Raw genomic sequence first — 51,931 nt, forward strand, 5'->3', positions numbered from 1 at the left:
CACCAATCAAACGATTTGTGTTTTTTTAATATATACCTACATTATTATTACGTTCAATTTCTTTCATATTGCGTACAGGTTGTTGTTTATTGTGATCATACGGATTCATGAAATCGGGATAATCTGTAATAATCGCATCTACTCCTTGATGGATTAACGGCGCGACTAAAGCTTGATCCCTCACTGTATATGGCTTCACTTGAAAACCGTAACGATGTGCACGTTCAACTAAATCGTGAGAAACTATTTTAACAGAAGGATTATAAAAATCAGCAAAAGACTTGAACCATTGTAAATCACGATCTTGAACACGTGGATTATTCGGACTAATCAACACACCATGTTTCAGTTTCGGTAACAGTGATTTTGAAACTTTAACTGCATGATGGTTAAATGACTGAATGGCAATACGATCCGTTGCTTGATCCAACCCGTAATGCTTCAGCGATTGTTTAATCTTTTCCTCAATACCTGGATAATACTCCGGCGTTTTAATTTCAATTAATATCCCGATTGATTCATTTTTAAATCGCTTGAGTACTTCATCAAAAGTTGGTACGCGCTCACCTTGATACTTTTGATCAAACTTTATACCTGCGTCATACTGCTTAATCTCGGATAATGTTCTATCCCATATGTTTCCTGTGCCTGTCGTTGTCCTCTCTAAAGTATTATCATGAATCACAACGAGCTGTCCATCACGCGTAAGTTGCAAATCAAGCTCAATGCAATCAGCATGCATAGCAAGTGCAAGTTCAAATGCTGCCATTGTATTTTCAGGTGCATAACCACTCGCCCCACGATGTGCAACAGTTAAGACGTCTCGATTGATTTGTGTAACAGAATGAACCTCATGTGGTACTAATAGCATAAATAGTAATACTGTTAATACAAAACTTAAGGTCTTTTTCATTGTCACGCTCCTTTATTGGGATATATTTATCATATCAAGTCGTTATTAAATCACTTTTAATTTTCGTTTAGATTTCGTTAAAAATGTAAAATACTCTTTTAGAGTTTCAAATTTTATGCATCAATTATTAAGATAATCATTGATTGTGAAGATAAGTATATTCCACGCGTTTTTACTCACGTTTTGATAAGATGAATTTATATCATATTGCAAAGGAGTATACATATGGTCAACCACATATTTAAAAGTACAGCAAGATTTAAGGGCGGGTATAACGGCGAAGGAACGATTGAAAATAAACATTTAAAATACAAAATTTCGATTCCTGCAGAAATGAATGGTCCGGATATCGGTACGAATCCAGATGAAATGTTAATGTCTGCTGCTGTGACGTGTTTCACTATTACATTAAGTTCTTATTTTGAAAAAAATAATTTACCAGTAGAAGTAAATCATGTTGATGCAACAGCGACTATAAGCGTTAATAAAGGGATACAAATTTACGAAAGTATAACATATGTTGTTTATCTGGAAAGAACTGCTGATAACGAATCAATAGATATGAAAATATTAAAACGCATTATTGACAAAGCAGAAAACAATTGTATGATTACGAAAGCATTAAAAGGGAATGTTGAAGTGAGCATTGAAAGTATTTATTTAGATGAACAATACATTTTTCATGAGGATACAATTTAAATAAGTAGAAATAATTAATCACGAAACCCATCCTACACGCATTAAGAAGTTATTTTTTTACATCACAAATTATTTTTATATAATATTGTATCGTATGCATTTTCACTACATTTTGATTCAGTTTTTGTGGTGCATTTCTATATTTTTATATAACAAAACACTGAAAAATTGCCTATCAAAAACTTTGATAACGGTTACAAAAGCAATAATTATACAATGTGTAATACTATACTTCTATCTTTATTTTTCTACCTATCTACTTATATTGCAGATTAAAATATGATATTATTATAACATAATAACTACAGAATTTTCAGACTTCTAACGAAAATTCCATTGACATTCGTTTGTTTTAGCAATAAAATAATCAAGTACGGAAGAAAAGAGGGATGAATAAAATGAGTTCAGTTACAGAAATTAAAAAAACAAAAAAACCATTTATCAGCCTACCCATGCAAATCCTGCTCGCATTAGTGCTAGGGATTGTTGTAGGTGCATTATTAAATGGTAAAACAGAGTATGTTAATTACTTACAGCCACTTGGCGATATTTTTCTACATTTAATTAAAATGATCGTTGTACCAATTGTATTCTGTTCACTTGTTATTTCTATCGCCGGTACTGGTGATATGAAAACAGTTGGACGTTACGGATGGAAAACATTGCTTTACTTTGAAGTTATCACTACATTTGCAATTGGTTTAGGGATTATTTTCGCAAACATCTTTAAACCCGGTTCAGGTATCAATAAAGATTTACTTCCTAAAGGTGATGTTACGAAATATACGACAAATGCAGAGGCAGCTGCGCATTCAACATATGGGAATCATATGATTGATACAATCGTTAATATTATTCCAACAAACATTATCGATTCAATGGCTAAAGGTCAATTATTACCCGTCATCTTCTTTTCAGTCTTCTTCGGACTAGGGTTAGCAGCGATCGGTAAAAAAGGAGAACCTGTTAAAGCGTTCTTTGACGGATTTTTAGATGTTATCTTCTGGATGACAAATCAAATTATGAAATACGCGCCTATTGGTGTATTTGCATTTATGGCCGTTACGATTATTAACTTAGGTTTAGGTGCTTTAATTCCATTAGGTAAATTAGCATTAGTCGTTGCTGGATCTATGATTTTCTTTATTATCGTTGTACTCGGTGGCGTTGCAGCAATTTGTAAAATTAATATATTCCACTTACTTGTTATTTTAAAAGAAGAGTTAATCTTAGCCTTCTCTACTTCAAGTTCTGAAACAGTATTACCTAAAATCATGGAGAAGATGGAGAAATTCGGCGCACCGAAAGAAATCGTATCGTTTGTTGTACCAACAGGATATACATTTAACTTAGATGGATCTGCTTTATACCAATCGATTGCAGCATTAACAATTGCGCAAATGTATGGTGTTCACTTATCTGTAATGGAGCAATTAGTATTACTTGTAACGTTAATGTTAACGTCTAAAGGGATGGCAGCCGTACCAGGAACATCTATTGTTGTATTAATCACAACACTTACAGCAATGAATATCCACCCTGAAGGTTTAGCATTAATTATCGGTATTGACCGTATTTTAGATATGATGCGTACAGTCGTAAACGTTGTTGGTAACTCATTATCAACACTTGTCATTGCGAAATGGGAAGGGCGACTTGATTATGAAAAAGGCCGCAAGTACTACGAAACATACGCGAAGAAATAAAAAAATGATCCCCTACACTTCATTGTGAAGGGGATCATTTTTTTGTCTATTGATATTGTTTTTAATGATTGATTTATTATTATTTTAAATAACGATCAACGGCATCTGCTACTTGTTGCACATGTGTACCAATAATGACTTGTGCATTTTTACGGCCAACTTTCATTACACCGGCTGCACCCGCTTGCTTAATCTGTGCTTCATCTACACGTTGGTTATCTTTCAATTCAAATCGTAAACGCGTCGCACAATGCGTCACCGTTTCAATATTATCTTTACCACCTACGCCAGCAATAACAAGTTGCGCTAATTGATCATATTTACCTTCAGTTTCTGTCTGTTGTGTATTAACGTGTTGACTCACCTGCATCTTATCAATTTCTGCATCGGATTCTCGACCCGGTGTCTTGATGTCTAACCACTTGATGACAAATCTAAAAATAATATAATACAGAATGAAGTAAACAAGACCTAATACAAGTAACATATATGGTTGATTTGCATTTGGATTTCTAAATGATAGCACGAAGTCAATTAATCCTGCACTAAATCCAAACCCTGCTGTCCAGTGGAAATTTGCTGCAATAAACATTGATATACCTGTTAGAACGGCATGAACCAAATATAATAATGGTGCTGTAAACATAAATAGAAATTCAACTGGTTCTGTTACACCCGTTAAGATTGCAGTAAAAGCACCTGCTAAAAATATACCAGCCACTGCCTTCTTACGCTTCGTCTTTGCTGAATGATACATCGCAAGAGCAGCACCAGGAATCCCAAACATCATAACCGGGAAAAAACCTGCCTGATACATCCCAGTAACACCTTTAACAGCATCTTTCGTATTAAATTTCGGAATATCATTAATACCTGCAACATCAAACCAGAAAACAGTATTTAATGCATGGTGTAGACCAGTCGGTATTAATAAACGATTAAAAAATCCAAATAAACCTGCACCTACTGCACCTAAACCAATCATCCATTTACCGAAGGCAACTAATGCGCCATTCAATGTCGGCCAGATAAATAAGAAGATTAAGGCGATAAATAATGAAATACCTGATACGACAATCGGCACTAACCTTCTACCACTGAAAAATGATAATACAGCTGGTAATTCAGTTTGATGAAACTTATTAAATGCCCAGGCAGCAACTAAACCGATAATAATGCCAATCAGTACATTGTTCCCTAAAGTTTTAAATCCCGCATCCACTTTATCCAATTTAATATGCATTAAATTTGAAACACTTTCAGGCTTTAATAATGTTGTAACAACCATAAAGCCAACGACAGCGGCAAGTGCAACTGCCCCATCTCTAGATTTCGCCATTCCTAATGCAACACCAATGGCAAAGAGTAACGCAAGATTTCCAAAGATTGCATTACCTGATGCAATCAAAAATCCCGCAATCTGATTATTTACGCCCCATCCTGTCGGGTCAATGGCATACCCAATACCTAATAGTAATGCAGCTGCTGGTAATACGGCAACCGGCAGCATTAAACTGCGACCTAATCTTTGTAAAAATGAATACATCGATTGTCCTCCTCTGAAATAAAATTTCCCACTTATCTTATTTTATGCTTCTAACCATTAGAAAACAACATAAAGTTACATGTAAGTTGTATATAAATGATGTACATCTCCTGTTGAATATGTAATAATGATATGTAGTCTTCTAAAAAGGCTTTTATTTATATCGAGAATTGGATATAATTAAGCAATAAATAATATAAGGGTGATTGAATGAAGAGTCTTCCATTTCTATTTAAAGGTAGATTAACTGCTTATCAAATATCTACAGCAACAGATATTGATATTGAGATGATTGAATCACTATTTAACGATGAACAGCAAATCGAATCTTTAGATGAGGCAACGTATACAAAATTAAGTAAACTAGAGCAAAGTTTATTTCCAAATGAATTAAAAAATAATGAAACAAGTGCATAACTTGATTCATTATTTTTTTATGATTGTTGATATTTATGCTGCAAGAAGTGCATAGAATCAATAATTAATGCTTTGAGTACATGTATATTAAGTTCATCTATATCACATACATATATACTCGTTTTCCCTAACGTATGCTTTCCTAAATCTTTTAAATAGCGTTCTCGATTTTTATTTTCCGGCGCAAAGTATAAACTCATTTTCCCTTTTTTAACACCAAATGCTACTAGTGGTGCATCCCCTTCAATTTGATCATTGTAATGATAATGATAACTGCCAAATCCGATTATATTCGGTCCCCACATTTTCCCGACGTAACCTGTTGTGGCTTCGAATATTTCTAATAATTTCAGACAATCTTTTTTTCGCTTTTCATCTTCAATCGATGTTATAAATTGAATGACATTATCTTCTGTGTTAATCGGTTGTGTCTTCATGATAGCCCTCCAATAGTCACTTTTAAATAATTATACTATATATTCAGAATATTTAATATATTGATTCGGCTGTTTTCTTTCAAATCTTGCGTTTAATTCGACAAAATTCGGGAAAGAAAATAATAAGATAAATAATAATGCGGAAGTGGGTGCAGACTTATGAGTATCATCGTACTGAAAACGTCTTATCCTTACACACCAAATGAACAAACAGAATATAAATTAATTCAAAATGAAGTTGAGAAAACGACTTACATCAACCATATGAAAGAAAAAACTGCTGCAATTGCGAACGAAACTGATGAACCTCAAATCATTAAACTTGAATTTATTTATCCCGAGGATAAAGAAACGTACTTATACAAAACATTAAAAAACGAAGCGTAACTGTTGTTACACTTCGTTTTTTAATGTTTGTATTAATAAATTCGTTTTGCTTTCTAATGTGATTGTGATTTGGTCAATCGCATCATTTTTATTGTATTGTGCTGTATACAGTGTACTATCAATCGGTTCGCCAAATTGAATAAAACATTTATTCCTTTTAAACAATACATCGCGGAATCGAACGGGTCCATCGTATGCTGCAGGTACAATTTTCGATTTACTTATAACAGCAATCGTCGCTGCTCCTTTCTTCATCGGGGCATTATCTACACGACTGCCACTCGGGAAAATGCCTACAATATGTCCTTCCCGTATGAGTTTTATAGGTGTCTTAAGTGTTGATGGGCCTGGATTTTCACGATTTACAGGGAAAGCATTACATGATCTGAATAATCGATCTAATAGTTTCCCTTTAAATAATTCTTGTTTCGCCATGTAGTGAATTTCTCTTGGATATAACGCCATCGCTAATATTATAATTTCAACCATACTTCTATGATTACATGTCACAATAAAGGGTTCATTTTTAGGGACATTTTGCTTATCGAAAACTTTTACTTTTCTTAAACAAATATGGGTCACAAAGTATATCAATGTTGTTAAAAATTTATACATAGCTTAAACTCCTTGAAAAGATGACTTTGTTATATTTTATCATAAAGCGGTACGGACACAATAATTTTTCAACATTTGAATATTTCGTGAACACGAGGGATATTGTATGAATTTTTGTATCAATAATGGTATCTTATTTTATTATCTGAATATTTAATTGTATACGAATCGGATATTATCATTTTTATCGAATAGTGACGGAGGGATTTTTTTGGAGCATAATGAGCATATGAATCAAAATAACAATAATATGGATTTACCACATCAGGAAGTAGAAAGTGAACAAAGTTCGTCTCAATCAGCGAATATGCATACAACACCACCTCAATCAAATACATATAGTAACAATACGAAACAACATAAAAGTAGTGCAGGATTTGGTAAATTGTTACTCGCTGCCCTTCTCGGTTCAGGGTTGACTGTTGGTGCGATGCAATTGCCGAATTTAATCAATTCAAATCATCAATCCGAACTAGCAACACCTATCCAGGTCGATCAGAAGACGAGTGGCAATAACGTAAAGCTTGCGGATATGATTGAACAAGTCTCGCCTGCTGTTGTCGGTGTTATCAATATGCAACAAGCTAATAGCAATATCTTTGACATATTAAAAGGCCATAGTAGTTCTGAAGAAACACCTGCTGGTACAGGTTCAGGTGTCATCTATCAAGTGACAAATGACGAAGCATTTATCGTTACAAACAACCATGTTGTTGAAGGTGCGAAAGATTTAAAAGTGAGACTCTCTAACGGTAAGACGGTCGACGGACAATTAATTGGTAAAGATGCGTTAACTGACATCGCCGTCCTTAAAATTAAAGGACAATATAATATTAAACCTATCGCATTTGCAGATTCTTCAAAAATAAGAGTCGGAGATACCGTATATGCGATCGGTAATCCACTTGGCATCGAACTATCTGGCAGTGTGACAGAAGGGATTGTCAGTGCGAAAGAACGTACGATGAAAGTTGAAACATCAGCCGGTGAATCTTCAGTAAAAGCGATTCAAACAGATGCAGCGATTAACCCTGGTAACTCAGGTGGTGCTTTAATCAATAATCAAGGTCAATTAATCGGTATCAATACGTTAAAAATTGCATCTGATAAAGTGGAAGGTTTAGGCTTTGCTATCCCTTCAAATGATACGAAAGTATTAATTGAAAAGTTAGTGAAAGACGGAAAAGTCGTGCGACCATTTATGGGGCTTGCATTAGTGAGTGTGAATGCTGTACCGACACAATATTTAGAAGAAATGAAGATTCAAATAGATCACGGAGCCCTCGTAGCAAGTGCAGATAGTGTTGCTGGAAAAGTGTTTAAAGAAGGCGATGTTATTACGCGTGTCGACGGACAAGACGTTCAGTCTGATAGTGATATCAGAAACTATATTTATAAAAATAAAAACGCTGGTGACACCGTTCAATTTAAAATCATGCGTAACGGTAATGAAAAAGAAGTTTCACTCAAATTAAGAAGTACTGAAGATAAATAGGAAAAAAACCGAACATACATCTATGCACAAGAAAACTGTGATAGATTGTATTGTTCGGTTTTTTATTGGTTTCATATGATTATTGATTGAGAAAATACTTATTTAGTTCTGCATAGCATTATTTAGAAACTACGGTCAGCGCCACCGCCACCGAAATCTCCACCACCAAAACTGCCGCTATCAAAGCCTCCGGATGAGAACCCTCCGGATGAGAACCCTCCGCCAAAGCTGCCACCTGTCGGGAAGAAGACAACGGGTCCTGTTGAACGACGACGTCCACCACCGCCGCCACCTCGTCCTCCACCCATGAAGATAGAAATGACAAGGTATAATAAGAATAAACCAATTAATATTTCAAATACGCTAATTCCACCAGTACTTTCATCTGCCATTGGTGTATCACGTGTATATTTCTCACCATCATATCCATAACTTTTACTCACTTCATCGAAGATTGCATTATATAACTTACCTAATCCTTGTGCATACAACGCTTTACTTTCAGCGGACTGTGCTTTCGGGTCTAGTGCTAAAGCTTTCTTCACATCAGGCATCGCGTACTTATCAATTAATGCACCAATTTTTGCATCATTCAGCACACCTTCCAGGCCATAACCGACTTGAACATTGATGCCACGATTTCGATATTCATTACCATTATCTAAATTGAACAGGATCACAATCCCGTTGTTTTTCTCTTTATTGCCGACACCGTACTCACGTGCAGCACGGAGCGCATAATCTCCTTTTACTTCCTGCCCGATTGACGGCATCGTCATGATTAAGATTTCAGCAGTCGTCCCTTGTTGCAAAGACTTACCACGTTGATTGATGAAATCTTTTTCATTTTGCTTAAAGATGCCGACATGATCCTGAACAAATATAGGTTGCTCAAGTTTAGGCAGAGGTTCAGCTGCATTCACCGGTAAAGTATTAAAGAAGATTAAAAAGAGCGCGATAGCAATCGCGAACTTTTTGTTTAACATTATTTTGATTCCTTATCAGAATTAAAATCAATACTTGGTGCTTTATTCGCAGCTTCATCCGCTTTAAAGAATTCTTTCTTTTCAAATCCAAATAATCCTGCATATAAAGTCGCCGGGAAACTTCTTACCGCTTTATTGTAATCCGTCACAACATTATTATAATCATTACGAGCGACAGCGATACGATTTTCAGTACCCGCTAATTCATCACGTAATCCTGTAAACTGTGTATCTGCTTTTAACTGAGGATAATTCTCCTGAATTGCAATTAAACGACTTAACGCAGAATTTAACTCTGCATTGGCATTGGCTTTATCAGCCATTGAATCACCTTTTGCAGCACCTGCTAATTTCGCACGCGCATCAGAAACATCTTTAAATACTTTCTCTTCATGTTTCGCGTAACCTTTAACTGTTTCTACTAAGTTTGGAATTAAATCTAATCGACGTTGTAATTGTGTATCAATTTTCGCTTTTGCATTTTCAACATCAGAATCAAGACCCACTAATTTATTGTATGGTCCGATAAGCATACTACCAAGAAGCAACAATACGACAACGACTCCGATAATTGGTATTAATAATTTTTTCATGTCATTTCTCCTTTTATGTAATAATTATTTTTACCCTGATATTGCGAGAATAAACGCGTAATTACTGAAAATGAGGTGAAGTTTCATTCTCCTTCACCTCATTATAATATTACTTGTAATTTACCATAAAGTATTTTTTCTTACCACGACGAATGATTGTAAATTCATTATCAATCTTATCTTGTGACGTTATTTCATGATTCGTATCCGTTACTTTCTCACCGTTTAATGAAATAGCCCCGTTCGTCACATCTTCACGTGCCTGACGTTTACTTGGTGCAATGCCCGCTTCGATTAATACTTCTACGATATTCGTATTCGTTACTGTCTTTTGTGGTACATCTTTAAAGCTTGTACGTAACTGATCTGCTGTTAATGCTTTTAAGTCACCTTTGAATAATGCTTCAGTAATATTCTTCGCTTCTTCTAACGCAGCTTCATCGTGAACATATTTCGTTACTTCTTCAGCTAATTTCTTTTGTGCTAAACGTAAATGTGGTTCTGTTTCAACTGACTTTTCTAATGTATCAATTTCTTCTTTGCTTAAGAACGTAAAGTATTTTAAGAATTTAATAACATCACTGTCAGGTGTGTTAATCCAGAACTGGTAGAACTCGTAAGGGCTCGTCTTCGTGCGGTCTAACCATACTGCTCCACCTTCAGATTTACCGAACTTCTTACCATCTGACTTCACAACTAACGGTACGGTCATACCGTAAGCTTCAACTTCACCGTACATACGACGCATTAATTCTAAACCACTCGTAATGTTCCCCCATTGGTCACTACCACCAATTTGAAGTTTAACATTATGCTCACGATTCAAATGACCGAAGTCAATAGCCTGTAAAATCGTATACGTAAATTCTGTGAATGAAATCCCTGTCTCTAAACGTGTCGCAATACTATCTTTACTTAATAAGTAGTTCACACCAACGTGTTTACCGTAATCACGTAAGAACGTTAATAAATCGATCTGACCTAACCAGTCTTTATTATCGACACGCATCGCACCAGTGTCACCACCAAAATCAAATAACTGTTCCATCTGTGCACGAATACCATCGACATTATGCTGTACTTGTTCTAAAGTTTGTAACGTTCTTTCATCAGTACGACCTGAAGGATCGCCAATCATCCCTGTTGCGCCACCAATTAATACAACCGGACGGTGTCCATGCTGCTGGAATCGCTTTAATGTCATAAAAGGTAACAAGTGACCAATATGCAAGCTGTCTGCAGTCGGATCAGTTCCACAATATACACTGACACTTTCTTTGTTTAATAACGCTTCGATTTCTTCCGGGTGCGTCTCTTGATAAATTAAACCTCTCCACTTTAATTCTTCTAATAATGCATTTGCCATCTTTGTTCCTCCTCTATTCGTATGATTTATGATTTAAATAGAACTAGGCTTCAGGACAATCATCAGACCGATTCATTCGCCAGATAAAAAATAAATATGAACACAAATCATAAAAAAAGCACCCCTACAAAAAAAATGTAAGGGTGCTGTCGCACGGTACCACCATACTTATGATAAAATCATCACTTGATTAATGAAAAAGGTCATTATCCTTAAGGTCTTTTCGCTCAGGTGTATTCATATTTCCATTGCTTAGTTTGCACCAACCACTAAGTCTCTTCATTCAATGTGCCATATTACTTGTCCTGACAACCTCAATATTCAGTTCAATTTAAATTATGATACTAGTTTATACAATTCGTTCCATAACGTCAAGGTGATAAATATATGATATACTAAAAATTATTCAGGAGGAATTTTGTATGCCGAAAAACTTGCGCCAAATTTTCAAATCTATAACAATTAAAAAAGATCAAATCGCTGAACAATTTAAATCATATGACTATACACCATATGTCTGGTTTAACGGTATTTATGAAACGGTGTCACGCATCTTTATCTTTTTATTGCTCTCAAGTTTACTATTTGGAGCATTGTTACTAGGCATCGGTTCTGGTTATTTTTTAGCACTTGTAAAAGACGAGCCTGTTAAAAATAGCACAGCTTTAAAAAAATCACTTTATGAAATGAATGAAAGTACAACGGTATATTTCGGAACGGGTGAATCACTCGGAACATTAAATGCAGATGTCCAGCGTGAAGTTATTAAATATGATCAAATGAGTCCACACGTGATTGATGCGTTAATCGCGACTGAGGATGAGAACTTCTATAAACATAATGGTGTCGTACCGAAAGCATTTATTCGTGCAACTGCGCAAGAATTCTTAAACATGGGTGTAACGAGTGGTGGGAGTACATTAACGCAACAGCTCATTAAGAATCAGTTGTTAACAAATGAAACATCGTTTAAGCGTAAAGCGAAAGAAATTATGTTGTCGTTTAATGTAGAGAAAGCATTAACGAAACATGAAATCGTCGAAGCTTATTTAAATGTAGTCAGTTTCGGTCGAAATACGAATGGACAAAATATTGCCGGGGTACAAGCAGCAGCACAAGGTATATTTGGCGTAGATGCCGACAAATTAAATATTGCTCAGGCTGCTTACATTGCTGGATTACCTCAAAATCCTTATACGTATACCCCATTTCTTCAAACGGGTAAAGTTAAAAGCGATAAAGATTTACAACCAGGTTTACTACGACAACAATATGTATTAAACCGAATGTATCAGGAAAAGAAAATTAATAAAAAACAATATGATGAAGCGAAAAATTTTGATTTAAAAAAATCATTTACAACTGAATTTAAAGCGCCTCAGGAACAATACCCATTCTTAACACAAGAAGTGGAATCACGTGCGATTGATATATTAAAGTACATCTTTGCCGAAAAAGATAATATTTCACGACAAGAACTTGACGAGACGCCAGTCCTTGAGGAGAAATATATTGGTATTGCTAATCGTGCAATACGAAATAATGGATATATTATTGACACGACAATCCATAAAAATATATTCGACACGATGGATCGAATTAAAGACAATCCTAACTATTATTCATATGCACGTACCGCAAATGTTCAAGGCAAACAAAAGACGATGAACATGGAAGTCGGCGTATTATTAAAAGAAAATGAAACAGGCAAAATCCTATCGTTTATAGGTGGTAGAAATCATAAAGATTCACAAAATAATCACGCGACGAAAACGAAACGTTCCCCTGGTTCAACAATTAAACCGTTATTAACGTATGCGCCAGCGATTGAATATGGTATGACAACACCTGAAACAGCATTACTTGATAAACGTTTCGACTATAATGGTTATTCACCAGAAAACTATGCGCGTATAGAATATAATGTCGTGACCACACGTTACGCATTAGAAAACTCATTAAATTTAAGTACGCTACGTTTATATTCAAGTATTATGGATAAGGAACCTTGGAAACTATTGAATAAGATGCATTTTAATATTCCAAAGAATGAACAGGAAAACTTATCATTAGCGCTCGGTGCGACAGATATCACTTTAGAAAACAATGTCGATGGTTTCTCAACACTCGCGAACAAAGGAAACTATCAGGAAAGCTATATGATTGAGTCGATTAAGACACGCGATGGTAAAGTCATTTATCAGCATAAAGCAAGACCCGTGCGCATCTACAGTCCTGAAACAGCTTATATGACAACTGATATGTTACGTGGCGTATTAAATACAGGTAGTGCTTATCTATTGAAAGGTGCATTTGCATATCAGCAAGACTGGGCCGGCAAAACAGGAACAACACAAGATGCAAAAGATAGTTTATTTGTTGCATATAATCCAAACGTCACGATGGGAATCTGGATGGGCTATGATGTGCCGACATCGTTTGATGAAGAGAACCACTATCAACTGAAATTATGGCGTGATATTATTAATCAAATTACGGCACAAGATCAATTACAAATGGGTGTTGGTAAAGTATTCGAACAACCGACAACGGTAAGTAACATCCCACTCTGTCAATATACGATGTCTCAGCAAGGTGCTTGTGACGGAAACGAACAAGTTAAGCCAAGTTTAGTTTGGAAGAAAAGTGATATTACGCAGAAGAAAATAGACGATGTGAAAGTATTAGCACGATTAGGCATTAAACTCGATCCAAATACAAAAGGTAAAATTTCAACGAAGACAAACCCATCTGCCACACAAGAACAAGCGAAGCGCAATGCACAACAAACGGATAAAACTAAAACGAACAATTAAATTCATCAAAATAAACACCTTAAAAGTTGAATGATCAGATTCATCTTTTAAGGTGTTTTCAATTTAATGCAGTTTCATTAACGCTTTTATTAAATTAGAATAATCCTACAGCGTTTCCATCTGCATCTACATCCATTTTTAATGCTGCTGGTTCTTTCGGTAAACCAGGCATTGTCATAATGTCTCCTGTTAATGCAACGATAAATCCTGCACCTGTTTTAGGGATTAATTCACGAATTGTTACGTTAAATCCAGTTGGACGTCCTAATTTCGTTGGATCATCTGAGAATGAATATTGTGTTTTCGCCATACATACTGGATACTCGTTCCATCCATTATCAGCAATTGTTTTTAATTGTTTACGCGCTTTATCAGCGAAAATAACATCATCCGCACCATAGATTTTTTGTACAATTGTACGGATTTTTTCTTCTACAGGTAATGATAAATCGTATAATGGTTTGAAGTTTTGTGGTGTTTCTAGTACTTCAAGGACTAACTTCGCAAGCTCAACGCCGCCTTTTCCGCCATGTTCCCAAACTTCAGTTAAAGCTAATTTTACACCACGTTCTTTCGCCCAGTTTTGAACGAATTCACGTTCAGCATCTGTATCAGTCACGAAGTTGTTTAATGCGATGACTGGCTCAACTCCGAATAATTGTAAGTTTTCGATATGTTTTTCAAGGTTCGCAATACCTGATTTTAAAGCTTCAACGTTTTCAGTACCTAATTCCGTTTTCGCTACGCCACCATGCATTTTTAACGCACGGATTGTTGCTACAACGACGATTGCATCCGGTTGAATTTCAGCTTTGCGTGATTTAATATCCATGAATTTCTCAGCACCTAAGTCAGAACCGAATCCAGACTCAGTAACAACGATATCTGCTAATTTACGTGCAGTCTTCGTTGCGATGATTGAGTTACATCCATGTGCGATGTTCGCGAATGGGCCTCCATGAATTAACGCAGGAGTACCTTCAATTGTTTGTACTAAATTTGGCTTTAATGCATCTTTAAGGATTAACGTTAATGCACCTTCAACACCTAATTCTTTAACTGTAACTGGTTTACGGTCATACGTATAACCAATTGTCATCTTACCTAAGTTTTCTTTTAAGTCAGTAATGTTATTTGATAAACAGAATACAGCCATGATTTCAGAAGCAACTGTAATATCGAAACCATCTTCACGCGGTACACCTTTAAATGGGCCTCCAAGACCTACAACAACTTCACGTAATGTACGGTCATTCATATCGATAACACGTTTCCATTCAACACGACGTGGGTCGATGTTTAATTGGTTCCCTTGATAAATGTGGTTGTCAATGAATGCTGCTAATGCGTTGTTCGCAGTTGTGATTGCATGTAAGTCACCATTGAAATGTAAGTTGATCTCTTCCATTGGTAATACTTGCGCGCGACCACCACCAGTAGCTCCACCCTTCATACCAAATACAGGTCCTAAACTTGGCTCACGTAATGCAACCATTACACTTTTACCTAATTCTTTAAATGCATCAGAAATACCAACTGTTACCGTTGATTTACCTTCACCTGCTGGAGTTGGGCTCATTGCAGTAACAAGTACAACTTTACCTTCTTTATTTGTTGTCACTTTTGAAGTATCGATCTTTGCTTTAAAGTGGCCATAAGGCTCAACTGCATCTTCTGGAATTCCCGCTTCTTTAGCAATTTCCAAAATAGGTCGAACAGTCGCTTGGTTCGCGATTTCTAAATCTGATAAATATTTAGTCATTTGAACATTCTCCTAATCTTAAAAGTGTCTTTACTATTTAATAATAAGATAACGCTTTCAAGATGTCGAATATTTTATCTGTTTTTTTAGTAAATTTTATCTTTAGTCTTCCATTGTAGATAAATCACCTGTCGGAAGATCTAATTCCCACGCTTTCAATACTCGTCTCATTATTTTACCTGAGCGCGTCTTTGGCAATTTATCTTTAAACTCGATTTCTCGTGGCGCTGCATGCGCAGCTAATCCTTCTTTCACAAATAATCGAATCTCTTCTTTTAGTTCATCACTTTCTTTATAACCTTCACGTAAAGCGATAAATGCTTTGATGATTTCACCTCGAATTGGATCGGGTTTACCGATAACACCTGCTTCCTGTACAGCCGGATGTTCAACGAGTTTCGACTCAACTTCAAATGGTCCGACGCGTTCACCTGCAGTCATAATCACATCGTCAACACGTCCCTGGAACCAGAAGTAGCCATCTTCGTCCATATATGCACTGTCACCTGAAATGTACCAGTCACCTGGTAAGAAATACGATTGATATTTTGGTTCGTTATTCCAGATGGTCTTCATCATTGATGGCCATCCCGCTTTCATTGCAAGGTTACCCATTCGATTTGGTGGTAATTCATTGCCTAAATCATCGACAATTGCAGCTTGTACACCTGGTAATGGTTTCCCCATAGAACCTGATTTAATATCCATGTCAGGCACGTTTACAATCATATGAGCTCCTGTTTCAGTCATCCACCATGTATCGTGAATACGTAAATTAAACACTTTATCTCCCCACTTTATTACTTCTGGGTTTAATGGTTCACCCACAGATAAAATATGTCTTAAATGCGATAAATCATATTGTTCAACTAACGCATCTCCTGCCCCCATTAACATTCGGAATGCCGTCGGTGCTGAATACCAAACTGTAACTTTGAATGCTTCTAACGTTCGATACCAGCCTTCAGGTGAGAAACGACCGCCTACGATGACATTCGTCGCACGATTTAACCAAGGTGCAAATATCCCGTAACTCGTTCCAGTTACCCAACCCGGGTCAGCTGTACACCAATACACATCGTCTTCTTTTAAATCTAACACGTAATGACCAGATATATAGTGCTGAATCATTGCGTTTTGAACATGGAGTACCCCTTTTGGCTGACCAGTTGAACCTGAAGTATAATGTAGAATTAGACCGTCATCACGTGTTAACCATTCTGTATTAAATTCAGTAGATGCCGTTTCAAAATGGTGATTAAAATCAATAAACTGTGCATCAACCTGATCATCTATTACAACGATATGCTTTAAATATGGTAATTCATCTTGTGGAATACGGTTTAACAAACTATTTGTTGTAATAATCACACTTGCTTCACTATTTTCCAGACGGTCTTTCACCGCTTTTTCCATAAATGCCTCAAATAATGGGCCAACGATTGCACCAATTTTCAAAGTACCTATTAGTGCAAAATATAATTCCGGACTACGTGGCATAAAGATGAAGACGCGATCCCCTTTTTTCACGCCTGCCGCTTCAACGAGCACATTTGCCGCTTTATTGGATAAAGCCATCATCTCTTTAAACGTATAACTTTCATGACGCTGTGCATCTTTATATAATAAAGCGACCTTATCACCATAACCATCTTCAACATGTCGATCAATACACTCATGCGCCATATTGACTTTTCCTGTCTTTGACCATGTAAATTGCTTTTCAATATCTTTCCAGTTAAAGTCCTTGTATGTACGGTCATAGTCTTTTAAATTATGATTGCCAGCTTTGGCTTTAAAAATTTCAGTTTTCACTTAAAATCCCCCTTGTAAACGTTTTCAATATCACAATAATTATTATATAATATAATTAACTGATAATTCAAAAAATAAGATAATTATTTCATTCTAAATTAATATAAAACAAAACAATAAATATTTTCCTGACATTAATAGCAGTACGAGGAGGGTTTATGAAACATATTAAAACATATAACAAATCAACACTCCCTTACCACGGTCGCGAGTTAATCATCGAAGGACCGCTTGATGGGCACACGCTACAAAAATACACATTTGATCATGGTCTCGTTGCATTTCGTAGACCTGACGAACAGTTTGAAGCGATTATTGAAATTGCTGATTTAGAAGAAGGACGAATCATTATTTGTCGTGATGGTATCAACATCGTCGGTTATACGACGTATCTTTATCCAGACCCGATGGAGCGCTGGTCAGATGGTCGTTTACCTTATATTCTTGAACTGGGTGCCATTGAAATCAGTCAGCATTACCGTGCTTTAGGTATTGGGACTGAAATGCTGAAAGTTGCGATGATGGATGATGCGATGGAAGACTTTATCGTAATTACGACAGAATATTACTGGCATTGGGATTTGAAAAATAGCGGGCTTGATGTCTTTCAATATAAGGACATTATGCAAAAGATGATGGGCAGTTGCGGTATGCAAGTGTTCTCAACCAATGACCCTGAAATCACAAGTCATCCTGCTAATGCACTCATGGCGAGAATCGGCAAACGCATCAATAATGAACAAATACAAGCATTTGATAATTTAAGATTTCAAAATCGATTTTTCTTTTAGGAGGTATTTATGTTAGTCGAACGCATTATGACAAGTCCATGCATAACATTCAATGCGAAAGGTACGATTAAATCCGTCATTCAGTTAATGAACGAGCAAAATATTCATCACGTCCCTATCGTTGATGATGAAATGCAATTACTAGGCATTATTAGTGATCGGGATATAAAGCAGGCACTTCCCTCTAATTTAGATGACAGCACGTCTCTTGACTTAAACGTGTCCATTACTAAAATCATGCAGCACAACGTCATTACGTGTCACCCACTCGATTTCGTTGAAGAGATTGCATTAGATTTCTATAATGCATCGATTGGCAGTATTCCTGTAGTTAAACGTGGGAAAGTTGTTGGTATCGTGACTGCAAAAGACATGTTAAATACATTTATCGAATTAACAGGTGTTGTGACGCCTGGTACAACGATACAAATTCAAATTCCGGATATACCTGGCAATATGCACGAAGTAACGGAAGTATTTCATCGACATGCAATTGGGATAGAGAGCATACTCGTCTTTCGCGATAAAAATAATATCGGCAAAAAAATCGTCAGTGTACGAATGATGTCCATGCATCCGCAAGCTATTATTAAAGCGCTGGAAGCAAAAGGCTTCCAAGTTTATCATCCGATGGAAAACAGCCTATGACGTTATTTGTATATGACGATGCTTTGCTCAATTATCGCTTTCGTGATGATCATCCCTTTAATCAGATGCGCTTGTTATTAACAAAGTCATTGCTGGAAACGAACCAGCTATTAACGGACAATGATATTCTTCAACCGCGAATTGCAACGGATGAAGAACTACTTCTTGGCCATCAGGCAGAATATATTCAAGCGGTAAAGTACGCAGGAAGCAACAAATTAAGTGCACAAGATTGTGAAAAGTTCGGTCTGAATTCTAATGACACGCCTAATTTTGAAGCGATGCATCATAAATGCGCTTTACTTGTCGGCGCCACGCTTACCGCAGTGGATGCTGTATTACAGCATAAAACTGACACAGCATGTAATTTCGCGGGTGGATTACATCACGGTTTCCGTGGTCGTGCATCAGGATTCTGTATATATAATGATGCGACCGTTGCAATAGAATATATAAAGCAACATTACCAGAAGCGTGTATTATATATCGATACAGATGCGCATCATGGAGATGGTGTACAATTTGCATTCTATAATGATAAAGACGTATTTACGTATTCCATCCACGAAACTGGACGCTACTTATTTCCAGGCACAGGAAGTATTCATGAAAAAGGCGATGGTGATGGTTATTTATACAGCATGAATTTACCGGTAGATGCTTATACAGAAGATGATTCATTTCTTAGTACATTTGAAAAAAGCATTGTACGTGCATGTGAATTCTTTCAACCTGATATCATTTTGAGTCAAAATGGTGCTGATGCGCATTATTTAGATCCATTGACACATTTATCGGTCACACATCGTACCTTTCAGCAAATTCCGCATATCGTCAACCAATGTGCTAAATCATATACACAAGGCAAATGGATTGCACTTGGTGGTGGTGGATATAACATATTCCAGGTCGCACCACTAGCCTGGGCACAAGTTTATAATGCGATGAAAGGTAATCCACCGCTCACTGGTAGTATTCCTCAAGCATGGATAGATAAGTGGCAACCGAAAGCACAAATTAAGATTCCAGCGGAGTGGAATGAAGATTTAACTGGATACGAAGCGATACCGAGAAGACTTGATATTGAGGAAAAAAATGAACAAACATTGGAACGTGTAATAATGCATTATTGAAAAAAAGCGATTAAACATAATGCTTTGTTCTCTTACGATTAACAGCTTAAACGGCGGAACAGAAGTTGCCACTACGACAAAAACCGAACGAAAACGATAAATCAAAGCGCGATTTATGAGTTTTCGTTCGGTTTTTTTGCGCGCAGAACACTTCTGTCCGAGTCTCTTCATTATTTATTAATTATAAATATTTACTATTTCGTAGTCCCACGATAAACAATACTATAAGGTAATGTCACTTTAGATGCTTCAATAGGTTCATCATTCATGTATTTAGTTAGTAAACGCATTCCGACCGCACCAATATCATATAACGGTTGCATTACACTTGAAAGTTTTGGACGTACCATCTTTACAAGTCGCGTATTATTGAAACTAATAACTTGTAAGTCATTCGGCACATCTTTACCGTTATCCTGTGCGGCATGCACAATACCAATCGCTTGTTCATCACTAATACACATAATCACTTCCGGATTAACCGCTTTCACAGCTTCATATGCTTTCTCACCATCTAAATACTGTTCTTCTCCAATATAAATGGCTGCTTCATCAAGCGATAATTGATTTGCAGATAACACTTCTTTTAATCCTGCTAATATATCAATTTGTGCTTTTTCAGAATATCCTCCACCGACAAATGCGAATTGCTTCACACCGTCCTGAATGAATTTCTCAGCAATTTCTTTACTTGCATTAATATAGTCAATATTAACAGCTGGTAAACTCGCATCTAAATCATGCGTTCCTGATACAACAACTGGTACAGACGACGTCTTAATTAAGTTCGTTGTTTCTTTAGATAATGTGCCCCCTAAGAAAATTATACCGTCTACTTGTTTCGACAATAAATTATTGAATATTTCCTGTTCTTTTTGCGCATCATTATCTGAATTAGAAATAATCGTTTGATATTTATACATCGTCGCAATATCTTCTAATCCACGTGCTAATTCAGAATAATAAACATTTGAGATATCAGGGATGATTACACCAACTGTAGTCGTCTTCTTACTTGCTAAACCACGTGCAACCGCATTTGGTCGATAATTTAATTTTTTGATTACTTCATTCACTCTATCTCGCGTTGCAGGTTTGACATTAGGGTTGCCATTCACTACACGTGAGACAGTTGCCATTGATACTTTCGCTTCACGTGCAACATCATATATTGTAACTGTCATTATATCCTCCTGTAACCGTTTTATTTATTATAATAACACGTTTTCATATATTTTTCATTTATTGCGTTATAGTTTTCACAAATAATTAATATTTTATAATATAAAGCGCATTATTCATACATTCGTGCAGATTTTACAATCTCCTGATAGAACGTTTCAAATTCATTTAAGTCCATCTGTTGACCGGCATCGCTTAATGCAACTGCAGGATTTGGATGTACTTCAGCCATCACACCGTCCGCACCAACAGCAAGTGCTGCACGTGCCACAGGTAACATGATATCTTTACGTCCTGTTGAATGGGTTACATCCACCATGACAGGTAAATGGGTACCTTGCTTTAAGATCGGTACTGCAGAAATATCTAACGTATTACGCGTTGCTTTCTCATATGTTCTAATACCGCGTTCACATAGAATAATATTCGTATTACCATTAGCATGAATATATTCCGCTGCATAAATGAATTCTTCAATTGTTGCGCTTAAGCCACGTTTTAAAAGGACAGGTTTATTTGTCTTACCTGCTTCCTTTAACAATTCAAAGTTCTGCATATTACGTGCACCAATCTGGAAGACATCCACGTAGTCATTTGCTAATTCAAAATGTGCAGGATTAACAATTTCAGTCACTACGTTTAAGCCGTATTGCTGCTTCATTTGGGCTAATATTTTTAGTCCATCTACTCCTAACCCTTGGAAATCATAAGGAGAAGTTCTTGGTTTAAATGCACCACCACGAATAAACTGCTCACCTTTCGCATGTAAATTCTTCGCGACACTATCGACTTGTTCAAATGACTCTACAGAGCATGGGCCAAAGATAAATGATTTCTTACCGTCTCCAATGACTGCACCATTATCAAACGTCACAATTGTATCTTCAGGTTTTAATTTACGTGAAACAAGCAAGTGCTTTTCACTATTAGACTTCTGCAACTCTGTTGACGCCTTAAATATTTCTTTAAATAACTGTTTTATGACATTATCATCGAACGGACCGTTATTCATATCCTGTAATCGATTAATCATTTCTTTTTCACGTTCTGGATCATAAATCGCTGTGCCTTGTTTACGCTTTTCTTCTCCAATTAACTTCGCAATTTCACCACGTTCACTGAGTAACTTTAATATTTCAATATTTATCGCTTCTATTCTATCTCGTAAATGATTCAATTCATTCATCTTTTATACCCTCTTTATATTCAAATTAAAAAATAGTAGACTGTCAGCCTACTATTTTATCATACTCCTAAAGTAATTGTGTATTATTTGTTTTTAGCTTTCTTGTCCATTGCATTAGCGATATCTATCGTCGCTTTGCTTTCTTTCTCTGCTTCGTCTTTTATCGGTGTTGATAATTCTTTATCGACAACAGCAACAGGTTGTGTCAATGAATCATCATTCACTTCAGACTTAATAGCATCTTTTTGAAGTTGTAAATCACTAAATGTAACATGGTTATCTGTTTTATTTAGCTTTTGTTCTGCTTTCTCTTTAATAGCAGCAGTCTTCTCTGATAACGTTGCAGCAAACGCATTCGCTTTTTCTTTGAAAGTTTGTGCTTGTTCAAGTTGTTTGTTGTATTGATCAGCAGACTTTGCTTTCAACGTTTCAGACTTTTGGCTTAAATCTTGTTGTAATTCTTTACCTGCTTTCGGTGCAACAAGTAAACCGATAAAAGAACCGACAACTAATCCAGCCGTTAAACCGATTGAAAAATCGCGCGCCGTAGTATCTTTCTGAACTTTATATTCTTTCACAGTATGTGTGTGCATATCTCTATTATATGTGTTTGGCATTATCATTACCTCCGAGAATTGATTTAATTTTATTGTATTCAAAAAATTAAGGAATGTACATTAATGTACATTCCCTAATACGCATTATTTTAAACCAGCGTTAATTTTATCTTGATTTAAATGATCACCTTTTGTATGTGTTTCGTTAAAGTTGTTTTGGCTTGTGTGTGGTTCTGCAAAGTTCACTGCATTGCGACGTTGCTTTCTCATTTGCCATTTATCCGCAACTTCCATTGCTACGTTTGACCATTGAACAACTTGAGAAATTTTATCTTCGTTTTGTGAAATGTTGTGTGTAATCGAAGAAGTCACATTATCTACTGAGCTGTTTAAATTTTGAACTGTTGAACCGATACCACTTACTGCGTCAACTACAGTGTTTAACTTTAATACTTTACCTTGAACATCTTCAGCTAAACGGTTCGTTTTGTGAAGTAAATCTGTTGATTCACGTGTAATCCCTTGAATTTGTCCTTCAACACCGTCAAGTGTCTTAGCAACATGATCTAAGTTCTTCTTCACTGACATTAAAGTTAAACCAATGAAGATACATAGTACTAAAAATGCAATTGCAGCAATTAATCCTGCGATTGGTAAAATCCATTCCATAAAAACGCCTCCTAATATTTATAACTCTTGTTATAGTGTCAAATACCCTGCTTCTATTAGTTTAAACATACTTCTTACGAGTTATGCAAGATTTTCGTAAGCTTTTTGTACTTTTTGAATATCTCCGGCACCCATAAAGATAATGACACCATCTTCATGTACTTTTAATTGTGACACTGAATCCTCATTGATTAAAGCTGCATTTGGAATTAATACTTGTAAATCTTTAATCGTCAATTCTCCAGATGCCTCACGGGCTGAACCGAATATATCACATAAATAAACTTGATCCGCCACTTTCAAACTATCGGCAAAGTCTTGTAAGAATGCACTTGTTCTAGAGAAAGTGTGTGGCTGGAAGACAGCAATAATATCTTTATTAGGATATTTCTTTGATGCCGATTCTAACGTTGCTTTAATTTCCGTTGGATGGTGTGCATAATCATCAATCAGCATTTGTGAGCCGAATTTCTTCTCGCTGAAACGACGCTTTACACCACCAAATGTTGCTAATGCTTCTTTAATTGCGTTCATATCTAAATGTTCTAAATAACAAATCGTAATGACTGCTAATGCATTTAATACCTGGTGATTACCAAACATCGGCGTCTTAAAAGTATCTATATATGTGCCGTCGATATATACATCGAATTTCGTACCTGATTCGACTGTTTCTACATTTTTTGCAATCACTTTGTTATGGTCACCGAATCCATAATAATACATTGGAATTTCAGTTTTGATATCTTTTAAGTGCTCATCATCACCACAAGCTACGATTGCTTTCTTAACTTTCTTCGTCATCTCCTGGAATGCGTTAAACACATCGCTCATTGAAGCGAAGTAATCCGGATGATCAAAGTCAATGTTAGTAATAATGGCATAATCCGGTGAATAACTTAAGAAGTGACGACGGTATTCACAAGCTTCAAATGCGAAATATTCACTATTTGGCATACCCATACCTGTACCGTCACCAATTAAGAATGATGTCTTTTTATCACCATTCATCACATGTGATAATAAACCTGTCGTACTCGTCTTACCATGAGAACCTGTAACGGCTACAGAAGTATATTCGCCCATAAATTTACCTAAATAGTCATGATAACGCGTTACTTCTAAACCTAATTCACGTGCACGTACGATTTCCTCATGATCATCGCCGAATGCATTTCCGGCAATAATCGTCATGCCAGGTTGAATATTATCTGCGTTAAACGGTAATATTGTAATCCCTTTATCACGTAATGCGATTTCTGTAAAAAACTCTTTCTCGATATCTGAACCTTGGACTTGTTCTCCCATATCGAATAAAATGTGTGCTAACGCACTCATACCTGAACCTTTAATACCAACAAAATGATACAAAGTCATGTGCTCATCTCCTAATATTCTGCTTGTTTTTCAGTAATTAATACTGCTCTTGGTTTTGAACCATTTTGACCACTTACGTAGCCCATCTCTTCTAATTGATCTATAATACGTGCGGCACGATTATAACCAATCTGGAAGCGTCGTTGAATTTGAGACGTAGATATATGACCTTCATCAATCATAAAATCACAAATTTCATTAAATAATTCATCTTTCGGTGCTTCTGATACTTTCTTTAATAATTCCTGCTCCTGGAATAAATAGTTCGGTTCACCCTGTGTTTTCACATATTGAACGACTGCATCAATCTCTTCATCTGACACATAGTTACCTTGAATACGAATCGGTTTATTCATCCCATTACCAAGATACAACATATCGCCGTTTCCTAAAAGTTTTTCGGCTCCGCCACTATCAATTATCGTTCTTGAGTCGACAGCTGACGATACCATAAACGCGATACGTGTCGGTACATTCGCTTTAATAAGACCTGTAATGACATTGACCGATGGACGTTGCGTTGCAAGAATCATGTGTATTCCGGCAGCACGTGCTTTTTGTGCAATACGTGCAATGGCATGCTCAACATCTTGTGGTGACATCATCATTAAATCAGCTAGTTCATCGATGACGATGACAATCTTCGGTAAACGTTCTACGTAACTTACTTTCTGGTTATAAGCAGTAATATTACGAACATGAATATCAGCAAATATTTTATAACGTCGTTCCATTTCTTCTACGACCCACTTCAAGCTTTCAGTGGCCGCTTTAACATCCGTAATAACGGGTGCGATTAAATGCGGTAAGTCGTTATATGGTGCCAGTTCGACCATCTTCGGATCGATTAATAATAATTTCAGCTCATTTGGATTATTACGATATAATAGCGAAACTAATATAGAGTTGATGCAAACAGATTTACCTGAACCTGTTGCACCGGCAATTAAACCGTGTGGCATCTTCGCTAAGTCCATAATCATTGGTTCATTATTAATACGTGCACCGAGGGCAACCGTTAGCTTGCTCTCAGCAAATTTCATCTTCTTACTGAATAACACTTCACTTAAATTTACATTACGAGTTTCTACATTTGGTACTTCGACACCTACTAAAGACGTTCCTGGAATCGGTGCTTCAATACGGATATCTTTTGCTGCAAGCGCCATTTTTATATCATCTTGTAAGTTTGTAATGCGTGATACTTTCACACCCTTTTCAACAGATAATTCAAAACGTGTGACAGATGGACCTACGACAACATTCTCAACTTTCGCTGGTACATTGAAATGGTAAAAAGCATCATCTAGCTGTGCTTGATGTTCTGCAACCCAAGTTTCATCACGTTCCATTTTATCTTCAGGATGGAGAAGTGAAACAGGTGGTAATAAATATTTCGGACCGATGCGTTTCGCTGGCTCTTTTTTTACAGGATATCCATTATTGCTTACGATCGGGCGATTTTGTTGAGCTGGTTGTGATGATTTTTCATATATTACTTCTTGTGTCGGTTTTTGAGTTATTTCTGATACTGCTTCTGGCGCTTTATTAACTTCCTGGTTGATAACACCTTGTTCAAATGATTGTTGAATATCTTGAGCGATTGATTCATTTTTTTCTGTTGGTGCCTCAATATTTTGTTGCTTCTTTTTTTCGAGTAAGCGACGTTTATCACTCGGCGTCATTACAACATTAAATGGTGATACTTTCTTTTTCGGTAAATCATTATTTATTGTTAGATGTTCCGGCGTTTCAACTGGTGAGTCTTCTATTGAAGGTTCATTTGAAGGTTCATCTAAAGGTTCTTCAGTTGAATTGATTGCAAGTTCTGGTTCAAGTGATGGTTGCACTTTATTCGCATCTTCTTCAATTATTGACGGCGTTTGTACTGGTGTAGCCGGTTGAATGTCTGGCATTAACGTTGGCTCTAATGACTTTCCAGGCTGTACTTCAGTCGTTTGACTTTCAGTAAATGATTGAGAAGTGTCATCCACCTCAAGTGATTCATCATATGCTTCATCATACGATGCTTCAAATGTATCATCTACGACTTCCGTCTCAGATTCCTCTTCTATCGGTTCAAAAGTAACGTTCTCGTCAAGGAATGAACCTTCGTCGATAACTTCATCAACACTATTAACTTCATCAACATTAATAACTTCAATGTTTGATTGTTCAGATTTCAATGAATCCATTTCAGTTTCATCTTCAGTTATATTTACTGTTTCATCGTCAAGAACCTGTTCTGCATCTGATTCAATTTCCGCTTCAATTTCAATTATCTCAACATCTTCATCGGGTACAACTTCTTCAATTTCAACGTCTTGACTGTTTTGATTCAATGCATCATTATCGTTACCGTGTAACGGCGTCTTCGTTGAATATGTTACTGCATCACCATCATCAATTTGAATCGTTTCAACTCGTGCATCCGATTCTTGTAGTAATTGGTGCTCATTTGCCGTTACATATTCTGATTTACTTTCCGCTTCATGCATTACATCAACTTGCTTCAATTGAGGCGTATGGTCAGCTGTTGATGTGTCAATAATCGTCACACGATCTTCTAATATTTGTGGTTGATCCTCCACTTTTAAATATTCTACGTCATTTTTATCTTCGTGCATCATCGAAGATATGGCTTCTTGCTGTAATTTAATTTGCTCACGTTCTAATTCAAACTGCTTTTTACGTTGCAATTTCTTTTCACGTTCACGTCTAATTTCAGCAACTATTTGAGAGGCATATACATTCTCAATATTTACGGTATTATCTTCTTTACGATGCGGTGGTGTTGCAGGTCTTGTTTGTGTTACCTTTTTACCCTGAATTGGTTGAATGGGTTGTGTCGACTTTACTGGTTGTTTAAGTGTTGCTGGATCTTTACGTGGCTTCGTACCATAAATTGCAGATGGTACTTCAGATGCTTTAAATTTCGGTTGATGTACGTTAAATTGCTTTTCCGTAAATGATGCTTCTTTATATGACGCTTTCGGTTGATAGCGGCTATAATGTGGTGTGTCATTTAAACGTGTTTTTGGCTGATAGCGTTCAAAGTTCGGGCTCGCTTGATTATGTGACTGATACTTAGATTCTGATAATGCATTTGATTGTTTACCACGCCTTCTTTCACGGCGCGGTATGTAGTCATTGCCAAAAGATGTTCGAATCGTTTCAGTATTAACATTATCAGGTTGATACGTAACTGTTTCATGCGATGCTTTTGTATAAGACTGTTTTTGATACCTATCTGCATCAGTTTGGTCATGTTGTGAAATGTGGTGTTCAGCTGTTTTTATATTGTCGACGTTTAAAGGAAATCTAAACTTCCCTCTCGGTCTGCGATATACATCATCTTCATTCACTGATTCCTGTATGGGTTTTGTTTCTTTGTCTGATGATTCTCCAAATAATTTATCAAACCAACTCATATATGCACCCTATACTTCTTTGAAGAAGTCTTCGCCGATTTGTCGTGCGTCATCTAATACAAGAATCCCTTTTTTCTCTTCAGAATCAGTGAATCCTAATTCGCGTTCAGAACAAATCATACCTTTTGAAGGTACACCGCGAAGTTCTGCATCTTTAATTTGCATACCACTTGGCATAACAGCGCCCACTTTAGCAACAACGACTTTTTGGCCTTGCGCAATATTTTTAGCACCACATACAATCTGTAATTTTTCAGTACCAACATCAACAGTTGTTACATTTAATTTATCTGCATCTGGATGTTTTTCACATGTTTCAACATAACCAACGACAAATTTAGGAGATAAATCCACTTCTAAAGGGGATTCTAAACCTTTATAGATTAATAAGTCGTTAATTTGTGCCATTAACGGTTCTGTTAATTTTACTGGACCATTAGAAGTCAATCCTAATGAAGATACACCACTCACATTGTATCCGACTACTTTTCCGTCCTTCTTAATCGTAACGATATCACCATTCTTGCTATATTCAAACGGTCCATCTACAGGATCTAACGTGATAAATATATAATCTCCAACAATTGCGTTATAAAAAATATTCATAAGTAAACTCCTTGTGTTATAGTATTTTTCTTCTTTATCTATTATATGCTTTATTGACTTCTTTTTCTTAAAAAAACAGTTAAAAATATCAGAAATATTACACTATGATATTATTTATTCGGATGATCTTGCTCTGCTTTTTCGGCCATAAATTTTTGGCGATTACGTTCTATACGTTGAATGGCTTGTTGATCACGCTTTGCATTATTTTTCCCTAAAATAAACACTGGCGTTAATGTATCGTCTTTATACTGGAACGATAAAGATGTAATCGGCACTAATCCATTCGCAAAGAATGCCATTGTCATTTGTGCTAGTACGTCATATCCAGTTTCATTTTGAATATCAGCGATGATTAATACATCTGCATGGGGTGTTGCAACGAGCATTTCTCCCGTAATACGTGCTTCAAAATCTTTAAGCAATTGCTTGTTTAATATTCGACTCGCATCATATCCATCATTCGCATTAAAGAAGTAATAAGTGTTACCGGCAACAACATCTGTTTTGTATGTTGTTTTTAAACCGTTGACGTTGAATAAAGCTTGTTCTTTTATATGTGCTTCATCAATTCCTAATTCTGATTGGATTTGTGCATCAATTAAACGGTAAGTTTTTCCTAAATCAATGGCATAATAAATATTTGTTTCTGCTGTATGTTCTGATATTAAGAACGGGATGTCATTTTGTTCTTTCGGGAAACTCGTTGAACGAATGACAGGCATGATTTTTGCACCTTCAGGTAATGACGTATTCCCCATCGCATGAATTGTTTCATTAATGTAGTACAGTACTTCATCGATAATACTGTCTTTTTTCTCTTTATATTTTGCTGCTACAGGAGCAAGCTTAATAGTTAAACCTTTATTGTTGTCTAATCGTTCAACACGTAACGTCTCTTCTTTACGATCAAATTGTGTTGAAACAACTGATGTATCCAGCGCATCAATTAAACGATCTCTTATCTCAAATACATTCACAATCTCACTCCTCACATAACTTTCATTGTACAATAAAACCCCAGAGGCTGTCGAATGAGCAAGAGGCTGTTTTCAATGCGTCCAGGACCGAACAAACTGGAACTAATCCCAAGAAATCGCTCTTTGATTTCGATGGGATTGGTGAAGTTTGACGAGGTCCTGCATTGAAAACGCCGTTTAGACGCAAGCAAACTGGAAACAAAGCCGAAAAATATCCCTATAAAATCAATTTCAATTTTACAGGGATAATATAAATTATAATGATTGAATAAACTCATTCACTTGTTCTTTCGTTTTTCTATCTTTCGATACAAATCGTCCAATTACTTCAGCATCTTTAAACGCGATAAAGCTAGGAATACCCATCACTTCATATGCAACTGCTAAATCAATAAATTCATCTCTATCTACAGAAATAAACTGATAATTACTATTTTCCTGTTCTATTTCCGGCATTAATGAATCTATGAAATGACAATCTGGACACCATGTTGCAGTAAACATTGCAATCGTTGGTGATTGAATTGCTTCTTTAAACATTTCTACTGATTCTATTTTTTTCATCATGCTAACCTCCAGTTTTTATCGTTTGTTCACCCGGCTTAATAATATTTGCTCGGCTCATCACTATATATACAATATAACTGATTACACCTGGTAAAAGGAAATGAAACAAACCAATTTGAAGCCATGTAGTCATATTGCTTCCCATCGTCTTTATCGTCATAATTTGTCCAACAAATCCACTCGTCCCCATGCCTGCGCCAGCTGCTACATTTTTCATTGGCCAGAGCATTGTCATTATAGGTGCAACGATAATACTTGCAATTACAGGTGGAACTAATATAAACGGTCTTACCAAATAATTCGGGATTTGAATCTTACTTGTACCAATGCCGTGTGCAATTAAACCTTGTAAACCATTATCTTTATAACTTGTCACTGCAAATCCAATCATATGACAACAACATCCAATCGTCGCAGCAGCTGCAGCAGTACCATTAATACCAAGCATTAATGCAAGTGCAGCACTTGATATTGGACTTGATAACGTTAATCCGAAAATAAGTGATACGAGAATCCCCATTAATAACGGCTGTTGTTCAGTGGCAAATGTAATAAAGTCTCCGAGTGATAACATGAAAGATTGTATGAAAGGACCTACAAGTTTCGCTATCAAACCACCGATTATTAATGTTAATAATGGTGTTAATATAATATCAATTTTTGTTTTCGCACTATAAAACCTACCGAGTTCAGCAGTCGCTAAACTAACAACATATGTTCCGGCTGCACCGCCTAGTTCATAACCATACATACCTGTGACTGCACTTGAAAATATCACCATTGGTTTAGCACCAAGTCCAAACGCAACTGCTACCCCTACATCTGCACCTGTATATTGTTTCGCTAACTTACCTATTTCAATCAACATTGATGTATCAATAAATGGTTTAAGCTCTGTTCCTAACGTTTCTAATATAAGACCAATAATTAATGAACAAAATAAACCTAACGCCATATAGCTCATACCATCAACGAACCATCGTTTTAATAAGACTTTCAATATGTCATCCCCTTTTTTCTCATTTCCATCATAATAGCATATTCATATTTTTTTCTGAATACTTAATTTTTTAATAATCGGGATGAAATTAATAATGGATATTATTTAGTGATGTCAGTGAGCTGCAAACCATTCTTCCGGCTCACTCATGACTCAAATCAACCTCGAGTGAGCTGCAAACCATTCTTCCGGCTCACTCATGACTCAAATCAACCTCGAGTGAGCTGCAAACCATTCTTCCGGCTCACTCATGACTCAAATCAACCTCGAGTGAGCTGCAAACTATTCTTCCGGCTCACTCATGACTCAAATCAACCTCGAGTGAGCGATATTTAACATTATCGCTCACCCACCAATCAACATTAACACTAAAAAAATGCGCTCACTTGGCATCAATTAGCCAAGCAAGCGCAATATATTTATATTGATAAAATATTTAAAAATCTTCTTAAATGTTCAGATTTAGGATTCGTAAATATTTGTTCTGGATGATCGATTTCTTCTATACGTCCATCATGAATAAATGCAACTTTATCTGCTACACTTCTGGCAAATGCCATTTCATGTGTCACAATCACCATCGTCATACCTTCATCACGTAATCCTTTAATAACTTTCAATACTTCCTGAACTAATTCCGGATCAAGTGCAGAGGTCGGTTCATCAAATAACATGACTTTCGGATTCATCGCAAGTGCTCTTGCAATACCGACACGTTGTTGCTGACCTCCTGATAATGAAACTGGATATTGATCTTTTACATGAAGTAAATCAACTTTCTCAAGTAAATTTAATGCAACTTGTTCTGCTTCAGGCTTTTTCATCCCTTTCACTTGAACAAGACCTTCCATTACATTTTCAATTGCCGTCATATGCGGGAACAATTGAAAGTTTTGAAATACCATACCTGTCTTCTTACGTACATCAATTTGTGACTTCTTATCTTGAGCAGTATATGACACACCGTCAACTGTAACCGTTCCTGAAGTTGGTATTTCTAAGGCGTTCATCGTACGTAATAAAGTTGTCTTCCCAGAACCACTACGGCCAATTAGTACAACAACTTCCCCATTACTAACTTCTAAATCGATATCCTTTAATACTGTTTTGTCACCAAATTGTTTCACTAAATTTTGAATTGAAATCATCGTTGATACTTCCTTTCAACTCTTGATTCATAAATACCTTGAATTACAGATACGATAAAACATACGACCCAGTACATTATCGCAACCAGTGTATAAATTGATAAAAATTCATAAGTCGTAGAAGCTACTTGCTGGGCATTTCTAAACATTTCTGCAACTAAAATATATCCTAAAAGTGATGTATCTTTAATTAAGCTCAAGAAAGTATTGCCTAAAGCGGGTGTAGCCGTACGGATCGCTTGAGGTAAAATAATACGCTGCATCGTTTGTTTATGACTCATACCGATGGAATATGCAGCTTCTGTTTGCCCGTGTGGCACAGATAATATACCACCACGAATTATTTCAGAACCATATGCACCTACATTTAAGCTCAGTGATATAGTCGCTGCTGTAATAGATCCGAGTTTAAATGCCTGATCCGGATCTCCTGTAATCAGACGGCCGATTTCAGGAATACCGAAGAAGATGATAAACATCTGTACAAGCATTGGTGTTCCTCGGAAGATTGATACGTAAATACGTGCTGGAATACGCAATATCTTTTTGTTCGAAATTCGTGCTAACGCTGTAAAGATTGCAATAATAAATCCTAGTATAAACGTAACAATCGCAATTGGAATCGAATATTTGACTAAACCCCAAAGCATTGGCTCAAAAGCTTGAGCCGCCGCATTCAGGGCATGTGACATTTCTTCATTAAGGACGAGTGACATCTTCACCGAACCATTTTTCACTAATTTTTTTCATTGTACCGTCTTTTTGTAAAGCATCAATCGCTTTATCGAAATCTTTAATTACTTTTTCATCTGTTTTCTTTGTAAATACAAATCCTGATTGTGTTTTTTCTGCATTGCCTTCTACAATTTTGATATCAGCATTTTTCTTTTGTTTTAAATAATCTAATACAGAAATTTTATCGTTAAATGTACCTTCAACACGGTTTGATAATACCATTTCCATCGCTTGGTTAAATCCTTCTACTGCAGTAACTTTAGCACCTTTTTCTTTCGCTAACTTACCATAGTTTGAAGTTAATGTTTGCGCTAAATCTTTACCTTTAACATCATCAAACGATTTAATATCTGAGTTTTTACGTGTTACTAATACACCTTTTGTGTATGTATATGGTTTTGAGAAGTTATATTTTTTCTTACGATCTGCATCCATACCGACTTGGTTGGCAATTGTATCAAAACGACCTGAATTTAAACCAGAGAACATTGAATCCCATTGTGTTTCAACAAATTTCACTTTGTATCCAGCTTTTTTTGCAACTGCTTCTGCAATTTCAATATCAAACCCTGTCAATTTGTTGTCTTTGTCATGGAACGTAAATGGTGCGTATGTTCCTTCTGTACCAATCGTAATTTCTTTTGCGTTATCTTTTTTATCTGTGCTATTGTTACCACATGCTGTAAGGACAAACAATGCTGCAAAAATAATTGCTAATATTTTTTTCATTTTCCATTCTCCTATTCTTATCAATTTACTCGGAATAGGTTTTATTTTAAAGCATTTTTATTTTAAGTCAACAAAAACATGCCGTTATTACAAAAAAGATGAGACATATTCATTTATATGCCTCATCTTCCAATTTAATTCAACTTTAAATATTCAATGCGTTCGTCATTCGTTGCTTGTAGTAACGCCATTAATCCGTCACGTGCTGCATAATAATCTCGAATATCAAATATCGTATGATTAGAATGAATGTAGCGTGCTGGTACGCCAATCACTGCAGTTGGAATGCCTTGTAAAGCCGTATGAATCACACCGCCATCCGTACCTCCTGGTGACGTATAATACTGGTGTTGAATATTATTAGCCTCATACGTCTCAAGGAGCCATTGTTTAAATGATGGCTTCAAAATCATCGTACGGTCAATAATACGCACTAATGTCCCTTCTCCAAGTTTACCATTGGCATTACTTCCTGCTGTGTCATTTGCTGGTGAACAGTCCACAACAAATGCTAAGTCTGGTTGAATCATATTAGCAGATGGTCCAGCACCACGTAATCCCACTTCTTCCTGGACATTTGCACCGACATATAAGTCGAAAGGTAATGCTTTATCTTTTAATTGTTCAAATAAATCAATAATAATCGTACAACCGTAGCGATTATCCCACGCTTTGCATAAAAATCTATTCGCGGTTAACTGCTCAAAGTCAACTGCCGGTACGATTGAGTCACCTACATGAATACCCATTTCAAGCACTTCTTCTTTTGTTTCAGCACCGACATCTAATAACATATCTTTTATTTGAGGTGTTGCTTCTTTACCCGTTCTAAAATGTGCCGGCACACTGCCGATAACACCACTATATTGTTTATTATCACGCGTTAATACTTTCATTTTTTGTGCTTGTAATACATCGGCTGGCCAGCCTCCGATTTCAGTAAATTTGAGCAATCCTTTATCCGTAATATCCGTTACCATAAATCCAACTTCATCCATATGAGCTGCAATCATAACACGCTTTGCATTAGCTTGTTTAGATTTTTTTAAGAAGAATACGCCACCTAAACCGTCCTGTAATACTTCATCAGCAAGTGGAGATAATCTTTCAATTAAATAGTCACGCACTAAACGCTCATGACCTGGTGCCCCGTGTAATTCTGTTAAAGTTTTTATTGTATTGAATAGTTGTTCTGTCATGTTATTTACTCCTTATGGTAGAATATAATCAATATAAATGAAACGCATGCATACTACATCACACATTTCAATGAGAGGAATCATTATATGAAAAAATATCAAATCATTATTCCGATTGCTGTTATTACAGGTATAACGTTATACCAATTAAGATCTCATATCGCGATGAAAAATCCAGAATATTTATTAAAAACAATTGTTAGTCAATATGAAAATGTTACGGGTTCAGTGATTATTTATGAACCTGAAAAACAAGAAAAATTTGGTCAAATCACACACATTTACCGCGGTATTATCAATACAACTGATAAAGACTTTGAATTTACAGTTGATGCCTATACGGGCGATTTGATTGATACGAAAGAAATATAGAGGCTGTCGAACGGGCGATAAGACGCAAGTAAACTGGAGACAAAGCTGAAAAATCGCTTTTTGATTTTGATAGATTTGTCGAAGTTTATCATGCGTCTGCCCGTGAGACGCCGTTTAATCCGAGAGGCTGTCGACAAAGCGATTAGGCACGAGCAAACTGGAAGCAATCATAATAAATCGTACTTTGATTTCGTAATGATTGCTGAAGTTTGTCAAGTGACTGCTTTGGAAACGCCGTTTAATCCGAGAGGCTGTCGAACGGGTGATAATACCCGTTTATATTTCAGCCCTCTCTTCCTGTTGTGCTTTTAAATAATCAAATGAACGTTGAATACGTTCTAATCCTTCTAATAATTTTTCTTCACTACATGCCACATTAAACCTAAAATGCGTACTTGCTGAAAGTTCAAATGTATTCCCAATTCCTGTTGCAATCTTCCCGACATTTTGTAATGCATCCTGCACTTCAATTTCATTAAATCCACTTTTCGCAAAGTCTATCCATGCTAAAAATGTAGCATCAGGCTTCTGGAAGAATAAACAATCCGATAAATGATCTGCAATGTAATCTTCCACTATGGTCATATTATTATCGATATGCGCATTTAATTCATCCAGCCAGTCTGCACATTCTAAATAAGCGGTCTTAATCACCGTCAATGCAACAAGGTTCACTGCTGCAAGTCCGTACACTGACATCACTTTCGTATTGATTGTTTCACTCATAAATTTATCTTTCGTAATAAAATACGCATGCGGTATCCCAGAAATATTAAAGCTTTTCCCTAAACACGTTGTCACAAGCATATGGTCGTACTCGTGCATAAATTGCGCAAGTGTCACGTGCTGCCCGCGTCGCACAAAATCCATATGAATTTCATCTGAAATAATATACACGTCGTATTTTTTACAAATTTCAATAATCTTTAATATCTCCTGCTCAGAAAAAACTTTTCCAGTCGGATTATGTGGATTACATAATAAAAATACTTTATTTTGCGGCATTTGACATAAATACTCAAACTGAACAAAATCCATCGTATATTCATAACCATCATAAAAAAGTTCATTCTCAACAATCATACGATGATTCCCTTGAATGAGCTGAATAAAGTTATGATACGCCGGTGTGTTCAAAATCACACCATCACCTTCGTTTGTTAACAGTCTTATCGCTTCTGTAATCGTAAATAACACTGATGGTGCATAACTTAAATCTTGCTTTAATACGTTTGTATTAAAGCGCGTCTTAAACCAATGTCTAATCGGCGTATAAAAATTATCGTTTTTCCAGTTGGTATATCCAAACACGCCGTGCGTCAAACGATCAGCAATCGCCTGCGTAACTTTCTCTGGTGTCTTAATGTCCATATCTGCAATCCAGAATGGCATTAAATCACGACGACCATAAATTAAAGGCAACATTTCAGTTTGTACAGCATTTGTATTCAAACGGTTAATCGTCTCATTAAATTGATACATAGCATCCTCCGCGTTCAGTAAATTTTCCCATTACTTTCAGTCTACACTAAACACACGATAAAAAAAAGATGAGACCCGTTGTCTCATCTTTTAAAAGTACGCAATTATTTAAATGTTGCTTCTAAACGATTAATTCTAAATCCTTTAGCCGAAAATTTCTGTTCATATTCGGTCTTAATATTATCAGCAGGTTCATTTTCATGTAAATTTAAATTAATGTTTTTAAGCTTCATACCAAACTGACTCATACTTTCAATTGAATATTCAAATAAACCTTGATTATCCGTCTTAAAATGAATTTCGCCGTCTTCTTTCAATATCGTTTGATATACTTTTAAGAAGTTCTCATGTGTTAAGCGGCGCTTTGCATGACGCGTCTTTGGCCATGGATCAGAGAAGTTTAAATAGACACGATCAATTTCACCCGGATTAAAAATTTCAGTCAATTTCTCTGCATCAACGGTTAACAGACGTAAATTTTTTATATTCTGTTCAATCGCTTTCTCAACGATACGAATCATGACATTCTTATCACGTTCGATACCGATGTAATTAATATCAGGATTAGCCTTTGCCATCTCAGTAATAAAACGTCCCATACCACTACCAACTTCAATATGAATCGGTTGCTCCGTTTCAAACCATGATGTGATATTGTCTTTTTGAGATAAGTCGATACTGACAATATCTTTATGCGCGAGCAAATAGTCTTCTGCCCACGGCTTATTTCGCATTCTCATTTATGTTACTCCTTTAAATAAATCTATTCTGTGTTAATACTTCATCTAAAAACTTTAACCATTCATTCATATCGTGGTATCTGCTTTTCTCTTCATACCATTCAATCATCGCAATAGCCTGGATAATCGTATACCATTTCATACGTTTCTCTAAATCGATTGTATATTCAATACCGTATGTAGATAGCCACTGTTCCCAGTCCACTTCATCACTATACGTATAAAGAATCATCCCTAAATCAATTGCCGGGTCTGCAATCATTGCACCTTCCCAGTCAACAAGAAACAGTTCATCCTGATCAGACAATAACCAGTTATTGTGGTTAACGTCACCATGACATACCGTATAGAATTGACCATCTAAATTCGGCATATGCTCTTCAAGATAAATTAAAGCTTTTCTAATCGTATGATGTGTTAATACGTTACGCGATAAAGAGCTATTAATTTTCTTAAGGAGTATATGAGGATACATCGGCTTCATTTCTAAACGCTTTAACATATTAAGTAAAGGTTTAGAGCGATGGATTTTTTTCAGGAGTTTCGCAACACGTTGGGAACCCATTTCTTCATGTGTTAATGATCGTCCATTCTTCCAATGCTGAGCAGTTACGACTTCGCCCGTTTCAATACGTTTCGTCCAAACGAGCTTCGGCACGATCCCCTCAGCTGACAATGCAGCTAAGAACGGCGAAGAATTACGTTTAAGAAATAGCTTACGACCATCCTGTTCTGCCATATATGCTTCACCTGAAGCACCTCCAGCAGAATCTAATGTCCAGCCAAGCTGATAGAAATGTTCCAACATGTTCACCTCCCACAGTAGAAAAAAGAAAAGGCAATGAGAAATAATCTCTTGCCTTATTTTTAGTTCGAACGTTTTAACGACTTATTTAAATTTTATATCCTTTTATAAAAATATTCAAGTCTAACTTTCTATCGGACCGTGAATATATGTTCATTTGTTACACACAGTGTAATTCAACAACTTTTAACCGTGCAGTTGATGAATGGTTGCTTCAAACTGACTTTGAAGTTGCTTCACGACGGGCCCGACATTTCCTTGATTGATCAGAGTACCATCAATTGACACGACCGGCATAACTTCTTGCGTAGTGCTTGAAATAAAGACTTCATCCGCTGCTTTTAACGTTGATGCATCAAATGTCACTTCTTCGAATGGAATATTTTCATGTGCCGCAATTTGTTGAATGACACGGCGCGTAATACCATTCAAGATGAAATTATTTGCAGGGTGCGTCATAATCTTACCGTCTTTCACGATATAAACATTGCTTGATGCGCCTTCAGTCACGATGCCATTTCGAATTTGAATACATTCTTTCGCACCTTGTTCAACAGCTTTCTGCTTATTCATAATATTACCTAATAAATTTAAACTTTTAATATCACAACGCAACCATCTGAAGTCTTCTGCAGTAATCACTGGAATACCGCTTTGAATTTCGTTTACTGGGCGCTCAACACTATTCGTATATAAAAGTACGTTCGGTTTCACGTCTTTTGGATATGCATGGTTTCTTATCGCATCTCCACGCGTCACCTGTACGTAAATCGTACCATTATGAATATCATTTCTTTCAATTAACGTATTACAAATCTCAATATATTCAGATGATGAATATGGACTCTCAATTGCAATCTCTTGTGTACTGCGAACGAGTCGTTCGAAATGTTCTTCAGCGGTAAAGAGTTTCCCTTCATACACTCGCACAACTTCATAAACACCGTCTCCAAACTGAATACCGCGATCGTTATAACTAATCTGTGTATCTTCAGCGACGTAATTTCCGTTTAAAAATATCACCATATTACTCACCTTCTACACATACGGCATGAATCGCTTCTAAGTAAATTGCAGTCGCATCAAATAATTGTTTCTTACTAATATATTCATTCTTCTGATGCATTAAGTCTTCTGAGTCTTTAAACATTGCACCGAATGCAACACCTTTTTCTAAATTACGTGCATATGTTCCTCCACCAATAGTATATGGTTCAGTCATATCACCTGTTTGATTACGGTAAGCTGTTAATAACTTTTGAACGAACGGATCATTCTTATCAACATAATGTGGTACTTGGTGCGTGCTGACTTCAATTTCAAATCCAGCTTGTGCAATTTGTGTTTCGAAACGGTTTATTTCAGCTTCGAAATCAAAGCCGTTTGGATAACGTAAGTTTACACCATAATGACCGCCATCAACATCTGTATAACTCATCACACCATAGTTTGTAGTTAATTGACCCATCTCTTTAGATTCAAAAGCCATACCTAACTTTTCACCATAATGTGAATCGAATAAATACGTATCACCAAAGTTCACAAATGATTTCGCTTTCTTATCTAAATCTAAAGTATTTAAGAAGTGAATTAAATATAATCCAGCATTCACACCTTTAAATGGTTCCATGCCGTGTACAGATTTACCTTCAATTTGAAGTGATAACTGACCATTCTCAACAAATTGTTTACCTGCTAATTTATGTTCTATTAAGAAGCCTTCAAATGATTGAATCACTGCGTCCATTTTTTCTTTAACTTCAACTTTCGCTTCAGCAAAGTCAGGTACCATGTTGTAACGTTCGCCTGCTTTAAATGCTTTTAACTCAACTTCAGGCGCTGTTTCGCTTTCTTCGTTACTATTTTGAATAATATCAAATGTAGTAATCCCTTTTTCACCGTGTATTAACGGGAAGTCTGCATCCGGGGCAATCCCTAAATCCGGCATCGGTTCAGTTTCGAAGTAACGGTTCGTACATTTCCAACCTGATTCTTCATCTGTTCCGATAATGATATGAATTTTTTTCTTCCAATCTACTTTCATATCATCTAAAATTTTAATAGCATAATATGCTGCAATCGTTGGCCCTTTGTCATCTAACGTCCCACGTGCAATAACTTTATCTTCCGTAACTACCGCATCAAACGGGTTTGTATCCCATCCACTACCTGCAGGTACGACGTCAACGTGACATAACACACCAAAGATTTCTTCACCTTTCCCCGCTTCAATACGCCCAGCAATATGATCGATATCAACTGTTTGATAGCCATCACGCTGTGCAATTTCATACATGTATTCAAGTGCTTGACGTGGACCTGGACCTACTGGATTTTCTGCATCCGCTAAACTGTCATCACGTACACTTTCAATATTTAATAAACCTGTTAAGTCTGCAATAATTTTATCTTCGTATTGCGCTACTTTCTCTCTCCACATAACGATTCCTCCTCAAGCGATATAACCTTATATTACATGATACAACAGAGAAATGAAAACAATTATAGAAAATTTAAATAAATAAAAAAAGCCAGCCAAATTGGCTGACTTATCTATACATCTTATTATTTTAATTCGTCTTTAGAAACCGCATTCGGATTATTGTTCGCTACATCTTTATCTGTTACGATATGAATGTTGTTCGCGCCACCTTCATCGTCGAAGTTTTGTTTTTCTTCTTCAATTGAACCATCTTTTTTCACGAATTTTTCAGCGTAAGGCGCTGCTTTTTCTTTTAATGGTGCAACTTTTTCTTCAACTTTAGAAGATAAGTTCGCTTTATAAGCATTTGGATCTTCTTTCACTTTGTTGATTTCTTCTTTAGCAACTTGTTGTAAGTTTACTGCTTTTTCTTTAGCAGAATCTGCATATGCTTTCGGGTCTTGCTTCGCTTTATTGTATTCGTTTAATACTTTATCTCTGTTTTCTTTTTTTGAAAGGAATGCTGCAACTGCAGTTCCTCCAATTACTAATGCTGCTTTTAATAAACTTGTTTGATTGTTATTCGCCATTTTAAAACACCTCTTCTTTTGATTTGTACTGTAACTATACCCACCGTTAATATGTGTAAACATTTAAATTTTAATTTCTAACACATTTTATTTCTTCGGGTGATAATTTCTTATAGTCTCCCGTGCTTAAAGTGGCATCTAACGCAAGATTCCCCATCTTAATACGCTTTAAGTACGTCACTTTCATACCGACTGCTTCAAACATGCGTTTCACTTGATGGAATTTTCCTTCCTGAATAATTAATTCGACCTCACTCGTTTGTTCTGCACTGTTCACATTCATAATGGTTAACAAGCCTGGCATTGTATGATACCCATCATCCAGCGTTACACCGTGCTGAAATTGTTTCACCGTTTCATCAGATACGATACCGTCAATTTTAGCGAAATACGTCTTGTTGACATGTTTCTTCGGACTGAGTACGTCATGTGTGAACTGACCATCATTCGTCAATATAAGTAAACCTTCCGTATCTTTATCTAAGCGTCCGACAGGATGTAAATCATAGTGCTCGAATCCACTCACAATATCGATGACCGTTCTATCTTTATCCTGTGTACTTGATACAACACCCGCTGGTTTATTTAACATGATATAAACATATGGTTCAAAATGAATCACTTCATCTTGAACCATTACAGTATCTGTTTCCGGATTTAATTTCATGTCTGCTTTAGTTACAGTATTACCGTTTACCGTAATCACTTTTTTCTTAACTAACGCTTTAACGTCTTTTCTTGAACCAACGCCATGATGACTTAAAAACTTATCGAGTCTCATCGTGTCAACCTATTTCGAATCGACTGAACGCGTGCACCGAAAAATTGATCGGCTAATCGGGATTTCATTGATAAAGCCGCATAGACAAATGCACCGACGAACGCACCGACACATAGAATAATTAATGCATCCATTTTGCTTGAAATTGATAAAAATTGAATCATCACTAGATATACGATTTGTACGACAACGACCATGATTAAGCCGTATAACGTTATCATTAACATCTGTCCGGCTGTCGAACGGTATTTAAAGCCGGCATATTTTTTGATGACATATAAATTACAAGTTATATTGAATGTCATCGCAATTGCAGTTGCGATAATCGCACCTACCGTATGGAACGCCATAATTAACGGAATATTAATGACTAATTTAACTAAGAGTGCTGCAATAACGATAAACACTGTTAAGTTCTGTTTATCAATTCCTTGCATCATTGCAGCAGTCACTGATACTAAAGCAAGTAATATACTGACAGGTGCATAATAGAAAAGAATATTGTTCGCTACAGGATTATAACTATAAAATACTGTGTATAGTGGGCCTGCAAGCACCATGATGCCGAGCGCTGCTGGTACTGTTAAGAACATTAATAAACCGAATGTCGTTTTGATTTGCTGATGCATTTCGTTAATCTTACCTGAAGCATGCGTACGTGTAATTGATGGTACTAAACTAATCGCAAATCCACCTGCTAAAGATGTCGGAATCATCACTAATTTATTCGTTGTTGTATTTAATATTGTCAGTAACATATCATTCATCTTACCAGGTACACCGGCTAAACCAAGTGCAAAGTTATGCGTGAACTGATCGATTGTTGTATAAAGTGGTACACATAAACTTACGATAACAAATGGAATACTATACTTTAATATTTCTTTATACATACTGCCATAACTAACATCCGTATTAGAATCATCTGATGCAACCATTTCATCGATATACGGTTTACGCTTTCTCCAGTAATACCAAAGTGTAAGAATTGCACCGATTGCACCTATCGCAGCAGCAAAGACTGCAATTTCATTGGCGAGTAATACAGATTTGTGCATCACGTTTAATACGATAAATGTCCCGCCTAGTAAGAATAATATACGGGCAATTTGTTCGATTACTTGCGATACAGCAGTTGGTCCCATTGAATCATAACCTTGGAATATACCACGCCAAGTAGCAAGAAACGGAATAAATAATACCGCAAAAGAAATAATACGAATGATTTCAGTAATATCTTCTACTTTCCAGATTCCTTCTGAACCTGCAAGCGAAGCTTCTGCTATCATTGGACTTAAGAAATAAAGGACAACAAATCCTAAAAAGCCGGTTAATCCCATAACAAGTAATGAGGATTTATAAAGCTTATAACTCACTTTATAAGCTCCGATTGCATTATACTTAGATACATATTTGGCTACCGCCAGCGGAATACCCCCCGCTGCGATCGTTAACATCACGACATATGGCGGATATGCCATGTTGTACGGTGATAAATTTTCCTCTCCACCGATAATTGCATAGAAAGGAATAATGTAAAGAATCCCTAAAATCTTCGTAATAAAAATACTCGCTGTCAGTAAGAATGTACTTCTGACGAGTGAATCTTTCTGTGACATAACTTCATCCCTATCTTCATAAATTTTAGAGTTTGTACAAATGTACATTCTACTCATTTTCAATGTAGATTATCATACCACCATTATAAAAATTTAACTACTGAATTCATATATTTTACACTAAATAATATGTATAATGATTGCGAATGGAGGTTATACAATGTATGAAACGATAGTAATTGGCGGTGGTCCGAGTGGCTTAATGGCTGCGATTAGCGCCAGCGAACATCAAAAAAAAGTATTGCTGATTGATAAAAAAGATAAATTAGGACGTAAATTGCAAATATCGGGTGGCGGTAGATGTAATGTTACGAACAATGTTACGCATGAAGAACTGATTAAACATTTACCGGGTAACGGCAAGTTTTTATATAGTGCGTTTAATACGTTTGATAATTATGCGATTATTGAATATTTTGAGCGACTTGGTGTTGCTTTAAAAGAAGAAGATCACGGTCGAATGTTTCCGGTCTCTGATAACGCAAAAGATGTCGTAAATGCGTTAAAACAGCAACTTGTGAACAACAACGTTGAAGTAAGAACAACGACGAAAGTTGAATCGCTACTCATTGAAAACAACAAAATCATTGGTGTAATGTTATCCGATAATATTCCGGTTTATGCAAATAACATTATTATCGCGACTGGTGGTAAATCTGTTCCACATACAGGTTCTACTGGAGATGGCTATGTGTTTGCTGAACAAGCAGGTCATTCGATTACAGAGCTCTTCCCGACTGAAGTACCGATTACATCGAGTGAACCATTTATTAAGTCAAAAGTTTTACAAGGGTTAAGTTTACAAAATGTTGGACTAAGCGTATTACGTAAAAATGGTAAACCACGTATTACCCATCAGATGGATATGCTATTTACACACTTTGGCATATCTGGCCCTGCCGCACTACGCTGTTCACAGTTTATTTATCATGAGCAGAAGAGCCAGAAGAAACAGGATATTGTCATGATGATTGATGCGTTTCCTGAGATGACGATCGGTGCATTAACGCGTGATATCGAAAAAATGATTAACGATAATAAAGATAAAACGATTAAGAATAGCTTGAAAGGCCTGGTGCAGGAACGTTATCTGCACTTATTATTAGAGCGTGCTGAATTGAATATGGAAGACAACGGTCATCACCTCAAGAAAGAAAACTTGAAAACGTTTGTCGAATTGTTAAAGGGATTTAAGTTTGTGGTGAACGGTACACTATCTATCGACAAAGCATTCGTTACAGGAGGCGGCGTATCAGTTAAAGAAATCGTTCCAGCAACGATGCAGTCGAAATTACATGATAACTTATATTTCTGTGGTGAAGTGTTAGATATTCATGGATATACAGGTGGGTACAATATAACGAGTGCATTGGTGACAGGATATGTGGCTGGGATGAGTTGTAGGTAGAAAATTAATTATTTTAAGAACAGACTGGTTATTTGAATAGGCGGCTGTATTTTTGTTTTACAGCCGTTTACGCCTTTATTTTTTCAATCTTACATGAGTAAGCGGTTGTATTTTTGTTTTACAGCCGTTTATGCCTTTATTTTTTCAATCTTACATGAGTAAGCGGTTGTATTTTTGTTTTACAGCCGTTTACGCCTTTATTTTTTCAATCTTACATGAGTAAGCGGTTGTATTTTTGTTTTACAGCCGTTTACGCCTTTATTTTTTCAATCTTACATGAGTAAGCGGTTGTATTTTTGTTTTACAGCCGCTTACGTCTTTATTTGTTCCAACTTACGACCTCTGCCATTACAAAAAAATACCGGACACTCACAGAGTATCCGGTATTATCCTATTTCCTATTCACTTAACATCGGCGCAATAACTGCCATACCACCCTCAACATTCATCGCTTTATAGCCGTTTCCTAACAAATATTGTGTAACGTTAGCGCTGCGCACTGCATGTGCACATACGATATAATATGCCTGTTCCTTATCGAGTTCATCCATACGCTCAGGTATATCATTCATTGGTATATGTAAAGCACCTTTAAGCATCCCTTGTTCCACTTCAAATGGTTCACGAACATCGATGATATTAAGCGCTTCACCACATTTTACTTTCTCTACAAATTCCTCTGTACTAATATTTTTCATATACTCTCCTAGTTCGCTACGATATTCACTAATTTATTCGGAACCGCAATCACTTTACGGATAGTCTTACCTTCAATTTGTGTTTTAATCGCATCTTGTGCTAACGCAAATGCTTCTAATGCTTCTTTATCTGTATCTTTCGCAACTTTTGCTTTTAATTTCACTTTACCGTTCACTTGTATAACGATTTCAACTTCATTATCAACAAGTTTACTTTCATCAAATGTCGGCCAAGCTTCATACGTAATTGTATCTGAATGACCTAAGATCGCCCAGATCTCTTCAGTAATATGCGGTGCAATTGGTGATAATAATTTCACAAATCCTTCAACATATTCACGGCTTACAGCATCTTGTTTATACACTTCGTTAATGAATACCATCATTTGTGAAATTGCCGTGTTAAAGCCTAACGTATTGTAGTCTTCTGTCACTTTCTTCACTGTCTGGTGATATACTTTTTCTAAGTCTGGTGTTGCACTTTCTACAACTTTCGCATTTAATGTCCCTTCTTCAGTAACGAACGCACGGTATACTCGGTCTAAGAAGCGACGCGCACCGTCTAAACCGTTTGTACTCCATGCAATAGATGCATCTAATGGTCCCATAAACATTTCGTATAAACGTAATGTGTCTGCTCCGTGGCTTTCAACAACGTCATCTGGATTAACGACGTTACCTTTTGATTTACTCATTTTTTCGTTACCTTCACCGAGAATCATACCTTGATTGAATAATTTCTGGAATGGTTCTTTCGTTGGTACTACGCCTAAATCGTAAAGGACTTTATGCCAGAAACGAGCATATAATAAGTGCAATACAGCATGCTCTGCCCCACCGATATATAAATCAACCGGTAACCAATATTTTAATTTCTCTGGATCCGCTATAGCTTCACTGTTATGTGGATCGATATAACGTAAGTAATACCAGCAAGATCCTGCCCATTGAGGCATCGTATTCGTTTCACGACGTCCTTTCATACCTGTTACAGGATCTACTACATTAATAAATTCATCAATGTTTGCAAGCGGTGATTCACCTGTACCTGATGGCATAATCTTATCTGTCTTCGGTAACATTAACGGTAATTCTTCTTCAGGTACCGTTGTCATTGAACCATCTTCCCAGATAATTACTGGAATTGGTTCACCCCAATAACGTTGACGTGAGAATAACCAGTCACGTAATTTGTATGAGATTTTTTTCTCACCAATGCCTTTTGCTTCAAGCATTTCAATGGCACGCTGAATACCTTCTTCTTTATTTAAGCCATCTATTTCACCAGAGTTAATATGTAAACCGTCACCAGTGAACGCTTCTTTGTCGATGTCTCCACCTTCAAGCACTGCTTTAATTTCTAAACCGAATTGTTTCGCGAATTCATAGTCACGCTCATCATGTGCAGGCACCGCCATAATCGCACCTGTACCATATGATGCTAATACGTAATCTGAAATCCAGATTGGCATTAATTCATCAGTAAACGGGTTAACTGCATAACTTCCAGTGAACACACCTGTTTTATCTTTCGCTAAATCTGTACGTTCTAAATCAGATTTACGGCTCGCTTGTTCCTGGTATGCGGTAATCGCTTCACGTTGCGCGTCTGTCGTAATTTGTTCAACTAATGCATGCTCTGGTGAAAGGACTGCATACGTTGCACCGAAAATCGTATCCGGACGTGTTGTAAATACTTTAAATGATGCATCTTTACCATCAACTTTAAACTCAACTTCTGCACCTTCTGATTTACCAATCCAGTTTCGTTGCATATCTTTAAGTGATTCAGGCCAATCTAAGTCATCTAAATCTTCTAATAAACGATCTGCATATTCAGTAATTTTTAATACCCATTGACGCATCGGTTTACGAATGACTGGGTGTCCGCCACGTTCTGAAACGCCATCAACGACCTCTTCGTTTGAAAGTACTGTACCAAGTGCCGGACACCAGTTCACTGCCACTTCATCTACATACGCTAAACCTTTTTTGTACAATTGGATAAAGATCCATTGTGTCCATTTATAATATTCTGGATCTGTCGTATTTACTTCACGATCCCAGTCATAACTAAAGCCAAGTTCCTGAATTTGTCGCTTAAATGTTGCAATATTTTTCTTAGTGAATTCAGCAGGGTCATTACCTGTATCGATCGCATACTGCTCAGCTGGTAAACCGAACGCATCCCAACCCATTGGATGTAATACGTTATAGCCTTGCATACGCTTGAAACGAGACACGATATCTGTTGCAGTATATCCTTCTGGATGCCCAACGTGAAGTCCAGCACCTGATGGATAAGGGAACATATCGAGTGCGAAGAATTTCGGTTTATCCGTATCGTCCGTTGTTTTAAATGTCTTATTGTCTAGCCAGTATTTCTGCCATTTCTTTTCAATTGATTGATGATTAAAGCTCATGTTCATTTCCTCCTTTTTAATAAAAAAAGACAGCCATCCCTAATAATTAGGGACGACTGTCATCTATGACAACCGCGGTACCACCCGCAATTCACTTTAAAAGTGCAGCTTTAAATATACTATTTAACACTAGCAAGTTCATAAGTTACAATTACCAGTTCACAGCAACCACTGGCTTTCTTGAAATTGTTTGCTTACTACTACTCTAGATATATTTACTATATAGGAGCGTTGATGCTTTTTCAAGTTTTTTATTAAATTATTAAAAACATCTTAAACAATTAATTCGAATTATGCAAATATTTTAAATTTTTAGTGTAATAATAAACGCTTCTAAACTGAAGGTGTCTTAATACGTTTATCATAAATTGAAAGGAATATAAAGCCGATACAGACAAAACCAATCATCGTATAGAACATGAAATGCATATTATACATATCGACAATCATTCCACCAAGCACCGGCCCAATCGCACGGCCTAACGTTGCAGTAGAATTAACAATCCCCTGATACACGCCTGTACGACCTTCTGGTGCTAATTCATTCGCTATCGTCGGGACAGCTGGCCAGACAAACATTTCACCAATTGTTAATATGACCATACCGACAACAAACATCGTAAAGTCCTGCGCAAAACTTGTCACAACGTATGAAATAATAAAGATGATTAACCCTGTCGCAATTTGCAATTTAATCTTCTCACTCATAAGATGAATAACCGGTCGTATTAACGGTTGTCCGACAATAATAAGAACACCGTTAACCGCCCATAATAAACTGTATTGCTTTAGCGATATCCCTAAATCCTGCGTATAACTTGAAATCGTTGATTGCCATTGAACATAACCAACCCAGCAAACACAATACGTAATACAAATGAGTATTAATGCTGTAAATCGATGTTTATCTTTAATATTACCCACATCTTTCATTACGTTGCCGCCTGTTTGTACAACTTTAGATGAACGGTATCCAAACACCGCAATACAGAAAAATACGACATATAACATTAAATTCAACATAAAAATATAATCAAAACTTAATTCTGCTATAAATCCGCCTAATGCTGCGCCGAGTGCTACACCAATATTTTGAGATAAATAAATCGCGTTGAACGTCTTACGCCCTCCTTGTGGCCATGCAGTACCTGCCATCGCATATATAGATGGAAAGACAATCCCTGAACCAAAACCTAATATGACTAACCAAATGGCGTACCAAGGCCAGCCATGTAAGAAAATAATACCGACTAAACTTAACATTGAAATGATGATCCCGATTAATATCGAACGATACCCACCATATTTATCAAACATTGTTCCACCTAATAAATTGCCTAGAACTGAAGCGAAAGAGTTTAACATTAAGACAAAGCCTGCGAGACTTAAACTCTTTCCGAGTTCATTATGTAAATATATAGTGTTAAGTGGCCAGACTAAACTCGCCCCCGTCACATTAACCGCCATTCCGATAACTAATAGCCAAACAAGTTTTGGCATTTTCATGAATATAACTGCCTCCTCTAAGCATTATTTTTCCCCGAATACCTCTATTATATGTTAAAATCCTAATGTTAAGAAAGAGGGAGAAAAAATGACACAATTTAAATATGCATTGGATTCAAAACTTTATCATACATGGAATTATCATTTAAGACAAAAGTTTGGCACAAAAATCTTTAAAGTGGCTTTAGAAGGTGGATTCGATTGCCCGAATAGGGATGGTACTGTCGCTTTTGGTGGTTGTACATTCTGTTCTGCTGCTGGAAGTGGTGATTTCGCTGGTGACCGCGTTGATCCGATTCCAGTTCAATTCGAAAAAATTAAAAATAAAATGCATGAAAAATGGCATGACGGACAGTATATCGCTTATTTTCAAGCGTATACAAATACGCACGCACCTTTAGACGTATTAAAAGAAAAATATGAAGCAGCGCTTGCACAACCTGGCGTTGTTGGATTATCGATTGCTACGCGACCTGACTGTCTGCCTGATGACGTTGTTGAATACTTAGCCGAACTAAATGAAAGAACATATCTATGGGTTGAACTTGGACTGCAAACCGTTCATGAGAAAACGTCCAACATCATTAACCGTGCACACGATATGCAGTGTTACTACGAAGGTGTCGCGAAATTACGTAAACACAACATCAATATTTGTACGCATATTATTAACGGCCTGCCATTAGAAGACTACGACATGATGATGGAAACTGCACGTACCGTTGCGCAAATGGATGTGCAGGGTATTAAGATCCATTTACTTCACTTACTAAAAGGCACGCCGATGGTGAAACAATACGAAAAAGGTATGGTTGAATTTATGAGCAAGGAAGACTATGTGAAACTTGTCGCTGACCAGTTAGAAGTGTTACCGGAAGAAATGATTATCCATCGTATTACCGGTGACGGACCGATTGATTTAATGATCGGACCGATGTGGAGCGTAAATAAATGGGAAGTATTGAACGGGATTGATGCCGAACTTAAAAACCGTAACAGTTATCAAGGTAAATACTATAATAAGGAAGTTCAATAAATGAAAGCGTTAGGTGTATTACCATTTGCCAGAGATTTGATTACGAAATATATCGACCAGGATGTTACAGTAATTGATGCGACATGTGGTAACGGCAATGATACTTTATATTTAGCTCAAACGTTAAATCATACAGGACATATTCACGCCTTCGATATACAGCCACAAGCGATTAATAACACAAAAGAAAAAACGAAAGACTATCATAATATAAGTTATCATCAACTTGGACATGAACACGTATTACAAGTTGTAACGTCACCCGTTCGACTTGCGATATTTAATCTTGGCTATTTACCGAAAGGCGATAAATCGATTGTGACATTACCAGAAACCACGATACAAGCGATTGAACATATTTTCTCAATATTAGAACCACACGGGATTATTATACTCGTTATTTACCCGGGACATGCTGAAGGACAAATTGAGAAAGATGCCGTGCTCAATTATTTAGCTCAAATTGATCAGCAAACCGCACATATTTTTAAATACGAATTTATTAACCAAAAAAATAACCCACCATTTGTGGTCGGTATTGAAAAAAGATAAAATAAT

The 51,931-nt window shown here is 36.5% G+C and carries 47 protein-coding genes; 13 read left to right on the plus strand and 34 right to left on the minus strand.

The genetic code is table 11. From position 1 onward, the window contains the following. Window positions 1–25: 25 nt before the first annotated feature. On the minus strand, window positions 26–913 hold the full coding sequence (locus OCL94_RS11085; RefSeq protein ID WP_262996990.1) for a glycerophosphodiester phosphodiesterase: 888 nt from the start codon (window positions 911–913) through the stop codon (window positions 26–28). A gap of 225 nt (window positions 914–1,138) precedes the next feature. Here OCL94_RS11085 and OCL94_RS11090 point away from each other — a divergent pair, with 225 nt between their 5' ends. Beyond that, window positions 1,139–1,612, plus strand: coding sequence for an OsmC family protein (locus OCL94_RS11090; RefSeq protein WP_262996991.1), 474 nt, complete (start codon window positions 1,139–1,141; stop codon window positions 1,610–1,612). 398 nt (window positions 1,613–2,010) lie between these two features. After that, window positions 2,011–3,318, plus strand: a complete 1,308-nt coding sequence (locus OCL94_RS11095) for a cation:dicarboxylate symporter family transporter (protein ID WP_262996992.1) — start codon at window positions 2,011–2,013, stop codon at window positions 3,316–3,318. 79 nt (window positions 3,319–3,397) lie between these two features. On the opposite strand, the gene nagE is transcribed toward OCL94_RS11095, so the two are convergent. Continuing rightward, window positions 3,398–4,864, minus strand: coding sequence for an N-acetylglucosamine-specific PTS transporter subunit IIBC (gene nagE / locus OCL94_RS11100; protein ID WP_262996993.1), 1,467 nt, complete (start codon window positions 4,862–4,864; stop codon window positions 3,398–3,400). 210 nt (window positions 4,865–5,074) lie between these two features. Between nagE and OCL94_RS11105 the strand changes: the two genes are divergently transcribed. Further along, window positions 5,075–5,281 carry a hypothetical protein gene (locus OCL94_RS11105; RefSeq protein WP_262996994.1) on the plus strand — a complete coding sequence of 69 codons (207 nt, stop codon included), beginning with the start codon at window positions 5,075–5,077 and terminating at the stop codon, window positions 5,279–5,281. 17 nt (window positions 5,282–5,298) lie between these two features. On the opposite strand, the gene OCL94_RS11110 is transcribed toward OCL94_RS11105, so the two are convergent. After that, on the minus strand, window positions 5,299–5,718 hold the full coding sequence (locus OCL94_RS11110) for a DUF1801 domain-containing protein (RefSeq protein WP_262996995.1): 420 nt from the start codon (window positions 5,716–5,718) through the stop codon (window positions 5,299–5,301). A gap of 159 nt (window positions 5,719–5,877) precedes the next feature. Here OCL94_RS11110 and OCL94_RS11115 point away from each other — a divergent pair, with 159 nt between their 5' ends. After that, on the plus strand, window positions 5,878–6,105 hold the full coding sequence (locus OCL94_RS11115; protein WP_262996996.1) for a hypothetical protein: 228 nt from the start codon (window positions 5,878–5,880) through the stop codon (window positions 6,103–6,105). Between the two features lie 6 nt (window positions 6,106–6,111). Here OCL94_RS11115 and OCL94_RS11120 read toward each other — a convergent pair whose 3' ends face one another. Continuing rightward, the gene (locus tag OCL94_RS11120; protein ID WP_262996997.1) at window positions 6,112–6,720 is read right to left on the minus strand and encodes a lysophospholipid acyltransferase family protein; all 609 of its coding nucleotides are present in this window, start codon (window positions 6,718–6,720) and stop codon (window positions 6,112–6,114) included. A gap of 211 nt (window positions 6,721–6,931) precedes the next feature. On the opposite strand from OCL94_RS11120, the gene OCL94_RS11125 reads away from it, so the two are divergent. Further along, window positions 6,932–8,215, plus strand: coding sequence for a S1C family serine protease (locus OCL94_RS11125; protein ID WP_262996998.1), 1,284 nt, complete (start codon window positions 6,932–6,934; stop codon window positions 8,213–8,215). 122 nt (window positions 8,216–8,337) lie between these two features. On the opposite strand, the gene OCL94_RS11130 is transcribed toward OCL94_RS11125, so the two are convergent. The 3 genes from OCL94_RS11130 to tyrS all read right to left on the minus strand — a co-directional run bounded on the left by OCL94_RS11130 (window position 8,338) and on the right by tyrS (window position 11,160). After that, window positions 8,338–9,201, minus strand: coding sequence for a TPM domain-containing protein (locus OCL94_RS11130; protein WP_262996999.1), 864 nt, complete (start codon window positions 9,199–9,201; stop codon window positions 8,338–8,340). Next, window positions 9,201–9,794, minus strand: coding sequence for a LemA family protein (locus tag OCL94_RS11135; protein ID WP_262997000.1), 594 nt, complete (start codon window positions 9,792–9,794; stop codon window positions 9,201–9,203). The genes OCL94_RS11130 and OCL94_RS11135 overlap by 1 nt, the downstream gene beginning before the upstream one ends. A 109-nt stretch (window positions 9,795–9,903) precedes the next feature. Further along, entirely contained in the window at window positions 9,904–11,160 is a 1,257-nt protein-coding gene (gene tyrS, locus OCL94_RS11140; RefSeq protein ID WP_262997001.1) for a tyrosine--tRNA ligase, read from the minus strand. 422 nt (window positions 11,161–11,582) lie between these two features. Here tyrS and OCL94_RS11145 point away from each other — a divergent pair, with 422 nt between their 5' ends. Further along, entirely contained in the window at window positions 11,583–13,976 is a 2,394-nt protein-coding gene (locus OCL94_RS11145; protein ID WP_262997002.1) for a transglycosylase domain-containing protein, read from the plus strand. A 94-nt stretch (window positions 13,977–14,070) separates the two neighbouring features. Here the strand turns inward: OCL94_RS11145 and OCL94_RS11150 are convergent, their stop codons facing one another. Together OCL94_RS11150 and acsA are read right to left on the minus strand one after the other, a co-directional pair. Further along, window positions 14,071–15,738 carry a formate--tetrahydrofolate ligase gene (locus tag OCL94_RS11150; protein WP_262997003.1) on the minus strand — a complete coding sequence of 556 codons (1,668 nt, stop codon included), beginning with the start codon at window positions 15,736–15,738 and terminating at the stop codon, window positions 14,071–14,073. A 102-nt stretch (window positions 15,739–15,840) separates the two neighbouring features. Continuing rightward, window positions 15,841–17,553, minus strand: a complete 1,713-nt coding sequence (gene acsA / locus OCL94_RS11155; protein ID WP_262997004.1) for an acetate--CoA ligase — start codon at window positions 17,551–17,553, stop codon at window positions 15,841–15,843. A gap of 158 nt (window positions 17,554–17,711) precedes the next feature. Between acsA and OCL94_RS11160 the strand changes: the two genes are divergently transcribed. The 3 genes from OCL94_RS11160 to OCL94_RS11170 are packed head-to-tail and all read left to right on the plus strand — an operon-like array spanning window position 17,712 to window position 20,125. After that, window positions 17,712–18,344, plus strand: a complete 633-nt coding sequence (locus OCL94_RS11160; RefSeq protein ID WP_262997005.1) for a GNAT family N-acetyltransferase — start codon at window positions 17,712–17,714, stop codon at window positions 18,342–18,344. 9 nt (window positions 18,345–18,353) lie between these two features. Beyond that, window positions 18,354–18,992 (plus strand): CBS and ACT domain-containing protein, encoded by a 639-nt coding sequence (locus OCL94_RS11165; RefSeq protein WP_262997006.1) that lies wholly within the window; start codon window positions 18,354–18,356, stop codon window positions 18,990–18,992. Continuing rightward, complete coding sequence (locus OCL94_RS11170; protein WP_262997007.1) at window positions 18,989–20,125, plus strand: acetoin utilization protein AcuC; 1,137 nt, start codon at window positions 18,989–18,991, stop codon at window positions 20,123–20,125. Before OCL94_RS11165 ends, OCL94_RS11170 begins: the two co-directional genes overlap by 4 nt. Before the next feature lie 194 nt (window positions 20,126–20,319). On the opposite strand, the gene ccpA is transcribed toward OCL94_RS11170, so the two are convergent. From ccpA to OCL94_RS11240, 14 genes are all read right to left on the minus strand, one after another. Beyond that, on the minus strand, window positions 20,320–21,309 hold the full coding sequence (gene ccpA / locus OCL94_RS11175) for a catabolite control protein A (RefSeq protein ID WP_262997008.1): 990 nt from the start codon (window positions 21,307–21,309) through the stop codon (window positions 20,320–20,322). Window positions 21,310–21,419: 110 nt separating this feature from the next. After that, a complete protein-coding gene (locus tag OCL94_RS11180) occupies window positions 21,420–22,493 on the minus strand; it encodes a bifunctional 3-deoxy-7-phosphoheptulonate synthase/chorismate mutase (protein ID WP_262997009.1) in 1,074 nt (357 codons plus the stop codon). A gap of 83 nt (window positions 22,494–22,576) precedes the next feature. Beyond that, window positions 22,577–23,110: a YtxH domain-containing protein gene (locus OCL94_RS11185; protein WP_262997010.1), complete on the minus strand. Its 534-nt coding sequence runs from the start codon at window positions 23,108–23,110 to the stop codon at window positions 22,577–22,579. Between the two features lie 84 nt (window positions 23,111–23,194). Next, window positions 23,195–23,719, minus strand: a complete 525-nt coding sequence (locus tag OCL94_RS11190) for a DUF948 domain-containing protein (RefSeq protein WP_262997011.1) — start codon at window positions 23,717–23,719, stop codon at window positions 23,195–23,197. 81 nt (window positions 23,720–23,800) lie between these two features. Beyond that, a complete protein-coding gene (murC, locus tag OCL94_RS11195) occupies window positions 23,801–25,096 on the minus strand; it encodes a UDP-N-acetylmuramate--L-alanine ligase (protein ID WP_262997012.1) in 1,296 nt (431 codons plus the stop codon). A gap of 11 nt (window positions 25,097–25,107) precedes the next feature. After that, on the minus strand, window positions 25,108–28,527 hold the full coding sequence (locus tag OCL94_RS11200; RefSeq protein WP_262997013.1) for a DNA translocase FtsK: 3,420 nt from the start codon (window positions 28,525–28,527) through the stop codon (window positions 25,108–25,110). Between the two features lie 9 nt (window positions 28,528–28,536). Then, a complete protein-coding gene (gene ytpR / locus OCL94_RS11205; protein WP_262997014.1) occupies window positions 28,537–29,133 on the minus strand; it encodes a YtpR family tRNA-binding protein in 597 nt (198 codons plus the stop codon). A 110-nt stretch (window positions 29,134–29,243) separates the two neighbouring features. Next, on the minus strand, window positions 29,244–30,113 hold the full coding sequence (locus OCL94_RS11210; protein WP_262997015.1) for a DUF1444 domain-containing protein: 870 nt from the start codon (window positions 30,111–30,113) through the stop codon (window positions 29,244–29,246). A 255-nt stretch (window positions 30,114–30,368) separates the two neighbouring features. Beyond that, complete coding sequence (locus OCL94_RS11215) at window positions 30,369–30,677, minus strand: thioredoxin family protein (protein ID WP_262997034.1); 309 nt, start codon at window positions 30,675–30,677, stop codon at window positions 30,369–30,371. A gap of 4 nt (window positions 30,678–30,681) precedes the next feature. After that, window positions 30,682–31,680, minus strand: coding sequence for a PTS transporter subunit IIC (locus OCL94_RS11220; protein WP_262997016.1), 999 nt, complete (start codon window positions 31,678–31,680; stop codon window positions 30,682–30,684). A gap of 419 nt (window positions 31,681–32,099) precedes the next feature. After that, window positions 32,100–32,828: an amino acid ABC transporter ATP-binding protein gene (locus OCL94_RS11225; RefSeq protein WP_262997017.1), complete on the minus strand. Its 729-nt coding sequence runs from the start codon at window positions 32,826–32,828 to the stop codon at window positions 32,100–32,102. Then, window positions 32,825–33,544: an amino acid ABC transporter permease gene (locus tag OCL94_RS11230; protein ID WP_262997035.1), complete on the minus strand. Its 720-nt coding sequence runs from the start codon at window positions 33,542–33,544 to the stop codon at window positions 32,825–32,827. Before OCL94_RS11230 ends, OCL94_RS11225 begins: the two co-directional genes overlap by 4 nt. Beyond that, window positions 33,528–34,292 (minus strand): amino acid ABC transporter substrate-binding protein, encoded by a 765-nt coding sequence (locus tag OCL94_RS11235; RefSeq protein ID WP_262997018.1) that lies wholly within the window; start codon window positions 34,290–34,292, stop codon window positions 33,528–33,530. The genes OCL94_RS11230 and OCL94_RS11235 overlap by 17 nt, the downstream gene beginning before the upstream one ends. A gap of 134 nt (window positions 34,293–34,426) precedes the next feature. After that, window positions 34,427–35,491, minus strand: coding sequence for a M42 family metallopeptidase (locus OCL94_RS11240; RefSeq protein WP_262997019.1), 1,065 nt, complete (start codon window positions 35,489–35,491; stop codon window positions 34,427–34,429). A gap of 87 nt (window positions 35,492–35,578) precedes the next feature. On the opposite strand from OCL94_RS11240, the gene OCL94_RS11245 reads away from it, so the two are divergent. Next, window positions 35,579–35,863: a hypothetical protein gene (locus OCL94_RS11245; RefSeq protein WP_262997020.1), complete on the plus strand. Its 285-nt coding sequence runs from the start codon at window positions 35,579–35,581 to the stop codon at window positions 35,861–35,863. Window positions 35,864–36,139: 276 nt separating this feature from the next. Here OCL94_RS11245 and OCL94_RS11250 read toward each other — a convergent pair whose 3' ends face one another. The 8 genes from OCL94_RS11250 to OCL94_RS11285 form a co-directional block, all read right to left on the minus strand. After that, window positions 36,140–37,345, minus strand: a complete 1,206-nt coding sequence (locus OCL94_RS11250; protein ID WP_262997021.1) for a MalY/PatB family protein — start codon at window positions 37,343–37,345, stop codon at window positions 36,140–36,142. 104 nt (window positions 37,346–37,449) lie between these two features. After that, window positions 37,450–38,085, minus strand: a complete 636-nt coding sequence (trmB, locus tag OCL94_RS11255; protein WP_262997022.1) for a tRNA (guanosine(46)-N7)-methyltransferase TrmB — start codon at window positions 38,083–38,085, stop codon at window positions 37,450–37,452. 13 nt (window positions 38,086–38,098) lie between these two features. Beyond that, window positions 38,099–38,890: a phosphotransferase family protein gene (locus OCL94_RS11260; RefSeq protein ID WP_262997036.1), complete on the minus strand. Its 792-nt coding sequence runs from the start codon at window positions 38,888–38,890 to the stop codon at window positions 38,099–38,101. A 186-nt stretch (window positions 38,891–39,076) separates the two neighbouring features. After that, on the minus strand, window positions 39,077–39,916 hold the full coding sequence (gene dat, locus OCL94_RS11265; RefSeq protein ID WP_262997023.1) for a D-amino-acid transaminase: 840 nt from the start codon (window positions 39,914–39,916) through the stop codon (window positions 39,077–39,079). 1 nt (window position 39,917) lies between these two features. Next, window positions 39,918–41,330 carry a dipeptidase PepV gene (gene pepV / locus OCL94_RS11270; protein ID WP_262997024.1) on the minus strand — a complete coding sequence of 471 codons (1,413 nt, stop codon included), beginning with the start codon at window positions 41,328–41,330 and terminating at the stop codon, window positions 39,918–39,920. A 125-nt stretch (window positions 41,331–41,455) separates the two neighbouring features. Continuing rightward, a complete protein-coding gene (locus OCL94_RS11275) occupies window positions 41,456–41,902 on the minus strand; it encodes a YtxH domain-containing protein (protein WP_262997025.1) in 447 nt (148 codons plus the stop codon). 70 nt (window positions 41,903–41,972) lie between these two features. After that, window positions 41,973–42,683, minus strand: coding sequence for a pseudouridine synthase (locus OCL94_RS11280; RefSeq protein ID WP_262997026.1), 711 nt, complete (start codon window positions 42,681–42,683; stop codon window positions 41,973–41,975). Then, entirely contained in the window at window positions 42,680–44,302 is a 1,623-nt protein-coding gene (locus OCL94_RS11285; protein ID WP_262997027.1) for a putative polysaccharide biosynthesis protein, read from the minus strand. The genes OCL94_RS11280 and OCL94_RS11285 overlap by 4 nt, the downstream gene beginning before the upstream one ends. Before the next feature lie 160 nt (window positions 44,303–44,462). Here OCL94_RS11285 and OCL94_RS11290 point away from each other — a divergent pair, with 160 nt between their 5' ends. Further along, window positions 44,463–45,710: a BaiN/RdsA family NAD(P)/FAD-dependent oxidoreductase gene (locus OCL94_RS11290; protein ID WP_262997028.1), complete on the plus strand. Its 1,248-nt coding sequence runs from the start codon at window positions 44,463–44,465 to the stop codon at window positions 45,708–45,710. A 398-nt stretch (window positions 45,711–46,108) separates the two neighbouring features. Here OCL94_RS11290 and OCL94_RS11295 read toward each other — a convergent pair whose 3' ends face one another. The 3 genes from OCL94_RS11295 to OCL94_RS11305 form a co-directional block, all read right to left on the minus strand. Continuing rightward, window positions 46,109–46,408: a rhodanese-like domain-containing protein gene (locus OCL94_RS11295; protein WP_262997029.1), complete on the minus strand. Its 300-nt coding sequence runs from the start codon at window positions 46,406–46,408 to the stop codon at window positions 46,109–46,111. An 8-nt stretch (window positions 46,409–46,416) separates the two neighbouring features. Beyond that, a complete protein-coding gene (leuS, locus tag OCL94_RS11300; protein WP_262997030.1) occupies window positions 46,417–48,831 on the minus strand; it encodes a leucine--tRNA ligase in 2,415 nt (804 codons plus the stop codon). Window positions 48,832–49,164: 333 nt separating this feature from the next. Then, the gene (locus OCL94_RS11305) at window positions 49,165–50,337 is read right to left on the minus strand and encodes an MDR family MFS transporter (protein ID WP_262997031.1); all 1,173 of its coding nucleotides are present in this window, start codon (window positions 50,335–50,337) and stop codon (window positions 49,165–49,167) included. Between the two features lie 88 nt (window positions 50,338–50,425). Here OCL94_RS11305 and OCL94_RS11310 point away from each other — a divergent pair, with 88 nt between their 5' ends. Together OCL94_RS11310 and OCL94_RS11315 are read left to right on the plus strand one after the other, a co-directional pair. Continuing rightward, complete coding sequence (locus tag OCL94_RS11310; RefSeq protein WP_262997032.1) at window positions 50,426–51,373, plus strand: TIGR01212 family radical SAM protein; 948 nt, start codon at window positions 50,426–50,428, stop codon at window positions 51,371–51,373. Continuing rightward, the gene (locus tag OCL94_RS11315) at window positions 51,374–51,925 is read left to right on the plus strand and encodes a tRNA (mnm(5)s(2)U34)-methyltransferase (protein ID WP_262997033.1); all 552 of its coding nucleotides are present in this window, start codon (window positions 51,374–51,376) and stop codon (window positions 51,923–51,925) included. Window positions 51,926–51,931: the final 6 nt, after the last annotated feature.

It is taken from the genome of Macrococcus capreoli (assembly GCF_025628935.1).
GTDB lineage: Bacteria > Bacillota > Bacilli > Staphylococcales > Staphylococcaceae > Macrococcoides > Macrococcoides capreoli.

What these genes read in the sequence shown, in the direction of transcription:
- OCL94_RS11085 (WP_262996990.1), bottom strand. Translation starts at nt 913, where the DNA reads ATGAAAAAGACCTTAAGTTTTGTATTAACAGTATTACTATTTATGCTA.
- OCL94_RS11090 (WP_262996991.1), top strand. Translation starts at nt 1,139, where the DNA reads ATGGTCAACCACATATTTAAAAGTACAGCAAGATTTAAGGGCGGGTAT.
- OCL94_RS11095 (WP_262996992.1), top strand. Translation starts at nt 2,011, where the DNA reads ATGAGTTCAGTTACAGAAATTAAAAAAACAAAAAAACCATTTATCAGC.
- nagE (WP_262996993.1), bottom strand. Translation starts at nt 4,864, where the DNA reads ATGTATTCATTTTTACAAAGATTAGGTCGCAGTTTAATGCTGCCGGTT.
- OCL94_RS11105 (WP_262996994.1), top strand. Translation starts at nt 5,075, where the DNA reads ATGAAGAGTCTTCCATTTCTATTTAAAGGTAGATTAACTGCTTATCAA.
- OCL94_RS11110 (WP_262996995.1), bottom strand. Translation starts at nt 5,718, where the DNA reads ATGAAGACACAACCGATTAACACAGAAGATAATGTCATTCAATTTATA.
- OCL94_RS11115 (WP_262996996.1), top strand. Translation starts at nt 5,878, where the DNA reads ATGAGTATCATCGTACTGAAAACGTCTTATCCTTACACACCAAATGAA.
- OCL94_RS11120 (WP_262996997.1), bottom strand. Translation starts at nt 6,720, where the DNA reads ATGTATAAATTTTTAACAACATTGATATACTTTGTGACCCATATTTGT.
- OCL94_RS11130 (WP_262996999.1), bottom strand. Translation starts at nt 9,201, where the DNA reads ATGTTAAACAAAAAGTTCGCGATTGCTATCGCGCTCTTTTTAATCTTC.
- OCL94_RS11135 (WP_262997000.1), bottom strand. Translation starts at nt 9,794, where the DNA reads ATGAAAAAATTATTAATACCAATTATCGGAGTCGTTGTCGTATTGTTG.
- tyrS (WP_262997001.1), bottom strand. Translation starts at nt 11,160, where the DNA reads ATGGCAAATGCATTATTAGAAGAATTAAAGTGGAGAGGTTTAATTTAT.
- OCL94_RS11145 (WP_262997002.1), top strand. Translation starts at nt 11,583, where the DNA reads ATGCCGAAAAACTTGCGCCAAATTTTCAAATCTATAACAATTAAAAAA.
- OCL94_RS11150 (WP_262997003.1), bottom strand. Translation starts at nt 15,738, where the DNA reads ATGACTAAATATTTATCAGATTTAGAAATCGCGAACCAAGCGACTGTT.
- OCL94_RS11160 (WP_262997005.1), top strand. Translation starts at nt 17,712, where the DNA reads ATGAAACATATTAAAACATATAACAAATCAACACTCCCTTACCACGGT.
- OCL94_RS11165 (WP_262997006.1), top strand. Translation starts at nt 18,354, where the DNA reads ATGTTAGTCGAACGCATTATGACAAGTCCATGCATAACATTCAATGCG.
- OCL94_RS11170 (WP_262997007.1), top strand. Translation starts at nt 18,989, where the DNA reads ATGACGTTATTTGTATATGACGATGCTTTGCTCAATTATCGCTTTCGT.
- ccpA (WP_262997008.1), bottom strand. Translation starts at nt 21,309, where the DNA reads ATGACAGTTACAATATATGATGTTGCACGTGAAGCGAAAGTATCAATG.
- OCL94_RS11180 (WP_262997009.1), bottom strand. Translation starts at nt 22,493, where the DNA reads ATGAATGAATTGAATCATTTACGAGATAGAATAGAAGCGATAAATATT.
- OCL94_RS11185 (WP_262997010.1), bottom strand. Translation starts at nt 23,110, where the DNA reads ATGCCAAACACATATAATAGAGATATGCACACACATACTGTGAAAGAA.
- OCL94_RS11190 (WP_262997011.1), bottom strand. Translation starts at nt 23,719, where the DNA reads ATGGAATGGATTTTACCAATCGCAGGATTAATTGCTGCAATTGCATTT.
- murC (WP_262997012.1), bottom strand. Translation starts at nt 25,096, where the DNA reads ATGACTTTGTATCATTTTGTTGGTATTAAAGGTTCAGGTATGAGTGCG.
- OCL94_RS11200 (WP_262997013.1), bottom strand. Translation starts at nt 28,527, where the DNA reads ATGAGTTGGTTTGATAAATTATTTGGAGAATCATCAGACAAAGAAACA.
- ytpR (WP_262997014.1), bottom strand. Translation starts at nt 29,133, where the DNA reads ATGAATATTTTTTATAACGCAATTGTTGGAGATTATATATTTATCACG.
- OCL94_RS11215 (WP_262997034.1), bottom strand. Translation starts at nt 30,677, where the DNA reads ATGAAAAAAATAGAATCAGTAGAAATGTTTAAAGAAGCAATTCAATCA.
- OCL94_RS11225 (WP_262997017.1), bottom strand. Translation starts at nt 32,828, where the DNA reads ATGATTTCAATTCAAAATTTAGTGAAACAATTTGGTGACAAAACAGTA.
- OCL94_RS11230 (WP_262997035.1), bottom strand. Translation starts at nt 33,544, where the DNA reads ATGTCACTCGTCCTTAATGAAGAAATGTCACATGCCCTGAATGCGGCG.
- OCL94_RS11235 (WP_262997018.1), bottom strand. Translation starts at nt 34,292, where the DNA reads ATGAAAAAAATATTAGCAATTATTTTTGCAGCATTGTTTGTCCTTACA.
- OCL94_RS11240 (WP_262997019.1), bottom strand. Translation starts at nt 35,491, where the DNA reads ATGACAGAACAACTATTCAATACAATAAAAACTTTAACAGAATTACAC.
- OCL94_RS11245 (WP_262997020.1), top strand. Translation starts at nt 35,579, where the DNA reads ATGAAAAAATATCAAATCATTATTCCGATTGCTGTTATTACAGGTATA.
- OCL94_RS11250 (WP_262997021.1), bottom strand. Translation starts at nt 37,345, where the DNA reads ATGTATCAATTTAATGAGACGATTAACCGTTTGAATACAAATGCTGTA.
- trmB (WP_262997022.1), bottom strand. Translation starts at nt 38,085, where the DNA reads ATGAGAATGCGAAATAAGCCGTGGGCAGAAGACTATTTGCTCGCGCAT.
- dat (WP_262997023.1), bottom strand. Translation starts at nt 39,916, where the DNA reads ATGGTGATATTTTTAAACGGAAATTACGTCGCTGAAGATACACAGATT.
- pepV (WP_262997024.1), bottom strand. Translation starts at nt 41,330, where the DNA reads ATGTGGAGAGAGAAAGTAGCGCAATACGAAGATAAAATTATTGCAGAC.
- OCL94_RS11275 (WP_262997025.1), bottom strand. Translation starts at nt 41,902, where the DNA reads ATGGCGAATAACAATCAAACAAGTTTATTAAAAGCAGCATTAGTAATT.
- OCL94_RS11280 (WP_262997026.1), bottom strand. Translation starts at nt 42,683, where the DNA reads ATGAGACTCGATAAGTTTTTAAGTCATCATGGCGTTGGTTCAAGAAAA.
- OCL94_RS11285 (WP_262997027.1), bottom strand. Translation starts at nt 44,302, where the DNA reads ATGTCACAGAAAGATTCACTCGTCAGAAGTACATTCTTACTGACAGCG.
- OCL94_RS11290 (WP_262997028.1), top strand. Translation starts at nt 44,463, where the DNA reads ATGTATGAAACGATAGTAATTGGCGGTGGTCCGAGTGGCTTAATGGCT.
- OCL94_RS11295 (WP_262997029.1), bottom strand. Translation starts at nt 46,408, where the DNA reads ATGAAAAATATTAGTACAGAGGAATTTGTAGAGAAAGTAAAATGTGGT.
- leuS (WP_262997030.1), bottom strand. Translation starts at nt 48,831, where the DNA reads ATGAGCTTTAATCATCAATCAATTGAAAAGAAATGGCAGAAATACTGG.
- OCL94_RS11305 (WP_262997031.1), bottom strand. Translation starts at nt 50,337, where the DNA reads ATGAAAATGCCAAAACTTGTTTGGCTATTAGTTATCGGAATGGCGGTT.
- OCL94_RS11310 (WP_262997032.1), top strand. Translation starts at nt 50,426, where the DNA reads ATGACACAATTTAAATATGCATTGGATTCAAAACTTTATCATACATGG.
- OCL94_RS11315 (WP_262997033.1), top strand. Translation starts at nt 51,374, where the DNA reads ATGAAAGCGTTAGGTGTATTACCATTTGCCAGAGATTTGATTACGAAA.